This window comes from Lentibacter sp. (assembly GCF_029254145.1).
GTDB lineage: Bacteria > Pseudomonadota > Alphaproteobacteria > Rhodobacterales > Rhodobacteraceae > Lentibacter.
The window spans coordinates 1-54,952 of the sequence record NZ_JAQWYD010000019.1 but is presented as its reverse complement, the minus strand read 5'-3'; the positions used below and the strand labels follow the sequence as shown (position 1 = coordinate 54,952).

The 54,952-nt window shown below is 57.0% G+C and carries 56 protein-coding genes and 1 pseudogene; 22 read left to right on the top strand and 35 right to left on the bottom strand.

Features of this window, described 5'->3' with window-relative positions; translation table 11 throughout:
* A partial coding sequence (locus P8O11_RS02445; protein ID WP_367186819.1) for a peroxidase family protein occupies window positions 1-986 on the top strand: 986 nt, incomplete at its 5' end.
* A 58-nt stretch (window positions 987-1,044) separates the two neighbouring features.
* Here P8O11_RS02445 and P8O11_RS02440 read toward each other — a convergent pair.
* The 8 genes from P8O11_RS02440 to lepA all read right to left on the bottom strand — a co-directional run bounded on the left by P8O11_RS02440 (window position 1,045) and on the right by lepA (window position 6,647).
* Window positions 1,045-1,455, bottom strand: a complete 411-nt coding sequence (locus P8O11_RS02440; RefSeq protein ID WP_300291267.1) for a hypothetical protein — start codon at window positions 1,453-1,455, stop codon at window positions 1,045-1,047.
* A gap of 25 nt (window positions 1,456-1,480) precedes the next feature.
* Complete coding sequence (locus P8O11_RS02435) at window positions 1,481-2,179, bottom strand: fumarylacetoacetate hydrolase family protein (protein WP_300291265.1); 699 nt, start codon at window positions 2,177-2,179, stop codon at window positions 1,481-1,483.
* Between the two features lie 80 nt (window positions 2,180-2,259).
* Window positions 2,260-2,769: an alkylphosphonate utilization protein gene (locus P8O11_RS02430; protein WP_300291263.1), complete on the bottom strand. Its 510-nt coding sequence runs from the start codon at window positions 2,767-2,769 to the stop codon at window positions 2,260-2,262.
* Window positions 2,770-2,824: 55 nt separating this feature from the next.
* Entirely contained in the window at window positions 2,825-3,010 is a 186-nt protein-coding gene (locus P8O11_RS02425; RefSeq protein WP_300291261.1) for a CTP synthetase, read from the bottom strand.
* A gap of 82 nt (window positions 3,011-3,092) precedes the next feature.
* Window positions 3,093-3,569: a cytochrome b/b6 domain-containing protein gene (locus P8O11_RS02420; RefSeq protein ID WP_300291259.1), complete on the bottom strand. Its 477-nt coding sequence runs from the start codon at window positions 3,567-3,569 to the stop codon at window positions 3,093-3,095.
* A 62-nt stretch (window positions 3,570-3,631) separates the two neighbouring features.
* Window positions 3,632-3,946 (bottom strand): TraR/DksA C4-type zinc finger protein, encoded by a 315-nt coding sequence (locus P8O11_RS02415; protein WP_300291257.1) that lies wholly within the window; start codon window positions 3,944-3,946, stop codon window positions 3,632-3,634.
* A gap of 288 nt (window positions 3,947-4,234) precedes the next feature.
* Window positions 4,235-4,711 carry a hypothetical protein gene (locus tag P8O11_RS02410; protein ID WP_300291255.1) on the bottom strand — a complete coding sequence of 159 codons (477 nt, stop codon included), beginning with the start codon at window positions 4,709-4,711 and terminating at the stop codon, window positions 4,235-4,237.
* Window positions 4,712-4,847: 136 nt separating this feature from the next.
* Window positions 4,848-6,647, bottom strand: a complete 1,800-nt coding sequence (lepA, locus tag P8O11_RS02405) for a translation elongation factor 4 (protein WP_300291253.1) — start codon at window positions 6,645-6,647, stop codon at window positions 4,848-4,850.
* A 346-nt stretch (window positions 6,648-6,993) separates the two neighbouring features.
* Between lepA and P8O11_RS02400 the strand changes: the two genes are divergently transcribed.
* Window positions 6,994-7,359 carry an arginine transporter gene (locus P8O11_RS02400; protein WP_300291251.1) on the top strand — a complete coding sequence of 122 codons (366 nt, stop codon included), beginning with the start codon at window positions 6,994-6,996 and terminating at the stop codon, window positions 7,357-7,359.
* A 23-nt stretch (window positions 7,360-7,382) separates the two neighbouring features.
* Here P8O11_RS02400 and hisD read toward each other — a convergent pair whose 3' ends face one another.
* The gene (hisD, locus tag P8O11_RS02395; RefSeq protein WP_300291249.1) at window positions 7,383-8,684 is read right to left on the bottom strand and encodes a histidinol dehydrogenase; all 1,302 of its coding nucleotides are present in this window, start codon (window positions 8,682-8,684) and stop codon (window positions 7,383-7,385) included.
* A gap of 138 nt (window positions 8,685-8,822) precedes the next feature.
* Window positions 8,823-9,797, bottom strand: a complete 975-nt coding sequence (meaB, locus tag P8O11_RS02390; RefSeq protein WP_300291247.1) for a methylmalonyl Co-A mutase-associated GTPase MeaB — start codon at window positions 9,795-9,797, stop codon at window positions 8,823-8,825.
* 61 nt (window positions 9,798-9,858) lie between these two features.
* Here meaB and hrpB point away from each other — a divergent pair, with 61 nt between their 5' ends.
* The 3 genes from hrpB (at window position 9,859) to P8O11_RS02375 (ending at window position 14,398) form a co-directional block, all read left to right on the top strand.
* Entirely contained in the window at window positions 9,859-12,282 is a 2,424-nt protein-coding gene (hrpB, locus tag P8O11_RS02385) for an ATP-dependent helicase HrpB (RefSeq protein ID WP_300291245.1), read from the top strand.
* A gap of 81 nt (window positions 12,283-12,363) precedes the next feature.
* On the top strand, window positions 12,364-12,828 hold the full coding sequence (locus P8O11_RS02380; protein ID WP_089888825.1) for an NUDIX hydrolase: 465 nt from the start codon (window positions 12,364-12,366) through the stop codon (window positions 12,826-12,828).
* A gap of 82 nt (window positions 12,829-12,910) precedes the next feature.
* A complete protein-coding gene (locus P8O11_RS02375) occupies window positions 12,911-14,398 on the top strand; it encodes an inorganic phosphate transporter (RefSeq protein ID WP_300291242.1) in 1,488 nt (495 codons plus the stop codon).
* A gap of 14 nt (window positions 14,399-14,412) precedes the next feature.
* On the opposite strand, the gene gndA is transcribed toward P8O11_RS02375, so the two are convergent.
* From gndA to P8O11_RS02360, 3 genes are all read right to left on the bottom strand, one after another.
* On the bottom strand, window positions 14,413-15,813 hold the full coding sequence (gndA, locus tag P8O11_RS02370; protein WP_300291275.1) for an NADP-dependent phosphogluconate dehydrogenase: 1,401 nt from the start codon (window positions 15,811-15,813) through the stop codon (window positions 14,413-14,415).
* Window positions 15,814-15,980: 167 nt separating this feature from the next.
* Entirely contained in the window at window positions 15,981-16,907 is a 927-nt protein-coding gene (gene argF, locus P8O11_RS02365) for an ornithine carbamoyltransferase (protein ID WP_273499053.1), read from the bottom strand.
* Window positions 16,904-18,088 (bottom strand): aspartate aminotransferase family protein, encoded by a 1,185-nt coding sequence (locus tag P8O11_RS02360; protein ID WP_300291239.1) that lies wholly within the window; start codon window positions 18,086-18,088, stop codon window positions 16,904-16,906. Before P8O11_RS02360 ends, argF begins: the two co-directional genes overlap by 4 nt.
* Before the next feature lie 243 nt (window positions 18,089-18,331).
* Here P8O11_RS02360 and P8O11_RS02355 point away from each other — a divergent pair, with 243 nt between their 5' ends.
* The 3 genes from P8O11_RS02355 (at window position 18,332) to P8O11_RS02345 (ending at window position 20,743) form a co-directional block, all read left to right on the top strand.
* On the top strand, window positions 18,332-19,231 hold the full coding sequence (locus P8O11_RS02355; RefSeq protein ID WP_300291237.1) for a DMT family transporter: 900 nt from the start codon (window positions 18,332-18,334) through the stop codon (window positions 19,229-19,231).
* A gap of 100 nt (window positions 19,232-19,331) precedes the next feature.
* Window positions 19,332-19,931, top strand: a complete 600-nt coding sequence (locus P8O11_RS02350; protein ID WP_300291235.1) for a GcrA family cell cycle regulator — start codon at window positions 19,332-19,334, stop codon at window positions 19,929-19,931.
* Window positions 19,932-20,026: 95 nt separating this feature from the next.
* On the top strand, window positions 20,027-20,743 hold the full coding sequence (locus P8O11_RS02345; protein ID WP_300291233.1) for an NAD(P)-binding domain-containing protein: 717 nt from the start codon (window positions 20,027-20,029) through the stop codon (window positions 20,741-20,743).
* Here P8O11_RS02345 and P8O11_RS02340 read toward each other — a convergent pair.
* The 3 genes from P8O11_RS02340 to P8O11_RS02330 all read right to left on the bottom strand — a co-directional run bounded on the left by P8O11_RS02340 (window position 20,709) and on the right by P8O11_RS02330 (window position 22,981).
* Complete coding sequence (locus P8O11_RS02340; protein ID WP_300291231.1) at window positions 20,709-21,347, bottom strand: sugar transferase; 639 nt, start codon at window positions 21,345-21,347, stop codon at window positions 20,709-20,711. The genes P8O11_RS02345 and P8O11_RS02340 overlap by 35 nt on opposite strands.
* 290 nt (window positions 21,348-21,637) lie before the next feature.
* Window positions 21,638-21,859: a YMGG-like glycine zipper-containing protein gene (locus tag P8O11_RS02335; RefSeq protein ID WP_300291229.1), complete on the bottom strand. Its 222-nt coding sequence runs from the start codon at window positions 21,857-21,859 to the stop codon at window positions 21,638-21,640.
* Between the two features lie 195 nt (window positions 21,860-22,054).
* Complete coding sequence (locus P8O11_RS02330) at window positions 22,055-22,981, bottom strand: rhodanese-related sulfurtransferase (RefSeq protein WP_300291227.1); 927 nt, start codon at window positions 22,979-22,981, stop codon at window positions 22,055-22,057.
* A 107-nt stretch (window positions 22,982-23,088) separates the two neighbouring features.
* Here P8O11_RS02330 and pncA point away from each other — a divergent pair, with 107 nt between their 5' ends.
* From pncA to pncB, 3 genes are all read left to right on the top strand, one after another.
* A complete protein-coding gene (gene pncA, locus P8O11_RS02325; protein ID WP_300291225.1) occupies window positions 23,089-23,691 on the top strand; it encodes a bifunctional nicotinamidase/pyrazinamidase in 603 nt (200 codons plus the stop codon).
* Between the two features lie 103 nt (window positions 23,692-23,794).
* Window positions 23,795-26,011, top strand: coding sequence for a PAS domain-containing hybrid sensor histidine kinase/response regulator (locus P8O11_RS02320; protein ID WP_300291223.1), 2,217 nt, complete (start codon window positions 23,795-23,797; stop codon window positions 26,009-26,011).
* 77 nt (window positions 26,012-26,088) lie between these two features.
* A complete protein-coding gene (pncB, locus tag P8O11_RS02315; RefSeq protein ID WP_300291221.1) occupies window positions 26,089-27,381 on the top strand; it encodes a nicotinate phosphoribosyltransferase in 1,293 nt (430 codons plus the stop codon).
* Here the strand turns inward: pncB and P8O11_RS02310 are convergent.
* From P8O11_RS02310 to P8O11_RS02285, 6 genes are all read right to left on the bottom strand, one after another.
* Complete coding sequence (locus P8O11_RS02310) at window positions 27,378-28,151, bottom strand: hypothetical protein (protein ID WP_300291219.1); 774 nt, start codon at window positions 28,149-28,151, stop codon at window positions 27,378-27,380. The genes pncB and P8O11_RS02310 overlap by 4 nt on opposite strands.
* Window positions 28,152-28,539: 388 nt before the next feature.
* On the bottom strand, window positions 28,540-28,965 hold the full coding sequence (gene arfB, locus P8O11_RS02305; RefSeq protein ID WP_300291216.1) for an alternative ribosome rescue aminoacyl-tRNA hydrolase ArfB: 426 nt from the start codon (window positions 28,963-28,965) through the stop codon (window positions 28,540-28,542).
* A 300-nt stretch (window positions 28,966-29,265) separates the two neighbouring features.
* Complete coding sequence (locus tag P8O11_RS02300; RefSeq protein ID WP_089886985.1) at window positions 29,266-29,898, bottom strand: queuosine precursor transporter; 633 nt, start codon at window positions 29,896-29,898, stop codon at window positions 29,266-29,268.
* Between the two features lie 82 nt (window positions 29,899-29,980).
* A complete protein-coding gene (locus tag P8O11_RS02295) occupies window positions 29,981-30,841 on the bottom strand; it encodes an esterase-like activity of phytase family protein (protein WP_300291213.1) in 861 nt (286 codons plus the stop codon).
* Window positions 30,814-31,725, bottom strand: coding sequence for a penicillin-insensitive murein endopeptidase (gene mepA / locus P8O11_RS02290; RefSeq protein WP_300291211.1), 912 nt, complete (start codon window positions 31,723-31,725; stop codon window positions 30,814-30,816). The genes P8O11_RS02295 and mepA overlap by 28 nt, the downstream gene beginning before the upstream one ends.
* A gap of 2 nt (window positions 31,726-31,727) precedes the next feature.
* Window positions 31,728-33,098 carry an MFS transporter gene (locus P8O11_RS02285; RefSeq protein ID WP_300291209.1) on the bottom strand — a complete coding sequence of 457 codons (1,371 nt, stop codon included), beginning with the start codon at window positions 33,096-33,098 and terminating at the stop codon, window positions 31,728-31,730.
* Window positions 33,099-33,242: 144 nt separating this feature from the next.
* Between P8O11_RS02285 and P8O11_RS02280 the strand changes: the two genes are divergently transcribed.
* The 3 genes from P8O11_RS02280 to yaaA all read left to right on the top strand — a co-directional run bounded on the left by P8O11_RS02280 (window position 33,243) and on the right by yaaA (window position 36,385).
* Window positions 33,243-33,521 carry a YggT family protein gene (locus P8O11_RS02280; protein ID WP_300291205.1) on the top strand — a complete coding sequence of 93 codons (279 nt, stop codon included), beginning with the start codon at window positions 33,243-33,245 and terminating at the stop codon, window positions 33,519-33,521.
* Between the two features lie 66 nt (window positions 33,522-33,587).
* Window positions 33,588-35,627 (top strand): DNA helicase RecQ, encoded by a 2,040-nt coding sequence (recQ, locus tag P8O11_RS02275; protein ID WP_300291203.1) that lies wholly within the window; start codon window positions 33,588-33,590, stop codon window positions 35,625-35,627.
* A 2-nt stretch (window positions 35,628-35,629) separates the two neighbouring features.
* Window positions 35,630-36,385 (top strand): peroxide stress protein YaaA, encoded by a 756-nt coding sequence (gene yaaA, locus P8O11_RS02270; RefSeq protein ID WP_300291273.1) that lies wholly within the window; start codon window positions 35,630-35,632, stop codon window positions 36,383-36,385.
* On the opposite strand, the pseudogene P8O11_RS02265 reads toward yaaA, so the two are convergent.
* Window positions 36,382-36,792: pseudogene (locus tag P8O11_RS02265) on the bottom strand (response regulator); the annotation flags it as partial. The gene yaaA and the pseudogene P8O11_RS02265 overlap by 4 nt on opposite strands.
* 362 nt (window positions 36,793-37,154) lie before the next feature.
* Between P8O11_RS02265 and P8O11_RS02260 the strand changes: the two are divergent.
* Together P8O11_RS02260 and P8O11_RS02255 are read left to right on the top strand one after the other, a co-directional pair.
* Window positions 37,155-37,772 (top strand): penicillin-binding transpeptidase domain-containing protein, encoded by a 618-nt coding sequence (locus P8O11_RS02260; RefSeq protein ID WP_300291201.1) that lies wholly within the window; start codon window positions 37,155-37,157, stop codon window positions 37,770-37,772.
* A gap of 162 nt (window positions 37,773-37,934) precedes the next feature.
* The gene (locus tag P8O11_RS02255) at window positions 37,935-38,360 is read left to right on the top strand and encodes a hypothetical protein (protein WP_300291199.1); all 426 of its coding nucleotides are present in this window, start codon (window positions 37,935-37,937) and stop codon (window positions 38,358-38,360) included.
* Here the strand turns inward: P8O11_RS02255 and P8O11_RS02250 are convergent.
* The gene (locus tag P8O11_RS02250; protein ID WP_300291196.1) at window positions 38,353-39,528 is read right to left on the bottom strand and encodes an acetyl-CoA C-acyltransferase family protein; all 1,176 of its coding nucleotides are present in this window, start codon (window positions 39,526-39,528) and stop codon (window positions 38,353-38,355) included. The genes P8O11_RS02255 and P8O11_RS02250 overlap by 8 nt on opposite strands.
* Window positions 39,529-39,642: 114 nt before the next feature.
* On the bottom strand, window positions 39,643-40,365 hold the full coding sequence (locus tag P8O11_RS02245; RefSeq protein ID WP_300291194.1) for a metallophosphoesterase family protein: 723 nt from the start codon (window positions 40,363-40,365) through the stop codon (window positions 39,643-39,645).
* A gap of 104 nt (window positions 40,366-40,469) precedes the next feature.
* Between P8O11_RS02245 and P8O11_RS02240 the strand changes: the two genes are divergently transcribed.
* Window positions 40,470-42,191 carry a SulP family inorganic anion transporter gene (locus P8O11_RS02240; protein WP_300291192.1) on the top strand — a complete coding sequence of 574 codons (1,722 nt, stop codon included), beginning with the start codon at window positions 40,470-40,472 and terminating at the stop codon, window positions 42,189-42,191.
* A gap of 129 nt (window positions 42,192-42,320) precedes the next feature.
* Here the strand turns inward: P8O11_RS02240 and serA are convergent, their stop codons facing one another.
* A complete protein-coding gene (serA, locus tag P8O11_RS02235; RefSeq protein WP_300291189.1) occupies window positions 42,321-43,916 on the bottom strand; it encodes a phosphoglycerate dehydrogenase in 1,596 nt (531 codons plus the stop codon).
* Between the two features lie 62 nt (window positions 43,917-43,978).
* On the bottom strand, window positions 43,979-45,118 hold the full coding sequence (locus P8O11_RS02230; protein ID WP_300291271.1) for a phosphoserine transaminase: 1,140 nt from the start codon (window positions 45,116-45,118) through the stop codon (window positions 43,979-43,981).
* A 156-nt stretch (window positions 45,119-45,274) separates the two neighbouring features.
* Here P8O11_RS02230 and serB point away from each other — a divergent pair, with 156 nt between their 5' ends.
* A complete protein-coding gene (gene serB, locus P8O11_RS02225) occupies window positions 45,275-46,153 on the top strand; it encodes a phosphoserine phosphatase SerB (RefSeq protein WP_300291269.1) in 879 nt (292 codons plus the stop codon).
* 57 nt (window positions 46,154-46,210) lie between these two features.
* Here serB and P8O11_RS02220 read toward each other — a convergent pair whose 3' ends face one another.
* On the bottom strand, window positions 46,211-47,872 hold the full coding sequence (locus tag P8O11_RS02220; RefSeq protein WP_300291187.1) for an ABC transporter substrate-binding protein: 1,662 nt from the start codon (window positions 47,870-47,872) through the stop codon (window positions 46,211-46,213).
* Between the two features lie 299 nt (window positions 47,873-48,171).
* Between P8O11_RS02220 and P8O11_RS02215 the strand changes: the two genes are divergently transcribed.
* Together P8O11_RS02215 and P8O11_RS02210 are read left to right on the top strand one after the other, a co-directional pair.
* Window positions 48,172-48,744 (top strand): nitroreductase family protein, encoded by a 573-nt coding sequence (locus P8O11_RS02215; RefSeq protein WP_300291185.1) that lies wholly within the window; start codon window positions 48,172-48,174, stop codon window positions 48,742-48,744.
* Entirely contained in the window at window positions 48,735-49,451 is a 717-nt protein-coding gene (locus P8O11_RS02210; protein WP_300291182.1) for an EI24 domain-containing protein, read from the top strand. Before P8O11_RS02215 ends, P8O11_RS02210 begins: the two co-directional genes overlap by 10 nt.
* Here the strand turns inward: P8O11_RS02210 and P8O11_RS02205 are convergent.
* Window positions 49,402-49,701, bottom strand: a complete 300-nt coding sequence (locus tag P8O11_RS02205; protein WP_300291180.1) for a DUF1467 family protein — start codon at window positions 49,699-49,701, stop codon at window positions 49,402-49,404. The genes P8O11_RS02210 and P8O11_RS02205 overlap by 50 nt on opposite strands.
* A gap of 47 nt (window positions 49,702-49,748) precedes the next feature.
* Window positions 49,749-50,153, bottom strand: a complete 405-nt coding sequence (mce, locus tag P8O11_RS02200; protein ID WP_089886957.1) for a methylmalonyl-CoA epimerase — start codon at window positions 50,151-50,153, stop codon at window positions 49,749-49,751.
* Window positions 50,154-50,315: 162 nt separating this feature from the next.
* Here mce and P8O11_RS02195 point away from each other — a divergent pair, with 162 nt between their 5' ends.
* Window positions 50,316-51,032, top strand: coding sequence for a response regulator (locus P8O11_RS02195; RefSeq protein ID WP_300291178.1), 717 nt, complete (start codon window positions 50,316-50,318; stop codon window positions 51,030-51,032).
* Window positions 51,033-51,157: 125 nt separating this feature from the next.
* On the top strand, window positions 51,158-51,346 hold the full coding sequence (locus P8O11_RS02190) for a hypothetical protein (protein ID WP_089888813.1): 189 nt from the start codon (window positions 51,158-51,160) through the stop codon (window positions 51,344-51,346).
* A 15-nt stretch (window positions 51,347-51,361) separates the two neighbouring features.
* On the opposite strand, the gene P8O11_RS13755 is transcribed toward P8O11_RS02190, so the two are convergent.
* The 5 genes from P8O11_RS13755 to P8O11_RS02175 form a co-directional block, all read right to left on the bottom strand.
* The gene (locus P8O11_RS13755) at window positions 51,362-52,009 is read right to left on the bottom strand and encodes a DUF1501 domain-containing protein (protein WP_367186818.1); all 648 of its coding nucleotides are present in this window, start codon (window positions 52,007-52,009) and stop codon (window positions 51,362-51,364) included.
* 24 nt (window positions 52,010-52,033) lie between these two features.
* Window positions 52,034-52,318, bottom strand: coding sequence for a hypothetical protein (locus P8O11_RS13750; RefSeq protein WP_367186817.1), 285 nt, complete (start codon window positions 52,316-52,318; stop codon window positions 52,034-52,036).
* 37 nt (window positions 52,319-52,355) lie between these two features.
* Entirely contained in the window at window positions 52,356-52,595 is a 240-nt protein-coding gene (locus tag P8O11_RS13745) for a hypothetical protein (protein WP_367186816.1), read from the bottom strand.
* A gap of 3 nt (window positions 52,596-52,598) precedes the next feature.
* A complete protein-coding gene (locus P8O11_RS02180; protein ID WP_300291174.1) occupies window positions 52,599-53,978 on the bottom strand; it encodes a DUF1800 domain-containing protein in 1,380 nt (459 codons plus the stop codon).
* 181 nt (window positions 53,979-54,159) lie between these two features.
* On the bottom strand, window positions 54,160-54,952 hold a 793-nt coding region (locus P8O11_RS02175), incomplete at its 5' end, for an amino acid--tRNA ligase-related protein (protein ID WP_300291172.1).

The following is a 54,952-nucleotide window of genomic DNA, read 5'->3' as shown; positions in this document are numbered from 1 at the left end:
AATTTGCCGACGCTTGGGCGCGCGCATGGTTCAAGCTCACACACCGTGATATGGGACCAAAAGTGCGCTACCTCGGTTCCGAGGTTCCTGCCGAAGACCTGATCTGGCAAGATCCGCTTCACGCCGCCACAGGCACACCCGTGTCTGATGCGGATGTAACCGCGCTCAAAGCCAAGTTGCTTGCATGTGGCCTCTCGACAGCCGAGCTGGTCAAAACTGCTTGGGCTTCTGCCAGCACATTCCGCGCGTCGGACATGCGCGGCGGTGCCAACGGCGCACGCATCCGTCTTGCTCCGCAAAACGGTTGGGTTGCCAACGAGCCAGAAGCGCTCGCCAAAGCGCTCGCCGCCATTGAAGCGGTGCAAGCCGAGTTCAATGCAGCGGGCGGCGCGCAGGTTTCTCTTGCCGATCTGATCGTCCTTGGTGGCGTTGCTGCCATCGAGGCTGCATCAGGCGTCTCCGTGCCATTCACAGCCGGCCGCACCGATGCAACCGAAGAGCAAACAGACGCTGCCAGCTTTGATCCAATGGAGCCCGAAGCAGACGGCTTCCGCAATTTCCAGAAGCAGGAATACGCGATTGCCGCCGAAGCCATGCTTGTGGATCGCGCCCAGCTTCTGACGCTCACAGCGCCTGAGATGACGGTACTCGTCGGCGGCCTGCGCGCCCTTGGTGCCGTGCACGGTTCGGCCTGCCACGGTGTCTTCACAGAAACACCCGGCAAGCTGACAAACGACTTCTTCCGCAACATCACCGATATGGGCATCACATGGTCCCCTGCTGGTGACGGCGTCTATGAAGGCCGCGACACGTCTGGCAAAGTGAAGTGGACAGGCACACGCGTTGATCTCGTGTTCGGCTCAAACTCACAGCTGCGTGCAATCTCCGAGCTTTACGCTCAAGACGACAACGCAGAGAAGTTCGTGGCCGATTTCGTCTCCGCATGGACAAAAGTGATGAACGCAGACCGCTTCGATCTGGCCTAAGTCTCACTGCAAATCCAAAGGAAAAGGCGCAGCTTGCGGGCTGCGCCTTTTTCATTTGTCACAAGCGTACCACACCCGCACGGCCTTCATAAAGCGCATCCAAAATATCCGCCCGCCGCGCCATAATCTTATGGCCGTTGAGGTCGCCTTTCGCGCTCACCTCCCCTTCACCAAGCTGAGGCGGCTCCGCTAAAAACAGCGCCGCACCAATCTGATGGCTCGCCCCGCGCTCTGCAGCGTTCCAGTCGGTGAGCCGCTCGCGCAGCGCCGCCAAAGCCCGCGTACAGATCATCACGCCACCCGCCTCATCAAGGCTCATTCCATTCTGCACAAAAACCTCACGGTCCGGCACAATCATCAAGCCAATCTCACCGTGCCCCTCAGTGGAAATGACAAGATCAACCGCCAAAGGCGTCAGCCAGCCAAGCATAGCCTCGTGCAACGCCGTCGCATGAGGGCGAGACTTCACTATCCGGCAGATTGCGTGTCATGCCCTAATCAGCGGTGCCGAGCGTCAGGCTTACGCCCTCCAGCCCCTCAATCCCGCCTCTGATACTATCCCCCGCAACCACAGGTCCAACGCCCGCAGGCGTTCCTGTCAGGATGATGTCACCCGCACCGAGATGATAGTACCGCGACAGATGCGCAACGATCTCACCGCAGCTCCAGACCATTTCCTTAAGGCTGGCGTCCTGCCGTGTCACGCCATTCACCTCAAGGTAAATGCGCTGATCCTCCACAGCACCAAATGCCTCAGCTTTGGTCAGCGAACCAACCACAGCCGAGCCTTCCACATCCTTCCCAAGAGACCATGGTCTGCGGTTGTCCTTGCCGTCCTGCTGACGGTCCCGCCGCGTCATATCAAGTGCGCACCCATAGCCATAAATCGCCGCCTGCGCTTCGGTTGCACTGGCGCGAAAAACAGACGCACCAAGCACAAAGGCCAGCTCCATCTCATGATGATAATTCTCTGTCCCTGGCGGATAAGGTAGCACCGCACCACTCGTTACAGCATGCGCCACCTGCTTGGTGAAATACCACGGCGCCTCGCGGTCGACTTCATTACCCATCTCAGCCGCATGGGCGGCATAGTTGCGCCCCACACAGAAAATGCGTCGCAGCGGATAAAGTTTGGCATCACCCTTCACCTCAAGTGCAAAAACTTCGGCGGGTTCGAATAGATAATCGGCCACGTAGGGTCTCCCTCTTTTGCGGGGAGCCTCTCATAGTTTGTCCACGAGCAAAAGATAAAGAGCGCAGAAAACGAGAGGCGCTATTTCTTCTTCACATACTGCGTGAGGATAATAATCCGCTGGCCCTCCACGCGGCCTTCGATGTGCTCGGGGTTGTCCGCCACAAGACTGATCCCGCGCACAGCTGTGCCACGCTTGGCCATAAACCCTGCGCCTTTGACAGGAAGATCCTTGATCAAAACAACAGTATCGCCCTGCGCAAGCGGCGCGCCGTTGGCGTCCTTATGGTCTGAGGCGGCGGCGATATTATCCGCCCAAGCCTGCGTCTCGTCGTCCAGGTAAAGCTGCTCAGCCAGATCTTGCGCCCAGCCTTCGCCAGACAGCCGCTTCAGCATCCGTGCCGCGATCACCTGAACTGCAGGCTCCTCACTCCACATCGCCGAAGCAAGACCACGCCAGTGGTTGGCGTCAGGCTCGCCTGCGATCTGTTCGGCGCAAAGCGCACAAACTTCAGCTTGCGCACCAAACGGTCCACCGTCCACATCAATCGCAATCAAGTCAGTATCAGCAGAGCAAAGCGGGCAGGTCATTGGGCAATCCTTCTCTTGAGTTGCCCCGCCTTATAGGCTCGCTCAGGCAATGTCTTCACGTGTTCTCATAGACCGCTTTTGCGATATACCATGTCACAGGGATCGACACGAGAAACCCGAGCAACGCCGACAGCAACACAGGCTGCAACGTATCATAACCCATCGTCAGAGCCGCAACCATGGCGATGCCCGCAGGCGTCGTACCGATAAACAAATGAAAAATAAGCGCAATACGGAGCATAGCTGTCCCTTTCAGTGGCATAGCATCTGAAGTGAGTCTACGCCTCCAAAAGGTGCAGTTCTTTGATCTGGGTCAGATTGGGCTACCGCGTGCGCTTCATCCGCGCCATCAGATTATCCTTGAGTACAAACTGATGATAAAGCGCGCCCACCACATGCAGCGCAACAAAGCCAAGCATCCCAAAGCGTAGCAAACCATGGGCATAGGCCGCGCTCTCACTAGAGCCAAACCAAGCCACAGCGCCCGACACTGGCATAAGCAGCATCAGCGCATATAGCGCCCCATGCGTGAGATGCCCCAGCGCGCGGCCCAGCGGCCCCTCTTCTTCTGGCAAAGGCGGCACACCGTGCTTGCGCCGCAGGCCCAGACGCCAAAGCGCAAGGACGAGCACAAGCATACCGCCCACCACATGACCAACGACCATAATCGAGGGCGCAAATACCCCCTCCTTCATCCAGAGATCAAAGGCGTCACGGATCGGCTCATGGCCGATAAACTGCCAAGCAATCAGCACAAATACCACCCAATGCAAAACAATCTGAATCCGTTTGTAAGCCATATCCGCCTCTCCAAAAAATACCGTGCTTATGGCTTATACGCAGCCGAGCGCCCGTTCCGTCGCTACGTCGCACACTTTGCACAAAGCGGCGTGGCAGGAAGGAGCGCAAGCCGTGCGGCAGCAATCTCGCCACCACATTTGACACACTCGCCATAAGTGCCCGCCTCAACCCGCGCCAAAGCCGCATCGATCTGGTGCACCTCGGCCAGCTCCTGCGCGCCCAGCGCCTCAAGAACCTCGTCGCCCTGCCGCTCGGCCGAGCGGTCTTCCCAGTCCTTGGAGAGCGGCTCGTCCAGCTGGTCCTCAACCGCATGCAAATGCGCCGTCAACTCCGCCCGCCGCGCCAGAAGAGTCTGCTTTGCGAGTTCAATGTCCATGTCCGCCTCCCGTTGGGTTTCTAGAGAAACATGAGACGGATCGGGGGAGCGTGCTTTGATTTGGGTCAAGGGGGGGAGGAAGCGCATCGCCAGACCGTGGGCAGGCGACCCTACGCTTGTGAGACGCACTTTATCCCAGCCAAATCCGAAAGACCTCAATCCCTGCGCTGCCCTCACCAAATCGCCAGCCCAAGGGACGGTCTGGCGATGCGCGGCGGCCTACGGCCTTGATTCCGCGCTGACAGCCCTTCGCTGTATACGAACAACCATGTATAAGATGAACAAAAGTTAGCTCAGGGCCTCTGGGGTTTCAATCTTGATCGAAGGTATCAATTTCTCATAGGCTCTCCACGCCTCATCAGCTAGCGAGTTCGCTTCTTGTGAAAGCAAGCGACGCCGTTGATACTCATCGTCCTGAACTGCCCCAATGGGCTTGTAACCTATGTGAGCGCGGCCCGCTACATCCTCCGGCGTCGTATGCTGAGCCACGTGCCGATTGAACTTCGATAGAAAAACCATGAACTCCTCCAACTGGGTGTCCAAACGCTTGTTCTGGAATTCTAAATCTCCACGATCCCTACGATTCTCCAAGTGAAAGGCCTTGCGATAAATTTCATCGTCAAGAAACATCCAAAGATCAGTACCGTTCAGCAAAATTCGAAACTGGTTTTTATGAAGCTTCAACAGCTCTTTAGACACACGAACATCATTAGGCGTTGCGGAGAACTCAATGACTTCCTCGCTTTGTTTTACTTCTGTTAGCAACCAAACAACCAAGGCTGTGCAAACTGCGAGTAGTGGTTCAGGTTAAACTTTGCTCCACTCAGAAGGCCAGAGCAGCCAAATCAATGCACCAATGACTGATAGCCCCGTAAGAACTCTAGCGATGGTCTGACGGTGTCTACCCATCCATCTTCAACGCCGAAATAAACGCTTCCTGCGGGATATCTACTTTCCCGAACTGGCGCATTTTCTTCTTACCGGCCTTCTGCTTGTCCAGAAGCTTGCGCTTGCGTGAGGCGTCGCCGCCATAGCACTTCGCCGTTACGTCCTTACGCATCGCAGACAGCGTTTCGCGGGCAATCACCTTGCCGCCAATCGCCGCCTGAATCGGGATTTTGAACATGTGCCGCGGGATCAGATCCTTGAGCTTCTCAACCATCGCCCGCCCGCGCGTATCGGCGCGGTCGCGGTGCACCATAGTGCTCAAGGCGTCCACAGGCTCGTCATTCACAAGGATCGACATCTTCACGAGGTAATCCTCGCGATACCCCAGCATCTGATAGTCAAAGCTCGCGTAGCCCTTGGTCACGCTCTTCAGACGGTCGTAGAAATCAAACACAACCTCGTTGAGTGGCAAGTCATAGACCACCATGGCACGGCTGCCCGCATAGGTCAGGTCCATCTGGATACCGCGACGGTCTTGGCAAAGCTTCAAAACGTCCCCGAGGTATTCATCAGGTACAAGGATCGTCGCCTTGATGCGCGGCTCTTCCAAGTGGTCCACATACGTGAGGTCGGGCATATCCGCAGGGTTGTGCAACTCCTGCATCGTGCCGTCTTTCATATAAACGTGGTAAATAACGCTCGGCGCGGTGGTGATGAGTTCAATGTCATACTCGCGCTCGATACGGTCGCGGATCACCTCAAGGTGCAAAAGCCCGAGGAACCCACAGCGAAAGCCAAAGCCCAGCGCCGCAGATGTTTCCATCTCGTAGCTAAAGCTCGCATCATTGAGCGCCAGCTTTTCAATCGCGTCGCGCAGGTCTTCAAACTCGGCACTGTCCACAGGGAACAAGCCACAGAACACAACAGGCACAGAGGGCTTAAAGCCCGGCAGCGCCTTTTCCGTGGGGCGTTTGTCATGGGTGATCGTGTCGCCCACCTTGGTGTCACGCACCTGCTTGATGGAAGCAGTCAGAAAGCCGATCTCCCCTGGTCCTAGCTCGTCCACAGGCTGCATAGCGGGGCGGAAGACACCGATACGGTCCACATGGTGCTTGGAGCCGTTTTGCATCATCATGATGGTGTCACCCTTCTTGAGCATCCCATCCATGATCCGCACCAGAACAATCACGCCAAGATAACTGTCATACCAGCTGTCCACGAGCATCGCCTTGAGCGGCGCCGCGCGGTCGCCCTTGGGCGCAGGCAAAAGATTGACGACGGCCTCAAGCGTTTCCTTGATGCCAACACCGGTCTTTGCCGAAACACGGATTGCGCCTGAAGCGTCAATCCCGATCACATCTTCGATCTGCTCGGCCACACGGTCACATTCGCTCGCAGGCAAGTCGATCTTGTTGAGCACAGGCACAATCTCGTGGTCCGCATCAATCGCCTGATAGACGTTGGCCAGCGTCTGCGCTTCGACGCCCTGAGTGCTGTCCACAACAAGCAAAGAGCCCTCAACCGCGCGCATCGAGCGGGAGACCTCATAAGCAAAGTCGACATGCCCCGGCGTGTCGATCAGATTGAGCACATAATTCTCACCATTCTGCGCAGTATATTCGATCCGCACGGTGTTCGCCTTGATCGTAATCCCACGCTCGCGCTCGATGTCCATCGCATCCAGCATCTGCTCCTTCATATCCCTAGCAGCGACTGTATTCGTCTCCTGAATAAGCCGGTCAGCAAGCGTGGATTTCCCGTGGTCAATATGCGCCACGATCGAGAAATTGCGTATGTGTGTAAGGTCTGTCATGGATTGGGATATGATGTGGAATCCCTGCCTCGTCAAGCTACCTTGCAGTCGAGCAAGCCCCCAGACGATTGCAAATTCGAAATTGCGGTTCCAATATCACCCACCCCATCAAAAGAAGTACAAGCCACCCCATTCCTCTTTCCCAAAATATCCGAATCCGCCCCCAACCACACGGACATCCATCAGCAATTAAAGCGCCCGCGCCGAGGCCCGTCAGAGCCGAGGCGCCCTCGGGCGATTTGGCGCAGCCAAAGCGCAAGACTTCACGCGCTTGTCATTGAAAATCAGCGTAAATTCGGCCATATTGAACAAAATGGGCTGAAAAGCCTCAAAGAGAGCAGTTTCCATGAGTTTCAAGATCACGTTTACCGCCCTGGCCTCCCTTGCGCTTATCGCGTCTTGTGGGGGAGGGGGTTACAAATCCGCCGCACGCTACGCACCCAAAGCGCCTATTGCTGTCGGTTCCGCCTCTGGACCAATTTCCCGCGCCTGCCTGATGTCCGATCGCAAAGCACGCTCACGTCAGCTCTGCGGCTGCATCCAAGCCGTCGCCGATATGAGCCTCTCTGGCCGCGATCAGTCGCTCGCAGCGTCCTTTTACAGCAATCCCCAAAAAGCGCAGGACATTCGCCAGTCGGACAATCCAAACAACGAACGTTTCTGGAAAAAGTACCGCGAATACGCAGACACCGCGGAGCAGATCTGCGGCTAAAGCAGCTCGGAAGGTACGCTTCTTCAGCCCGCCGCCAGTCTCAGTTTGGCGCGTTGCTTCTCAAGCCTGATATCGGCTGCACGCGCGTGGCCCTCCATGCCCTCATGGCGAGAAATACTCGCTGTCACTTGCGCAAGCTCTGGCAAAGCTTTGGCCTGAACGCGTTGCCACGTTACGGTTTTAAGAAACTTATGCACAGAAAGCCCGCCCGTATATCGCGCCGCGCCTGATGTGGGCAGCGTATGGTTCGGCCCGGCCGCTTTGTCCCCAAAGCTGACAGTCGTCTCCTCACCCAAAAACAGCGAGCCATAAGACGTCAGCGCATCAGACCACCAGTCAAGCTCAGCCGCCTGCACGTGCAAATGCTCAGGCCCGTATCGGTTGGCCACCTCGGCCATCTCCTCACGCGTGTCACATAAGATCACTTCGCCAAGATCCCACCACGCTGCCTCCGCCGCCGCACGGTTGCTCTCGGGCAGCTCCGCCATAAGCTGCGGCACAAGCTTCATAACAAACTGCGCAAACGCCCCATTGTCACTGACAAGCCAAACGGGCGAATTGTGCCCATGCTCCGCCTGAGACACGAGATCCCAAGCCACAGTATAAGCGTCCGCACATCCGTCCGCAATCACCATGCTGTCGGTCGGTCCCGCAATCATATCAATGCCCACAGGGCCAAACATCTGCCGCTTGGCTTCGGCAACATATGCGTTCCCCGGTCCGATCAGGATATCCGCGGGCGCCGCGCCAAACAGCCCCCCCGCCATCGCAGCAACCCCTTGCACACCCCCCATTGCAAGAATGCGGTCCGCGCCCGCAAGCTGCATCGCATAAAGGATCGCTGGGTGAATGCCTTGGCCAGGCTTTGGCGGTGAACACGCCGTAATGTGACTGACCCTCGCCACCTTTGCCGTCGTGATGGTCATCAACGCGCTGGCAATATGCGCATAACGCCCCCCAGGCACATAAGCCCCCGCAGCGTGCAGAGGAATAAGCTTTTGCCCCGCAAAAAGCCCGGGCCGCAGCTCTATTTCCATTTCGCTCACCGTCGCCAGCTGGGCCTCGGCAAAGCGGCGGATATTGTCATGCGCCCAAGCAATATCATCCTTGAGCCCTTGCGGAACAGCCCGCACAGCTTGCGCAACAGCCGCTTCAGTGACCACAATATCGCCATCCCAACCATCAAGGCGCTTGGAATAATCAAGGGCCGCCGCTTCGCCCCCCGCCTTGATCCGCGCCAACATCACAGAAACGGTGTCGCGCACATCTGCGCCGGCTTGCGCTTCGGCGGTGGTGTCGGATGATTTCAAATAGCGGATGGCCATGGTTGCACTCCTATTTCGGAGAACAATTCTGGCGGCGCAATTGCGGACAAATCAAGCACATGCGGCCCACATGCGCCGCAGGCATGGGGCATTTTTCGCCCGCCCAAAACCCTTGTTCAATCTTTCCGAAAGCCGCGCTTAGCCGCCAAGCTTTTCAAGCGCCTCTGCCGCCGCGGCCGAGGGGGTCATCTGCCCGGCCTCAACCTCTGCCGCAAGCGCATCCATCACACTGCGCATCTCGCCTGTTTGCAGCCGCGCCAATAGCCCTTGGCGTACATCTTCAGCAAACCAATGCCGCGCCTGTCGCGCGCGTGTTCCATCAAAATGCCCATTGGCGCGCCGCCAATCATTAAGCTCGCACATCGCCTCCCAAGCCACAGACAACCCATGCTCTTCCAGCGCCGAAACAGTCATAGCCTTCGGGTAGCCTTCAGGGTCTTGAGCCCGCTTGCGCAAAAGCCTCAGCGCGCCCGAATAGTCCGCGCAGGTCCGTGTCGCCGCCGATTTCAGATCACCATCCGCCTTATTCACAAGGATCAGGTCAGCCATCTCCATAATGCCGCGCTTCACACCCTGAAGCTCGTCGCCCCCTGCAGGGGCCAGCAACAACACAAAGAGATCAGACATTTCCGCAACAACAGTCTCCGACTGGCCCACGCCAACAGTTTCGATCAAGACAACATCAAACCCAGCCGCCTCACAGAGTGCAACAGCTTCCCGCGTGCGCCGTGCCACACCCCCAAGCTGGGTCTGGCTGGGCGAGGGGCGGATAAACGCCGCAGGCTCTCGGCTCAGAAACTCCATCCGAGTCTTATCGCCCAAAATAGACCCTCCAGAGCGCGCCGAGCTTGGGTCAACAGCCAGCACAGCAACGCGCAACCCTGCCTTCACAAGCATCAAGCCAAAGCTTTCGATAAACGTCGACTTGCCCACGCCTGGCGTGCCCGAAAGTCCGATCCGCAAGGCTTGCCGCCCTGCCCCCTTCAGGCGCTCCAGAAGGGCACGGGCCTCCGCGCGGTGGTCTTCGCGGCCACTTTCCACAAGCGTAATCGCCCGCGCCAGAGCGCGGCGGTCCCCATCCAAAATTCGGTCGGCTACTGCTTCAATATCCATGCGCCAAAATATGCCCTCTTTGCCGCTTGATTGTCCAGCCCGCGCCATGCTCCAAAGGGACATGCAAAACTTGCCGATCCATGATGCGCTCCCCGCGCTCCTCGCCGCGTTTCAAAGCGGCACGCGCGCGGTGCTTCAAGCCCCTCCCGGCGCGGGTAAAACAACAGTAGTGCCCCTTGCATTGCTGAGTTCAGGTCTCGTCACTGGCCGCATCCTCATGCTTGAGCCGCGCCGCCTCGCCGCACGCTCCGCCGCCGAATATATGGCCTCCACACTCGGGGAGCAGGTCGGGGCAACAGTCGGCTACCGCATCCGCGGCGAAAGCAAGACAAGCAAGCAAACCCGTGTCGAAGTTGTCACCGAGGGCATCCTCACCCGCATGTTGCAATCTGATCCAGAGCTTTCAGGCGTGGGCATGGTGATCTTTGACGAGTTCCACGAACGCTCGCTCAATGCCGATCTCGGCCTCGCCCTCTGCCTCGAAATCAGCGAAGCCCTGCGCGATGATCTCAGGCTGCTGGTGATGTCTGCCACGCTAGATGCCGCCCCCGTCGTCGCGCTCATGGGCGGCGCACCCGTGGTCACATCCGAAGGCCGCAGCTTTCCTGTTGAGACCCGTTGGCTTGAAAAGCCGCTTCCCAAGAGCGCACGGATTGCCGAAGCCATGGCAGCGCAAATCCTCAGCGTACTGCCCGAGACAGAGGGCGGCATCCTCGCGTTCCTCCCGGGCGAAGGCGAAATTCGCCGCGCGGCCGCCCAGCTCGATACACGCGTCCCCGAGGGCGTTTCGGTTCACATGCTTTTCGGCGCACTCCCCTTCAAGGATCAGCAAGCCGCCATCCGCCCCGCAAAGGCTGGCCGCAAAATCGTATTAGCAACCTCCATCGCCGAAACTTCTCTGACCATCGAAGATGTCCGCGTCGTGCTTGACGCAGGCCTCGCCCGCCGCGCGCGCTATGACGCAGGCTCTGGCCTCTCCCGCCTCGTTACAGAAAAGGTCAGCCGTGCAGAAGCCACCCAGCGCCAAGGCCGCGCGGGCCGTGTGGCGACAGGCACCTGCTATCGCCTCTGGACACAGGGCGAAGATGGCGCGCTGCCCGCCTTTGCACCCGCTGAAATTGAGGTGGCTGATCTTGCCCCCTTCGCCCTTGAACTCGCCCTTTGGGGCAGCGCTGATTTGCCCCTGCTCACAGCTCCTCCCGAAGGCACACTCGCAGAGGCACAAAGCCTCCTTCAGGCCCTTGGTGCGCTTGATACAGAGCATCGCATTTCAGCTCATGGCCGCATGCTCGCGGCCCTACCCGTACACCCGCGCCTTGGCCATATGCTCGCCCTCGCGGGCAAAACCGCCGCACCCGTCGCAGCACTTCTGAGTGAGCGCGACATTCTCAAGGGCGCACCCGCCGATCTCGCATTGCGCCTCAAAGCGCTGGAAAACCCCCGTGCTGTGCCCCATCAGGTCAATCACGCCGCGCTTGCCCAAGTCCGCACCGAGGCCAAGCGCCTCGCCCGCACAGCGCCCGATGTCACCACAGCCTATTCTCCCGCTCAAATGGCCGCGCTCGCCTATCCTGATCGCATCGCACTGCGCCGCACAGGAGATGCGCCACGCTTTCTCACATCGGGCGGCAAAGGCATATATCTTGCCGATGACGATCCACTCGCCGCCGCCCGCCTGCTTGTCGTGACAGACACCGACGGTCACCCGCGCGAGGCCCGCATTCGCGCTGCGCTCCAGATATCAGAAGCCAAGCTGCGTGAGGTCTTCGCTCCCGACATCACATGGCAAAATTCTTGTCATTGGTCCCGCCGCGAGCGCCGCGTGATGGCGCTGGAGGAAGAGCGCTTTGGTCAACTCGCCCTGCAATCGCGAATGTGGAAAGACGCGCCGCAAGAGAACATAGCCCGCGCCATGTGCGACGGCATCCGCGAGCTCGGCCTCAAGCCCTCTCCTGCCGCCGAGCGCCTGCGCGCGCGCGTTGCTCTTCTGACGCAAGCAGACCACGAGATGCCCGATATGTCCGACACAGCGCTCCTTGAGACATTGGAGGTTTGGCTCGCACCTTATCTTACAGGCGTAAAAACAGATGCGCAGTGGAAGTCCTTTGACATCCATTCAGCGCTCCAAGCGCAGCTGACCTACGAACAAACCCAGCTCTTGGCTCAGCATGCCCCCGCTCATTTTACCACGCCCTTGGGCCGTCAGATCCCGATTGATTACGCGGGCAATGACCCCGAAATCTCGCTGCGCATTCAGGAAATGTTTGGCCAGCGCACCCACCCCCAAGTCGCAGGCAAGCCTCTGCGCATCACGCTCCTGTCGCCCGCCCAGCGCCCCGTGCAAACCACAATGGATATCCCCGCATTCTGGGATAGCTCCTATTCTGATGTGCGCAAAGACATGCGTGGCCGCTACCCCCGCCACCCGTGGCCCGAAGACCCCCGCGACGCAGACCCTACCCTGCGTACAAAACGCCGCTCCTGAGCGCCGCCTTTGCAATTGCAGAAAAAAAGTGGTATACGCGTGTTAATCAATAATAAAATCGCGGCAGTTAGTCAGTCACTTATGAATAAACAATTCCAAAAAGCTTGGAGCGAACTCCTCAGCCCGTTTCTGCGTCGTCCAAAGCGGCTGCAAGTCGCAGCATTGTGCTACAAGCAAGCCAACGACACCGACGACAAAGAAATCCTCCTCGTCACCTCGCGGGATACGGGCCGCTGGATCATTCCCAAGGGCTGGCCGATTGATGGCAAAAACGCCTCTGAAGCCGCGCTGCAAGAAGCTTGGGAAGAAGCAGGCGTGCGCAAAGGCACGGTCATGGGCAAAGCACTTGGTCTCTACAATTATGACAAAGAGCTCAAAGGCGGGCTACCTGTGGCAGTTGAAACATTGGTCTTCTCCGTGAAAGTCAACGAAATGCGCGATGACTACCCAGAAGCCTCCCAGCGCGAGCGCAAATGGGTCAGCCCGGCAGAAGCCGCAAACATGGTGCAAGAGCCCCAGCTGCAGGACATGCTGCGCAGTTTGTAACAGTTTTGTATCAGTTTTATGACAAATTGATTGAATTACGCCCCAACCTTCTCTAACCGAGCGGGAACGCCAAGGGGGCAAAATGACAGATTTCAATAAGCACGACGCCGATCACCTCGAAACACTCGACCGCGACCTACACCGCCTATCCTATCTGGAAAATGCTACCCAGTATGTTGCACGCCCCATGATGGGCCCAGGCATAGCGCTTGCCTTTATGGTCCTCGCTGGCCTGTCCGCTGCAATCTTCTTCGGCTTTGAGCCGCAAAACTACGTGGTCATCCTCGCCGCCGTCTTCGGCGCCTACATGGCGCTCAACATCGGCGCAAACGATGTCGCCAACAACATGGGCCCCGCCGTTGGCGCCAACGCGCTCACCCTTAGCGGCGCCATCGCCATCGCCGTTGTCTTCGAAAGCGCCGGCGCGCTCCTCGCGGGCGGTGATGTGGTCTCCACAATTTCCAAAGGCATCATTGCCCCCTCTACAATGGCCTCTGCCGATGTGTTCATCTGGGCGATGATGGCCGCGCTGATTTCTGCTGCGCTCTGGGTCAACCTCGCCACATGGGTCGGCGCGCCTGTCTCGACAACACACTCTGTTGTCGGTGGCGTCATGGGCGCAGGCATCGCTGCCGCGGGCCTCTCCGCTGTCAACTGGCCCACCATGAGCGCCATTGCCGCGAGCTGGGTCATCTCTCCTGTTCTGGGCGGAGCCATTGCCGCAGCCTTCCTCGCACTGATCAAATCGCGTGTGATCTATCAAGAAGACAAGATCGCAGCCGCCAAAAAGTGGGTTCCAATCCTTGTTGGTATCATGGCAGGCGCTTTCGCCTCATACCTTGCCCTCAAGGGCCTCAAGCGCATCATGAAGATCGATCTTCCGACAGCTCTGGCCATCGGCCTCGCGCTTGGTGTCGCGGCATGGCTTGTAACAATCCCACTGATCCGCCGTCAGTCTGAAGGGCTTGAAAACCGAAACAAATCTCTCAAAACCCTCTTCGGCATCCCACTGGTTATCTCGGCAGCACTGCTCAGCTTCGCTCACGGGGCCAATGATGTAGACAATGCGGTTGGCCCCCTCGCCGCCATCGTGCACGCCGCCGAATACGGCAGCTTTGCTGACAAAGTCGCGATCCCGATGTGGGTCATGATCATCGGCGCCTTCGGGATCAGCTTCGGCCTCTTCCTCTTTGGCCCCAAACTGATCCGCATGGTCGGCTCACAGATCACAAAGCTCAACCCGATGCGCGCCTATTGCGTCTCACTCTCAGCCGCAATCACAGTGATCGTCGCAAGCTGGCTCGGCCTGCCTGTATCCTCGACACATATTGCCGTGGGCGCAGTCTTTGGCGTTGGCTTCTTCCGTGAATGGGACGCCGCAAAGCGCATGCGTGCCAGCACGGTTGCAATGCCAGATGCACAGCGTATTGCCCCAGAAGAGCGCCGCCGTCGCAAGCTCGTGCGCCGTTCACACTTCATGACAATCATCGCAGCATGGGTCATCACAGTGCCCGCCGCCGCTGTCATGTCAGGGCTGATCTTCTATATTCTGTCCGCCGTCGTACACTAAGCCTAGCGCTTCGTTCAGTCCCACCACGGTCCATTATGCTTGCCCTCTTGGTCAAGCCTCTCAAAACCGTGGCGGCCAAAAAAGTCTCGCTGCGCCTGAATGATATTGGCCGTGCCACTGCCAATCCGCAGGCTGTCAAAGAAGCTGACAGCACTGCTCAAGGCAGGCGCAGGATGCCCCTCACCCAGCGCTGCGCCGGCAACAGCCCGCAAGCCGGGCAGAGCAGCCTGAAGCTTGGCCGCAATCGCCTCCGCTTCCAAAAGCTGGCCGCCATGGCTGGCGCTGTTCTCAAAAGCCTCGGCGATATCGTCCAGCAAGGCCGCGCGTATGATACAGCCCGCCCGCCAAATTTGCGCAATCCGCGCAAAATCAAGCGGCCAGTCATATTCCTCGGCAGCCTGCCTCAAAATGCGAAAGCCCTGCGCATAGGCCAAGATACGCCCCGCCATCAACGCATCCGCGATTTGATCCAAGCTGACGGAAACAGCGCCGCGCCCTGCGCCATATTGCACGCCAAGCCGCGCGCGAAGGACCTTTTCCGACGACCAGCTGCGCGCACCAATGGCAGCTTCAATCATACTCGCGCTCTGCCCCATCTGCAGCGCTTCGATCACAGTCCAGCGTCCCGTGCCTTTTTGACCTGCCGCATCACGGATATGGTCGACAAACGGAACGCCCGACTCCTCGTATTGCAAAAGCGCGCCTGTGATTTCCACAAGATAAGAGCGCAGCGGTCCCTTATCCCAAGCCTCAAACTGCGCACCAATCTCCGGCGCACTCATTCCAAGCCCGAAGTGCATCAGCCCATAAGCCTCCGCGATCATTTGCATATCGGCATATTCAATCCCGTTGTGCACGGTCTTCACAAAATGCCCCGCCCCGTCAGGCCCCAGATGCGCCACACAAGGCACGCCTTCATATTGCGCGGCAATAGCCCTCAACATCGGTTCAAGCTGGGTCCAGGAATGCGCCGTACCACCAACCATCATGGACGGCCCATACCGCGCACCCTTCTCGCCGCCCGAAACGCCCATACCGACAAAGTGCAGATCCTGCTGGGCCAGCGCTTGCGCGCGTCGCCGCGTATCGTGAAAATTCGCGTTGCCCCCGTCGATGATCGTATCACCCGCCTCAAGCAACGGCGTGACCGCCGCGATCATGCTATCCATAGGCGCGCCCGACGGGATCATAAACAGAATCACCCGAGGTGTTTTCAGGCCTGACACAAAGGCAGCGAGTTCAGAATGCGGATGCAGGCGCTCGGCCAACGGCCCCACCTCTGCAACAAAGTCGGCGATCCAGCTGACCTCGCGGTTGGTCACCGCAACATCAAAGCCCTTCTCGGCAAGGTTCAGCGCCAAAGCACTGCCCATCACACCAAGCCCGTATACACCGATATTCGCGCGCACCGTCAGCACTCCCCTGATCGCGCTACCATCCTATTGGACAAAACCCCAAGCGCAAGCATCTAACAAAAACGCCCTGCTTCTTCTCTTCAAAAATATCCCGGGGGAGCACGAGGGGGCGGAGCCCTCTCGCTCCGTGTGCTTGGGTGGGCCCAAGCACAGCCAGAAAAATGCGCCTATTTCCCCAAGCACCAGCGCACCACAGCCTTCTGCGCATGAAGACGGTTCTCCGCCTCATCAAAGATCACAGAGTTCGGCCCGTCCATCACAGCGCTCGTCGCCTCGTCCTCGCGATGCGCAGGCAAGCAATGCATAAACAGCGCATCAGGCTTGGCATGTCGCATCAGGTCTTCATTCACTTGATAGGGCCGCAGCATATTATGGCGGCGCTCTTTGGTGCTTTGCCCGTCATGCATGCTCACCCAAGTGTCAGTGACAACAAGATCCGCACCCTGCACAGCAGTCTTCGCATCCCGCTCAAGGCTCACGCTCACACCTGCTTTACGGGCAAGGCCGATGAATTCGTCTTCAGGGTCAAGCTGGCTTGGCCCCGTAAACACCATATCAAAGCCAAACTGCGCCGCCGCATGCAGGAAGGACGCGCAGACATTATTGCCATCGCCACACCACACCACTTTCTTGCCCTTTATAGAGCCGCGGTGCTCCTCATAGGTCAGAACATCCGCCATGATCTGGCAAGGATGCGTACGGTCCGTGAGCCCGTTGATCACAGGCACAGTCGCATGCTCCGCCATTTCCAGCAGCACAGACTCATCAAACGTGCGGATCATGATCAGGTCGACATAACGGCTCATCACTTTAGCGGTATCCGCAATCGTTTCACCGTGGCCAAGCTGCATTTCACTGCCCGTCAGAAGCATGGTCTGCCCCCCCATCTGACGCACACCCACATCAAAGCTCACCCGCGTTCGCGTGGAGGGCTTTTCAAAAATCAGCGCAACCATCTGCCCCTCAAGCGGGCGCTCGTCATCAAGCGCACCCTTGGGCCGTCCAGCCCGCGCCGTTTTCATTGCCGCCGCTTGGTCAATAATACCGCGCAAGTCGTCCTTGCTCGTCTTATGAATGTCGAGAAAATGGTTCATGCCTTAAGTCCTTCACTGACCGCGCTCGCGGCTTTATCAAGGCGCGCCACCGCCTCAGAAATATCACTCTCCGTAATGTTCAGCGCTGGCAAAAGCCGCACCACATTATCAGCAGCAGGGACAGAGAGCACACCCGCCTCATACCCCGCCTTCACAACGTCAATCGGCGCAACCTTACACTTCAGGCCCAGCATCAGCCCCGCGCCGCGCACGCCTTCAAACACATCAGGATGCGCCGCAACCAAGCCCTCAAGCTTCTGGCGCAAGCCACCCGCGCGGGCGTTCACCTCGGCTAGAAACGCAGGGTCCGAAACAATCTCCATCACCTTGAGACCAACAGCGCAGGCGAGAGGGTTGCCCCCGTATGTGCTGCCATGCGTCCCCGCGACCATTCCGCTCGCGGCCTCTTCACGGGCCAGCACAGCCCCAAGCGGGAAGCCACCGCCAATGCCCTTCGCGACCATCATGATATCTGGCTCAATGCCTGACCACTCATGGGCAAAGAGTTTCCCAGTGCGGCCCACGCCACATTGCACCTCATCCAGGATCAGCAGCGCACCCGTCTCGTCGCAGATATCGCGCAGCCCCTTCAGGCACTGGTCAGGCAGCGGACGAATACCGCCCTCGCCCTGCACAGGTTCGATCAGGATCGCCGCGGTGTTCTCGCTCACAGCCGCGCGCAGAGCGTCGTGGTCGCCCCATGGAAGATGGGTAAACCCGCCAAGGATCGGCCCAAAACCCTTGGTCATCTTTTCGCTGCCCGCTGCCGCAATGCCTGCTGCCGAGCGGCCGTGGAAAGACCCCTCAAAGGTGATAATCTCAACCCGCTCAGGCTGACCTTTTTCATACCAATATTTGCGCGCCATTTTGACGGCGAGCTCACAGGCCTCTGTGCCCGAGTTGGTAAAGAATACGGTGTCCGCAAAAGTCTCTTCGACAAGCTTCTCCGCCAAAGCCTGTTGCTGCGGGATTTGGTAGAGGTTGGAGAGGTGCCAGAGCTTCCCCGCCTGCTCCGTGAGCGCCCCGACCAACGCAGGGTTGGCATGCCCCAGAGCATTTACAGCAATACCCGCTCCAAGGTCCAAAAAGCGTCGCCCGTCCGCTTCCGTCAGCCAGCTGCCCTCGCCCGAGACAAAGCTCAAGGGCGCACGGTTATAGGTCGGCAAAAGAGAAGGGATCATAGGTATTATCCTTATAAGAAGCCCGATAAGTGCCGAAGCAGGCGGGCATAGTCAACATGGGGGACAGAAAAGAGCGCCTTATGGCCGCGCCCATAGCCGTGCTGTCGCCGAGCTTACGCTCGTCGACGTCGTGAGAAGAAAGAGTTCACTGCGTTGCACATACGGACCATCTAGCAGCGCCCTTGCCCCAAGGGAAGCAAAAACCTCTTGCCCCCGCCAGCGGCTTCTCTATCGCTTCTCCACATGAAAGCTCTCGCCCTCCCCAATGCGCGCCTCGCCGTGATGCTCATGCTCACAGCAACTTTCTTTATCGCGAGCTCCACGCTGATGGCCAAGCTCGCGTCTGATCCACGCTTTGGCACACCATTGCATCCCTTGCAGATCAGCCATGGCCGCTTTCTTTTCGCCTTTGTGCTGATCAGCGCCGTGGTCACAGCCACCCAGCAAAAGATCTCGCGGACAAACCTGCGGCTCCACACTGCACGTTCACTGCTCGGCTGGAGCGGCGTCACTCTGATGTTTGCCGCCGTCGCGTTTATTCCCATGGCAGATGCCACAGCGATCAGCTTCCTCAACCCAGTCTTTGCGATGGTCTTCGCCATTCCGCTTCTGGGCGAGCGGGTCGGCCCCGTGCGCTGGAGCGCGGCTGCCATTGCTTTTCTTGGTGCGCTTGTGCTTCTGCGTCCGTCCGCAGCAAGCTTTGAGGCAGGCGCGCTCTTGGCCCTCGGCGCTGCGGTTTTTATGGGGCTCGAAGTGATCCTGATCAAACGCCTCGCAAATTCTGAACCGCCACTGCAAATTCTGTTCGTCAACAACGCGATCGGCCTGATCATTGCGAGCCTCGCTGTGCTCCCCGTATGGCAAATGCCCAGTCCTTCACAATGGCTCGTCCTTGCAGGCGTCGGCTCTGCAATGGCCATGGCGCAGTTCTTCTTCGTCAATGCCATGGCCCGCGCCGAAGCCAGCTATATTGCGCCCTTTGCATTCACCACATTGATCTTCGCCGCCGCTTATGATGCAGCCCTGTTTGGCGCGTGGCCAGATGTCGTCTCAGCGGTCGGCGCGCTGACCATTCTCTCCGGTGCGGGGCTTCTGGCGTGGCGCGAAAGCCATCTCAAGTCAGCCGCATCACCCTCGAAGTGATTCTGCACCTTGTATCTGCGCCCACGATGCTTAGTATAGGGCGCTGATCCAAGTTCTGGCCCGCCTCGTGCGCACGGCCCCCCAACCTCAAGGAAACCGCATGTCCTGGACAGACGAACGCGTAGAAGTATTGAAAAAGATGTGGGGCGAAGGCCAGTCGGCCAGCCAGATCGCCAAAGAGCTTGGTGGCGTCACCCGCAACGCTGTGATCGGCAAGGTACACCGCCTTGGTCTATCCAACCGCACCACAACAGGCGCGGCCAAGCCAGATGCCAAAGCCGCCGCTCCAAGTGCGCCCAAAAAGCCGTCAAAGCCCAAAGCCGCGCCACCCAAGGCTGCCGCAAAAGTGGCCGAGCCTGCACCCGTTGCAGAGCTTGAGGGTGAGGTCGAAGCCAAGCCTATTCCCAAAAGCCCTGCGCGCCGTGCCATTATTCCGGCGGGCCAGCCGCTTCCACCACAGCCCTCAAACAACGAGATCAGCGCCGAAGCCCTCGCAAAAGTCAGCGAAATTGAGAAAAAGGCAAAGCGTCTCACACTCATGGAATTGACCGAGCGTACCTGCAAATGGCCTGTTGGCGACCCCGCCACAGATGATTTCTGGTTCTGTGGCCTGCCCACAAAGTCAGGCAAGCCCTACTGCGAAGCGCATGTTGGCGTGGCCTTCCAGCCCATGTCCTCGCGGCGCGATCGCAAACGCTAAGCAGCTTTTCTGATTGCCTTAAATATCCACAGCCCGCGCCCTCACCCCGCGCGGGCTTTTTTCATTCAGAACACATCCTCACAAGGAGCAGCCACATGAAAATCGGTTTTCTTGGCACAGGAACAATCGCAACAGCTGTCGTGCACGCCCTTGCGCCGCTCGGTCACCTGATCACAGTCTCGGAGCGCTCCGCCGCCAACGCCGCCATGCTAAGCGCCGCCTACGAAAACGTGGCCGTGGCCTACAACGCAGACGTCACCGCTGCGGCAGATGTGCTTTTTCTCGGCCTCATGCCCGACATCGCGCGTGAGGTCCTCCCCGCACTCACCTTTCGAGAAGGCCAACGTGTGATCTCTTTCATAGCCGATCTGCCGCTTTCCGAGGTGCAGTCCCTGATTGGCCCTGCGACAGCCGAAAGCCTCGTCCTCCCTTTCCCCGCAATTGCGCAGACCCGCTCGCCCCTGATCGCTTTTCCACAGTCTGCTCTCGTGTCCGATATTTTCGCGGCGCATGATGTCTTCAATATGGAAACTGAGGCCGAGTTCCGCGCCATGCTTTCGGCCCAAGCCGTTCTGTCCCCCGTCGTGCAAATGCTGCTAACAGCCTCAGATTGGGCCGCTGACAAAGGGGCCGAAGCAACAAAAGCACAAGACTTCCTGCGCAGTCTCATCGCGGCAAACCTGTCAGCAAGCCCGCTTGCGCCTCTCTTGCAGTCTCTCAGCACAGAAGGCGGATACAACGCCCGCTTGCACGCACACATGGACAAGGCCGACAGCTTTACCGACTTGAAAAGCGGCCTCGAGGCGCTCTGAGCGGCACGCGTTTAAAGACAGTCGCAACCATCAGCTGCACATCATAGCAAAGGCTCTGCTCACGCGCATAAATCAAATCTAGCCGCTCCTTCGCTGGGATGCAGGAACGCACATAGATTGCCTCTGCCTCTTCGGCCGTGTGACAGGGCGCAAGCAGAGCCTCCTCGCAGCGATGATAGGCCAGCGTCGCCAAGCCCGTCACACCAGGGCGCGTTTTTAAGACCTCGCCATAAACATCAGGACACATCTCCACATAGCGTCGCAGTGGCGGGCGCGGCCCAACAAAGCTGATATCGCCACGCAAAATGTTGATCAGCTGTGGTAACTCGTCCAAGCGTGTACGCCGCAAAAAACGGCCCACGCGTGTCACACGCCCCGCAGTATGCCCGCCTGAAAGAACAGCCTCAACTTCATCCTGCTTCATGGTGCGAAATTTCCAGAATTGAAACGGCACATTCACCGCCCGCATCCGCTCAGCGATATAGAAGACATCTCCCCCGTCAGACAGCTTGATCACCCCAGCGATCGTAAGCGCCACAGGGGATAGAACAACTATAAGAAGACTTGATAACATCACATCCATCAGCCGTTTACTAATACTCATGCGCTGCATCTCCAGCCATATCGGCACAGCACAACGCCTTCCAGGCGCGTGTCAAACCCTTCTGTAACGGCCAGAAATGAACCTAAATAACTGAATACCCTCTGATGAATCAGAACAGCTACCAAATATCACTCGTTACCTGACGTCTGCTTCACAAACGATTGCGCATCGCTTGTGAGCAGAATCCTGCGTCTTGTGATACTCTGTCACTCAACCATAGATAGAATCAACACTGAAAACACCGCAGCTCATCACTGCGGTGCTTCTGTCTTTATTCAGATCGCTTCAGATCAGGCGGGGCAGCGTGCCACGTAGCGGCTACCGTCTGGGTTTTGATACACACAGTCACCCGCCGTCGGAGCTTTTCCGATCAGGTTGCCAGCAACTGCGCCCGCAACGCCGCCGATGATCGCCCCCTTGGCCCGATCATCAGAACTCGACACAGCCGCACCGATCAAAGCGCCGCCAAGCGCGCCTGCCGCAATGCTCTGGTCTGGTCTGTCGTATCGCAAGCTCCAAGCGCAGCAACAAGCGGTATGGTCAAAAGCAGTCTATACATTTTCGAATCCCCTTCAGGTGGTGGATGTCAGATGGGATCAGGCTGGCATATTACGGAGCTGGCCGAACAGGACATAAGTCAAAGGCCCCTGTCCATGAGCGCTATTTGGCCCATAGCCCGATAAACAGGCCACCCGTCAAACAAGCCTTTAGCCCAGCGGTTCGACGGGCACGTCCACCTTAATGTGCTGTTCGCCGCGTTCGGCCGCAAGGCGGATCTGCTTCTGACGCTCGCGAAAGCGTGTCTTGTCGCTCTCCGTCGTCTCGCCGATGCAGTGGTGGCACGAAACCCCCTGCTCCCACTCTTCCCGCGCCTTATCTTCTGGCAGGACAGGGCGGCGACACGCATGACAGAGCTCATGGGGCCCCTCGCGCAAGCCGTGGCCCACCGAGACACGCCTGTCAAAGACAAAGCATTCCCCGTTCCACGTGCTCTGCTCTTCAGGCACTTTCTCAAGATACTTCAGAATACCACCCTTCAGGTGGTAGACATCTTCAATCCCCTGCCCGAGCAAATAGTTTGTCGACTTCTCGCAGCGAATGCCGCCCGTGCAGAACATAGCGATCCGCTTGTTGTGAAAGCGCTCTTTGTTCTCTTCCCACCAAGCCGGAAAGTCACGAAAGCTCGCAGTCATAGGATCAACCGCGCCTTCAAATGTGCCGATCGCCACTTCATAATCGTTGCGCGTGTCAATCACGGCCACATCTTCTGACAGGATAAGCGCGTTCCAGTCCTCTGGCTCCACATAGTTGCCCACATGGGCGCGCGGGTCCACATCGGGCTGGCCCATCGTGACAATCTCTTTCTTGAGCTTCACTTTCATGCGCGCAAACGGCTGGCTCGCGGCGGTGCTTTCCTTCCACTCCAGCGTGGCACAGCCGGGCAGCGCACGGATATAGCCAAGGACGGTATCAAGCCCCGCACGGTGGCCCGCGATTGTCCCATTGATCCCCTCACGCGCAATCAGAAGAGAGCCGGAAATCCCGTTTTCGCGGCAGATGTCCTGCAGCGGCCCCTGCATCGCGGCGGGGCCTTCAAACGGGGTAAAATGATAGAGTGCAGCAAGTATAAACATAGTCTCGGCCTAGCTGGGAATCGCGGTTTCGGCAAGATGTTTACTCTTGAGTTCGCCCCGATGCACCCCTACCCATTGTCGCAGGACAAGCCTCAAAGGAGCCCGCCATGCCCGCCGATACAGCCCTCCTCGTGATCGACGTTCAAAACGACTTTTGCCCAGGTGGCGCGCTCGCTGTCGACGGGGGCGATCAGATTGTTTCAGGCATCAACACGCTCATGGACGACCACAGCTGCGTCATCCTAACTCAAGACTGGCATCCAGCAGGGCACTCTTCCTTTGCCTCCTCCCATGAGGGCAAAGGCCCCTTTGAGCTCATAGAAATGCCCTATGGCCCACAAGTCCTCTGGCCCGATCACTGCGTCATTGGTTCGCATGGTGCCTCCTTTCATCCCGACCTGCGCACAGACACGGCCCAGATGATCGTACGCAAAGGCTTCCGCCCCCACATCGACAGCTATTCTGCTTTCTTTGAAAATGACCGCAGCACAGCCACTGGCCTGCATGGTTATCTCCAAGAGCGCGGCATCCGCTCACTCGTGCTGACAGGCCTCGCCACAGATTTCTGCGTCGCCTACTCTGCACTTGATGCAGCGCGCCTTGGCTATGTCGTCGAGCTGCACGAAAGCCTTTGCCGCGCGATTGATCTTGACGGCTCGCTTGCCGCCGCCAAATCGCAACTGCGCGATGCGGGCGTCAAAATCAGCTAAATACTGTTAAAAACGCTTATAAATGAGGGCATATGTTACCTTTTCATTAAGCGAAAAAAGGCTAGGTCTTTCCGCATGAGCGCGTGGAAGGAAGCAAGCGGCGATGCCGACAGATACTCTGGAACATGAACAGAAGCTCGCAGAGTTCGAGCAACGCAACAGCCCCGAGGGTTTGCTGCTGCGCTACGCGCGCCGTCGGCCCTCCTACTTCTGGTTCCGCCAGATTTTCATGATCTGCGGCTCTCTCGTTCTCTTCCTTACAGGGCATCCCTTCGTCAGCCTCGCGGTCTACCTGACTTTGCTCGCAGGCGAGCTTGTGGACAGCCTTTTTCTCATGTCTGTTCCACGCAAGCTCGAGCAAGGCGTATCATTCAAGCGCCTCTACAATATCGCCAGCCTCACAGCCGCCTTTCAGGCCGCCACAAGTGTCTCGCTCGCCTTCTTCCCTGTCTGGCTCGAAGGCTCTCCCGAGACGCTCGCCTTCTGCTTTGCCTTTATCGCAGGCGGCGGCATTAACTCGAGCTACATGCTCAGCTTTCACCCTGTCGCGACTTATATCAGGCTCGGCACGCTCCTTGCGTCAGGCATCGCTGCCATGGTCTACGGCGCCGCCTTTGGCAGCCTTGGGCTTCAGGCAGAGATTTATACCTTCTTCGCCTTTTGTATGACCATCTTTCTGATTTATACTTTCCTCCAATACTCCCAAGGCGACTTTGACCACAAAACCAAAAGCAATCGCCGAATGTTGGAACAGAGCCTCGAGCTCGCAGCCTTCAATAAGGCTCTGCACGACCAACAAAGCGAAATCCGCCGCCTTGCTCTCGTCGCACGCTACGCAAACGACTCTGTGATTGTGGCCGACCCGACGGGGCACATCCTTTTGGTCAACGAGGCCTTCACACGGATCACGGGCTATAGCCGCGAAGAAGCCATCGGCAAGCGCCCGGGCACGCTTCTGGATGGTGCAGATACCTCTGTCGCGACGACCACAGCCATTGAAGACGCAGTCGCCTCAGGGAGGCCTCTGCGCACAGAGCTCATCAACTACCGCAAAGACGGAACAAAAATCTGGGTCGAAACCAACCAGGTTCCGATCTACAACGAGGCTGGCAATGTCGAAATGATCATCGCGATCGAGCGTGATGTCACAGCCGACAAATACCACATGGAAGAGCTCGCCGTTGCCAAACGCGCCGCCGAAGATGGCGAGCGCGCCAAAACTCAGTTCCTCGCCACCATGAGCCACGAAATTCGCACACCCATGAACGGCATTATCGGAATGGCCGACCTGCTCAACGACGAAAGCCTCAACACTGAACAAAAGGGCTATGTCGAGACAATCCGCTACTCTGCCGAAGCCTTGATGCGGATCATCAATGACATCCTAGACTTCTCAAAGCTCGATGCTGGCAAATCCGTGATAAATCCTGTTGATTTTGACTTGCTAGGATGCGTCGAGAGCGCTGTTTCAATCTTGCGCCCCAAAGCCATCGAAAAGGATATATTTGTCAAGCTCAACTGCCTCACACCCGTGCCTCCGCTCCTGCGTGGCGATGACGGACGCATCCGCCAAATTGTGATCAACATTGTCGGCAATGCGATCAAATTCACCAAGCACGGCGGCGTGACAATCGATCTCTCCTGCTATGACAACAGCGAGGGCAGCCTCGTCGCTCTCGATGTCAGCGACACAGGCATCGGCATTGCAGAAGACAGGGTTGAGCAGATTTTTGACCAGTTCAGCCAAGCCAACGGCGAGATCACCCGCCAATACGGCGGCACAGGCCTGGGCCTCACCATCTCGCGCATCCTCGCCCATGAAATGGGCGGCGACATCTCGATCCGTTCCACACTAGGTACGGGCTCAACCTTCACAATCTCGCTACAGCTTGATCACACGCTTGATGCGCTCGAGGCGGCCGCCGAAGAAGCTTTGGCCACCGCCGCCGAGATCAAACTGCCAGGGGTCAAAGCGCTTGTGGCTGAAGACAACCTGACCAATCAACTTCTGATCAAGAAATACCTCAAAGATACCGAGATGGAGATCATCTATGCGCGCAACGGTCGCGAAGCTGTTCGCTTGACCCTGTACCACCAGCCGCAAGTGATCTTCATGGACATGTCGATGCCCGAAATGGACGGCATAAGCGCAACTCGCAAAATCCGCTCCGAAAAGGCCCTCGCACAGCCCAAAATCGTCGCACTTACGGCCAACGTTTATGCCTCCGACAAGGCCGCCTGCCTCGCCGCAGGAATGGATGGCTTCCTCTCCAAGCCACTCAAGCGCTCCGAGCTTCTTGGCTGGCTCGGTCAGCTCTGACAAGCTCTTTCTGGGCTTGAACCCATCCGCCCCGCGCCCCATTGTGTCCGCAATATTTTGCAAGGGGGCCGCCGCCCATGGACATCGCCACACGCGTCTGGAATCACAAATGGAAGATCGACCCGATCGTCCGCTCGCTGATCGATAATGATTTTTACAAACTGCTGATGTGCCAGTCGGTCTTTCGCAACAAGCCCGACGCCCAAGTGCGCTTCTCGCTGATCAACCGCGCGCAGGATGTCCCGCTCGCCAAGCTCATCGACGAGGGCGAGCTGCGCGAACAGCTCGACCATATCCGCTCTCTCTCCCTCACCCGCGGCGAAAGCACCTACCTGCGCGGCAACACCTTCTACGGCAAGCGCCAGATGTTCCGCCCCGACTTCATGGAATGGTTCGAGAACCTGCGCCTGCCCGAATACGAACTCACCCGCGTAGGCGACCAATACGAACTCACGTTTGAAGGCAGCTGGCCCGAGGTCATGCTCTGGGAAATCCCCGCGCTCGCCGTCCTGATGGAACTGCGCTCCCGCGCCGTCCTCGGCAAAATGGGCAAATTCGAGCTGCAAGTCCTCTACGCCCGCGCCACAACCAAACTCTGGGAAAAGATCGAGCGCCTGCGCACAGCCCCCGGCCTCAAACTCGCCGATTTCGGAACCCGCCGCCGCCACTCCTACCTCTGGCAAGACTGGTGCGTGCAAGCCATGCTCGAAGGCCTCGGCCCCGACGCCTTCATCGGAACCTCCAATGTCCACATCGCCATGCGCCGCGATATCGAGGCCATCGGCACAAACGCCCACGAGCTGCCCATGGTCTACTCCGCCTTGGCGCAAACGGATGAAGCCCTCGCCCGCGCGCCCTATGACGTGCTGTCTGACTGGCACGATGAACACGACGGCAACCTGCGCATCATCCTGCCCGACACCTACGGAACCAAAGGCTTCCTTGAGCGCGCGCCCGACTGGCTCGCCGGCTGGACAGGGATCAGGATCGACTCTGGCGACCCCGCAACAGCCGCCGAAACAGCGATCAACTGGTGGAAATCCCGCGGTGAAGACCCGACAAAAAAACTGGTCATCTTCTCCGATGGCTTGGACGTCGACAAAATCCTCGAACTCCACAACCAGTTCTCAGGCCGCGTCCGCCCGTCCTTCGGCTGGGGCACCCTCATGACAAACGACTTCCGCGGCCTCACATCTGGCGACGCCCTCGCACCCTTCTCCATGGTCTGCAAAGCGATCGAAGCCAACGGCTCCCCCACAGTCAAACTCTCCGACAACCCTCGCAAAGCCATGGGGCCAAAGGCAGAGATCGAACGCTATAAACGGGTATTCGGGGTCGGGGAGCAGGACGAAATGGAGGTTGTGGTTTAAGGTTCGATCTCTTTTTTATCAGCAGCGAGTAGCAGCACTTCCTTTTTGTGCTGCCTAATTTCTGAGAGCGTTTCGCTTAGAGCATCACCTCTATGTGCTTCATCTTCCTGGCCGTCTTCGTTAGCTGAATGGGGTTCTATGAACTCGAGTTCGCCTCCTTTTTCAAAAAACGTTAGCATTTTCATTACAGCCTGCTCCATGAGACTTTTTTGCTCGTGATTAAGCACGAGCTCACCCTCTTGCGCGATCTCGTCTACAAGGGCTGCTTTTCTCGCAACAACATCACGTTTATGGTTTTCCTTGAGCATTCGCTCGATTTCAGCAGTATGCATTCGTTTTTGTTTTAGTTCTTCAATTGCGGAGAGAACCTTTATTCCATCAAGCGCCATACCTGATACATTCTTTGTTATCTTAGCAAGAACCAATGTTACGGCTGCAGTCCCCGCAAGACAGACGAAAACTGACCCATTCCACACGCCTCTAACTTGGACATCTTCGGGCGTTTCATCCGAGGCTGAAGTCACACCTCGAATAATTTCATACCAGTCCGCTGTGCGCTTCTTGAGATCAGCACTGTTCTCAATCGCAGCCTCATTTTGGAAAATAATGCGAATTTCGACCTGCTCACGCCACAACAATCGATGCTCAGTAACCCAATCCAACTGTCCAAGAGGCCCGCGCAAGGCGTCTAATTTGGACTGGGCTTGATTGAGCTTCGAAATAAATGACTTCAGTTTATCCCGAGCGGTTGCAGGGTCAAAGTCGCTCACCCGTACAATAGAGTTAACCGCAATACTCCCAGATGCTCCCAACTGGTCTTTGACTTACAAATTTTCAAGCCATTTTACCAGGTTATGGTTGAGTCTCTCTAGTGGCACGGACCGTAATAGACCAACGGCTTTGTCTAATTTTTCTACAACTGGCTGCTTCTGTGGTTGACTGGAATTGTGATTTAAAACGGCCTGCAATTCGTTCAATGCAGTAATCACTCAAGGAATCTCGTCGTTAGAAAATTGCGTTAAGTCCCAAAGTTCATAAACTTCCATCAAAGACATCCATGTGATCGTTAATAAAACCGAACGCTATAAGCATCCTACAAGCCCGCCACCCATAGCAACCCTAGTGAGAGTTTAGCAATTCAAATCTACTCTAGCCCCCTCACTCCTCCCCCGTCACCTTCCCGCGCATGGCCTTCACATCCCCGCGCACTTTCTTCGCCTTGAGCCGCCGTTTCTGGCTGCCGTAGGTCGGCTTCGTCGCGATCCTTCGTTTGGGTTTCACAAGCGCGGCGCGGATAAGCTCCGCCAACCGCTCCCGTGCGATCTCGCGGTTCCTTGCCTGCGAGCGGGTGTCTTCGACCTGAAGCACAATCGCGCCCTCTTTTGTCCAGCGCCGCCCCGCGAGCTTCCTCAGCCGCGTCTTCACGGGCGCGGGCAGGTTCGGCGAGCGCTCCGCCTCAAAGCGCAGCTCGACAGCTGTGGACACTTTGTTCACATTCTGCCCGCCAGGCCCGCTTGAGCGCACAAAATTTTCAGAAATTTCCCAATCGGCAATTTCTATCTCGTCTGAAATGGTTAACGGCATTTTTCCATTTTGGCGGTGCACGGGTTGTGCACGGGTTGTGCACGCATATCACCCCCCCTGTTTTCACAAATTGAGTCGAAAGGTAAAAGGGGCGTCCGATCCGTGTCGAACGCCCCTCCGAGATTGTAGGAGGTGGGCTGGTTAGGGCTCACCAATCCGTGGATTTTTACGCCTAGGGGCTGCCCTAGATCGTCGCCTCCCGAACTGTCCCAACACACTTCTCCAGTTTCCCATTAGACACTAGAGCACCTCCTTTCAGTTGTTTCCGATAAGCTTAGCCTGCCACAGCCAGAGCAGATGTCAAACAAAATGTTGTGTATTTTTTGTGACGCGCCCCACGATGATGCGGAACGGTATCAAAGCGAGCAGGGCCAGCGAAAGCTTTACGCCCCAGTCCGCCACAGCGAGCGAAACCCAGAGCGGGACAGCTGGCCCGACGCCCAGAAGCGGCAGGACCTCGCCCGCCCAAGACACATCATTTGACGGTTCGATAAAGCTGAGTGCGCCGGAGAAAGCGATTGTAAAGAAAATCGCGCTGTCCAGACTTGCGCCCAAAAGGGTCGAAACAAGCGGCGCGCGCCACCATTTTCCGCCCCTTAGCGCATCGAACGCTGCCACATCCAAGAGCTGCGCCAGCAAGAACGCCGTGCCCGATCCGATGGCAATCCGCAGTGTCACAAGCGGGCCGTATTCGCCCATAATCTGCGTGCCCACCAGAGAGCAGAGAACACCAAAAATGAACCCGATAACAACAACTTGCCGCGCAGCCTTGGGGCCATAAACGCGGTTCATAATATCAGTCACAAGGAAGGCCAGAGGGTAGGTAAACGCCCCCCATGTCAGCCATTGGCCAAAGAGAAACTGAACCAGAATATTGGAGGCAACCACAATGGCCGCCATGGCGAGAACGCCAGGAAGATAAGTACGTGTCATATGCATTTCCGTTTTCACAAGGTTGCGGAGACTTGGCCTGACCCATTCAGACGCGCCCTCCTACCGCCCTAAACCCCTTATTTCAAGGGCTTTTTTTACGGTATCTGACAAGTTCACTGGCAAGAACAGGTAGGAAATTGTTGTCGCTGATCAGTTCGATATAGGTCTCGCCGGCCTCTTCAAACACGGCGATCCCCTCAAGGTTTGCATGTGTCCAAAGCCTTGTTTTTAGGAGCGTTTCGTCTTCATGCGGCACACCGTCCCGCCACTCAAACATCCTGATCCGCGAACGGAACCCACTCAAAAGATAGTTCCGCTCGAGCACATAGAGCCGCCCATCGGGCCCAAAGTCCGCACCCACAGCCAAGAACGCACCACGCCTTGAAATGCTGGTCTTACGCCACTCTGTCCCATCAAAGACAAAAACAGGAAAGGGCCGCTCACTGGCCTCGGACCGCTCAGCAATGGCCACAAGTTCTCCAGCGGGGCTGAGTGCCAACGCCTCAAGCCCTGAGTTGCCGCCAAGCCGCTCAAACTCGTCGGCCAAAGGTAGCTTCTCCACAATCACACCTGTCGTGCCGTCGTAAATATCAACTCGGTGCCGCCCCTCAAAAGAGATCGCAAACCGCCCATTTCCCAGCGCCACAAGCCCCTCTGCGTCCTGCCAGCGGCGGCCCAGCGGGGCACCGTCAATTCCTTGCAAAGTGACGGCTGAAATCTCTTCTCCGGACAAAGTGTAGAGGTGGCCCCTATCCGTCAAAAGGTGCCGCGTTGTCCCATTTGTTTCATAGCCTGAAAATCCCCCGAAATCAGCGTCGCCTACCGGGCCAATAAGAGGAGATACGTTGACACGCTCCACACCATCAGCCTGCCCCGAGTGCCAATACCATCCGCATAGCGCGGCAAATATCGCGCTTAGCGCGACTGCAAAACGCCAACGCATTGATTAGGCAAATCGGCCAGAGTATATTCACGCCGCGGCTTTGCTGGCTTGGCGTTCGGATCGGGGGGCGGCGGATTGAGGATATTCTTCACCCATGTCTGCGCATCAGCACAACCGTCCCCAGCAGGTGGAGTGGCTTGATCCACACAGCCACGCATACCCTTCGGACAGCTCAAACGCACATGGAAATGGTAGTGGTGCCCCCACCACGGGCGCACTTTTCTCAGCCAGCTTTTGTCGCCTTTTTCCTCCTTGCACATCCGCACTTTGGCACCTGGAAAAACAAAAATGCGAGCAACACGCGGGTCTTTTGCAGCAGCCTTCATGATGTTCATATGTTGCCTTGTGTAGTTGTCATTTGTGTATGCACCGTTCGAACGGCGCAACGAAATAGAGGAAATATTCTCCCGTTCGCTGGCGCTCAGGTTCAGCCGCTTCGGAGCAAGCATCCAAATATCAGCGTCCAGCCCGATCTGGTGACTTCGATGTCCAGAGAGCATAGGCCCCCCTCTCGGTTGGCTCATATCCCCGACATAAAGACCCGCCCAGCCAGGCTGGGTCGCGGCAAAGCGCGAAAGGTTCTGAACAAAATCAATCAGCTCAGGATGGCCCCAATTGCGGTTCCGCGACAGGCGCATCGCCTGCCACGTTGGTCCTGTCTCGGCGAGCTCCACACCCCCCGCAAGGCAACCTTTGGCATAGCTTCCATAGGGCGCCGGCGGCTGCTGTGAGCCTTCAGGAACGGCGCCAAAGAGCTGTTTGGCAAGCTTCCCGTTCATACTCGCAGGGATCACAGAGGCGCTTTTTGTGCTGACTGTTTCAGACTGGCCATCGCCACAGCCCGCAAGCAAAACCACCACACACACAACAAGTAACTTTTTCACCTTTAGCTCCTGTCTCCTTCGGGCTTAACCCATCGTAACAAAACCAGCCCAATTAGAAAGAGTACAATCACAGGCGAAACTCCAAGGCGCGCGCTTCCGCTCAGCGCCGTCGCCAGCCCGACCAATGTGGGCGCAAGAAAGGCCGTGGCCCGCCCCGTGAGGCCATAGAGCCCAAAGCTCTCAGTGGGCGCCTCAGGCTTGGAGTGACGCACCATGAGCGTGCGCGAAGCCGCCTGCAATGTCCCGCCAAGCCCGCCGATAAACACACCACACAACAGAAAAACAATATCTGGGAGGCTCGAGCCTTCAGCCAGCGGCACACCAAAAATCATCTCTCTCGACATTGAAACAACAGTGATGCAGACCCCGATAAGCAGCCAGATGGCTGTGATAATCACAGGCTTAGGCCCAAAGCGGCTGTCAAACTTTCCACCAAGCCAACTGAACAGCGCCGCCGAAATCGCCCCAATCACACCAAACACGCCGATCTGCGTGATCTGCCAGTTCAGAACTAGCGCCGCATAGACGCCACCAAAACTATAGAGGCCATTCAGCGCATCACGATAAAACATCGAAGAGCCAAGATAGGCTGCCGATGACCTGTTGTTCTTAAGGCCACGCAGGGATCGCATAAGTGAACTGAGGGCTGCGGAAACACTCGCTCCCGGTTTACTTACGCCCGGCTCGTCTCGGACCCAAAGAAAATAGGGGATCATAAAAGCCACAAACCAGACAGCCGTAAACGGCCCAACAAAGCGCGTACCCTCGCGTGCGGTCGCATCAAAACCAAAGGCTGGGTCTAAGCCGATCAATGTTTTGCCGTCGCCCTGCTCAACAAACAAAAGCAACATAATCGCCAGTGAAACAACGCCACCAAGATACCCAAACGCGAATCCCGAACCGGATATCTTGCCTGTACCTTCCTCTGTACTCAGAGACGGTAGCTGCGAATTAATAAAGATCAGCGCCCACTCGGCGCCGATAAACCCAATCCCAAAAAAGACCAAGCCAAACCAAAGGTTTGAGCCGTCAGGCAGCATAAACCAAAGCCCAAAAGCGCCAATGAAATATAAAATTGAGAAGGCAAAAATCCAAGGGACACGCCGCCCAGAACTATCTGCCAATGCCCCCAGCAGAGGCGCGCCAAGCCCGATGAATAGTCCTATGAAGCCGAGCCCGAATGACCACATGCTCTGGGCCTGCGCATCTGCCGCCTCTTCGGAAAGGCCTGTGCCTAGAAAATGCTGCGCCGCGACGCTCGCAAAGAAAGGACCAAAAATAAAGGTGACCAGTAGCGTGTGATAGGGCTGACTAGCCCAGTCAAAGAAATACCACCCCCATATCCGCTTTCGCGTCGAAATCGACTTTTCCATTACCTGAGACCCCCGCCATTCTTTGCTTGATAAGACATGGATTGCACCCATGGCGCAAGGTTCGCGTTTGCTGCGGCGCCTCTCACTTGTGCTTTGCGCCACGAAAACCTAGGTATGGCTTGCACAGTACGAAAGGCGCGGCAGATGGCCCCATTTATTCAAACTCTCGCTCTCATCCTTGACGTGGCTTTTACGCTGCTGCTTGTCCACGTGATTATGAGCTGGCTGATCAACTTTCAGGTGCTCAATCTCGGACAGCCGCTGGTTGCGCAAATCTGGCAGGGCTTGAACCGTTTGTTTGAGCCGATGTTTCGCCCTGTTCGCAATATTTTACCCAACACACACCCGCTTGATCTGGCCCCGCTTGTGGTCTTTATCCTGATCATCGCCCTGCGCGACTATTTCCTGCCCTCACTCTACTGACCCCGCCTTGCCAGCCCTGCGCCGCTGTGGGACACAGGGGGAAAGAGCAGCAAGAGATACAAGTAGATGGCTTCGGCAAATGCGCTTCTAAAGTCCGTTTTCGGCTTTGACGCCTTCCGCCCCGGGCAGGAAGAGATTGTGCGCGCTGTGGCCAACGGCGAAAGCGTGTTGGCAATCATGCCAACAGGTGGCGGCAAATCTCTCTGCTACCAGCTTCCCGCGCTTATGGGCGAAGGCCTGACCCTGGTGATTTCCCCGCTAATCGCCTTGATGCGCGATCAGGTTGCCGCCCTGAAGCAAGCAGGCGTCGCCGCTGGCGCGCTCACATCCGCTGCAAGCGAGGACGAAAACCAAGCTGTGATTGATGCCGCCCGTGCAGGCGAGCTGAGCTTACTTTATCTCGCGCCAGAGAGGCTCTCCTCAACCGTGACGCGCAATATCCTGCGCGACGCAGGTGTTGCGCGCATCGCGGTTGATGAAGCGCATTGTGTCAGTCAATGGGGCCATGACTTTCGCCCCGATTATCTGCGAATAGGCGAGCTTCAGCGCTATCTCGATGTTCCCCTTGCTGCCTTCACCGCCACAGCAGACAACGAAACCCAAGACGAAATCATTACCCGCCTGTTCGCAGGCACAGAGCCGCGGCGGTTCTTGCACGGGTTTGACAGACCAAACATCAGCCTCGCCTTCGCGCCCAAAGACAAGCCGCGCCAGCAGGTATTGAACTATGCAGGCGCACGGCGTGGGCAATGCGGGATTGTCTATTGCGCCACACGTGCCAAAACAGAAGCGCTGGCTGCTGCTCTGCGCGACGAGGGTCACAATGCCTGCCACTACCATGGCGCAATTGACCCTGACGAACGCCGACGCGTCGAGCACCGCTTCAACACAGAAGATGCACTCATCGTTGTTGCGACCATCGCCTTTGGCATGGGCGTCGACAAACCCGACATCCGCTGGGTCGCCCACGCAGATCTGCCCAAATCGGTCGAGAGCTACTATCAGGAAATTGGCCGTGCTGGCCGCGATGGCGCGCGTGCCGAAACGCTTACACTCTATGGCCCAGAAGATATTCGCCTGAGGCGAGCCCAGATTGACGAAAGTCTCGCCCCAGCCGATAGGCAAGAGGCCGATCATGGCCGCCTCAACGCACTTCTAGGACTGGCCGAGGCCACCAGCTGTCGCCGCCAGCTCCTTTTGTCTTATTTCGACGAGGCGTCAGAGCCTTGCAACAACTGCGACCTCTGCGACACTCCCCCCGAGACATTTGACGCCACCGAAGCCGCGCGCATGGCGCTCTCAGCAATCCTACGCAGTGAAGAGCGCTTTGGTGCAGGCCAGATTATCGACATTCTTCTTGGCAAACTCACAGAAAAGGTGCGCCAGTTTGGACATGACGCCCTGCCCACATTCGGCGTGGGAACGGCCTATCGTCCCGCACAATGGCAGGCGGTTTTACGTCAGCTCATGGGGCACGATCTAATACGCCCAGATGCCCGAGCGCATGGTGCACTCAAGATCACGCGCAAAGCACACCCGCTTCTCAAGGGCAAAGCAACTCTCACGCTTCGCAAAGACCTTGTCAGCACAGCGACAAGCGGCCCCAAAATCAAGATGCTGGTGTCCGAAGAAGACGCGCCACTCTTTTCTGCCCTCAAAGCCAAGCGCCGCGCACTCGCAGAAGCCGCCAACCTCCCAGCCTATATCGTCTTCAATGACAAGACGCTCATCGAGATGGTCAAACACAAGCCCCAATCGCTTGATGACTTCGCCATGATTGCAGGCGTCGGCCAAAAGAAACTCGAAAAATACGGACACGCGTTTTTGTCAGTACTCGCCGAAGATGCGCCGAAAGCCTCGCCAGCGCGCCGCAAACTTGCGGGCAAACCAGCCGGGAGCCTATTTGATCAGCTCGTTGACGCCCAAAATACGCTCCAACGAGGCAGCTGCGGGACACAAAAACCACTCAGCCTGACAAATTCACAGCTCGCAAAGGTTGCACAAATGCGGCCACAGTCCCTAGATGCATTAGAGCGGCTGATCGGCGACAAACGCACCGAGCGATTTGGACCAGCCTTTATTGACCTGATACATGGGGGTGTATGAATATGCTTGTCGTTATTTCACCAGCTAAAAAGCTGAACGAAACCGCTGAAACCACTCTGCCGATAACGGAGCCGAGATTTGCGCCCCGTGCCGAAGCCCTCGCCGTAGAGGCAGCCAAGCTCACCGCGGCAGATCTGGCCAAGCTGATGCACCTGAGCGACAGTTTAGCCAAGCTCAATTATGATCGCTTCCAAAACTGGTATACCCTCAGCCCGGCCCCAGCCGCTCTCATGTTCAATGGCGATACCTATTCAGGCCTTGAAGCTGCGAGCCTTGAAGAAGACGCCATGCAATGGGCTGGCGGACATCTGCGCATTCTTTCGGGTCTCTATGGGCTCTTGCGTCCGCTGGATGCCATCAAGCCCTATCGCCTTGAAATGGGCACACGCTTTAAGACGCCACAAGGCAAGAACCTTTATGAATACTGGGGAAGCGCCATTGCAGAGCAACTGAATACCGAAGCAGAGGCCGCAGGCGCAGATATTCTTGTGAACTGTGCCAGTCAGGAATACTTCGGCGCGGTTGATCTCAAAGCGCTTAAACCACGCGTCATCACGCCGATGTTCTATGAGGACAAACCGCAAGGCCCCAAGATCGTGAGTTTCTACGCCAAGAAGGCCCGCGGAGCGATGGCCCGCTTCATCGTGGAGAACCGCTTGAAAGACGCAGAGGCGCTGACTGCGTTTGACACGGGCGGCTATGCCTATGCGCCCGAGTTGTCCGCTCCTGACAAGCCCGCCTTTTTGCGCGCGGGCTAAGCCGCAGCCTCATCCGCCCGGACAGGCTGCACACCCTTTGGCTGATACCCTCCAATGGCGGCGTATATCTCCGCTTTGCGCAACGGTTTTGTCAAAAACTGGTCCATGCCAGCAGACATGATCTCTTCCTTATCGCCCCCCATGGCGTGGGCCGTGAGCGCCAGTACAGGCACATGTTTGCCGCTCTCTGCCTCAAGCGTTCTGATCGCGCGGGTTGCCTCTTTGCCATCCATTTCAGGCATGGAAATATCCATAAACACCAGATCCAGCTCAAAAGACTGATAGAGCTCAACAGCCTCCCGCCCGTTCCCCGCAAACTTCAAGTCAATATCCAGCGCCTTCACCATTTTGCGGAACACAAGCTGGTTTGTTTTATTGTCTTCGGCTGCCAAGACGCGCATTTTTCGCTTCTCACCATTCGCCTCAACGACATCGGCCGCGACTGATGCGACTTCTTCTGTTCTGGGTGCCGCAAGGCATAGCTTTTCAACAAGCTGACGTGTGACCAACGGCTTCAATAGCTCATGAACATCAAGCCCATTATCGCCTTGCTGCTGATACGTGCCAAGCTGCAACGCAGGCGCGCAACGCGGCACTCGAGAGGCTGGCAAAAGACGGCCTCTTTTCAAGCGAGGCCGTCGCTGCCGCGCAGCGCAGGTCAGTATCACCAACGCTGCGTTCTTTCCCGACGCGCGCCTTTCACAGCACATCTCGCGCCCGCGCCGAAAATCCTGATCGACAGCAGATCGCTCTGACGCTCGATGCCCGCTTGCAAAGACGCCTTGAAGCCTTGAGCTCCAAAAAGCTCGACACGCTCGAGCCCAAAGCCACCATGGCCGTTCTTGTCGCGGATCATAGCACAGGCAAAGTGCTCGCTTCTGTCGGCTCCGCAGCGTCAATGGAGGATCTCAACCGCAAAGCATTTATCGACATGACCCGCGCAATCCGCTCGCCTGGCTCGGCTCTCAAGCCGCTGATTTATGCTATGGCATTTGATCTGGGCTTGGCCCACCCCGAGACCCTGATCAATGACGCTCCCGTACGCTTTGGCAACTATAGCCCAAGTAACTTTGACGGTCAGTTCCGCGGCGTCCTCAAGGTCCGTGAAGCTCTGCAAATGTCACTCAATATCCCAGTGATCACTCTCCTTGAACGCATCGGCCCTGAGCGTTTCATGCAGCGCTTACAACAGTCTGACGTGAATCCTCAGCTTCACGGTGGCAAAGCGGAATTGGCGGTCGCCCTCGGCGGTGTTGGGCTCTCCCTGCACGATCTAGTAACGCTTTATGCAGGTCTTGCCCAAGGCGGCAAAGCCGTGGAATTGAGCGTTTTTCAAAGGGCGCCCAAGCCTCATGCTCGCTTCACATCGCGCGCCGCGGCTTGGTAAATTGGTGAGATTTTATCTTCGACACCTCTCGGCAACGCACGCCTTAGCCACGGGATCGCCTTCAAGACAGGCACTTCATACGGCTATCGTGACAACTGGGCTATCGGCTATGACGGGCGCTATGTCGTCGGCGTTTGGGTCGGCCGTGCAGACGGAACACCCATGCAAGGCGTCTTTGCACGCGATACGGCGGCGCCGCTCTTGGGACAAATATTCCAATACGTCGCCCCTCAGCATTCGCCCCTCAGCCCGCCACCACCAGAAACGCTAATCGTCAACAATGCAGAACTGCCTCAACCTCTTCAACGCTTTGAAGCGCGGGACGCTCTCAAACGCGCCGCGGCGGACAAACCTGACATCGTCTTTCCACCCTCTGGTGCACGGCTCGCCGCCAGTCCTGATGTGCCGCTCATACTCAAGCTACGTGGGGGCACACCGCCCTATGCGGTTTTTGCCAATGGAGAGATAAAAAAGCTGGGTCTGCACAACTCTGAAGTCTCCCTCGGGCCAATGGCCCAAGGGTTTTTTGCGCTCAGCGTGATAGACACAACAGGGCGATCCGCCCACGCCGAAATCGAAATCAGATAGCTTCAATCGCAAGAGCGATGCCCTGCCCGCCACCGATACACATCGTCACAAGCGCGCGTTTTCCGCCCGTGCGCTCGAGCTCATAAAGCGCCTTCAACGTAATGATCGCACCCGTTGCCCCGACGGGATGACCAAGCGCAATCGCGCCACCGTTCGGGTTCACCTTGGCCGCATCAAGACCAAGCTCTTTATTGACGGCAAGCGCCTGTGCCGCAAAAGCTTCGTTGCTTTCGATCACATCAAAATCCGCAATGCTCAGGCCGGTGCGCTTAAGCAGGTTCTGCACCGCAGGCACAGGTCCAATCCCCATGACTTCAGGGCGCACACCTGCATGGGCATATCCGAGCACGCGAGCGCGCGGCTTCAGGCCCGCTTTTTCCGCCGCATCAGAACGTGCCAGCACAAGCGCCGCCGCTCCGTCGTTGATCCCCGAGGCGTTCCCCGCAGTCACTGTGCCATCTTTCTGAAACACTGTCCGCAGCCCGGCAAGGGCTTCAGGCGTTGTCGCTTTAGGGTGCTCATCCAATTCAAAAGCCACCATGTCGCGTTTGACGCGCACCTCTACAGGCACAATCTGGCTGGAAAAATACCCTGCCTCAATCGCCTTGGCTGCCCGCGTCTGACTTTCCATCGCAAACCCATCCTGCGCTTCGCGTGTAATGCCATGCTCGGCGGCGACATTCTCGGCTGTTACGCCCATGTGCCCCGTCCCAAACGGGCAGCTCAACGCTCCAAGCATCATATCGAGTGTTTTGATGTCACCCATTTTCTGGCCCCACCGCTGCGCAGGCACAATATAGGGAGAACGGCTCATGCATTCGACACCGCCAGCAACCGCAAACTCGGCATCCTGAAGCATCAGGGATTGCACGGCAGACACAATCGCCTGCGCACCGGATCCGCACAGGCGGTTCACGTTCATCGCTGGTGATGTTTCAGGGATACCCGCATCCATCGCAGCAATCCGGCTGACATACATATCGCGTGGCTCAGTGTTGATCACGTGGCCGTACACAGCATGGCCAATCTGTCCACCCTCGACGCCAGAGCGCTCCAGAGCTGTGCGCGTGACGATTGCCGCAAGCTCTGCAGGCGTTGTCCCTGCAAGGGCTCCGCCAAACGTTCCGATCGCTGTGCGCGCGCCGTCCAAGATTACGATATCGGTCATCATATGCCCCTAAGCTTACTGAGAATTTGAGACACCATAGGCCCAGAGAGCACGCCTTGAAAAGAACAACGGGGCGTCATTTCGAGCCCGCACCATAGATGCCGACACAATAATCTAGGGCCGCAGAGGCTGCCTGCCGTCCTCTTCAAGCACAAACACCTCTCGGCCCTCAATGGCGATAGCCGTGAGCGCCCGCCCAAATCCCGCACCGCTATCGATGTTGACGCGGTTGCCCCTGTGTTCGGGCGCTTCAACGGCCGTGTGGCCGTGGACAACCAGCTTCTCGAACGGGTCTTCATGTTGGAGAAACGCATCACGGATCCAGATCAGATCATCTTCAGATTGCCATGCCAACGGCAAGCGCGGCTGAATGCCCGCATGGACAAAGAGGCACTCTCCCGCTTCTGCATAGAGCGGCAAGCCCGCCAGAAAGGCGCGGTGCGCTTCAGGCACGGCTTCAAGCGCCGCCGCGCGCAGCTCCGGCTTCGCAAGCGTCACATCGACACCATAGGAGGTAAGGGTATCAAGGCCACCAAGCTGAGGACTAAGCCAAGTATAGCTTGGCCGCATCTTTGGATGGGTCGTAATACCCGTGCGCATGAAACGCTCAAACAAGCGGTCATGGTTTCCCATCAGCACCGTCCAATTGCGGCCCTGCTCGATCCCGTTCAGCAACGTGTCAATCACAGCGCAACTGTCGGGGCCACGGTCAACCAAGTCCCCCAAAGATATGATGCGGGCATCCTCGCCTCCATCCAGCTCTATAAGCGTAAGAGCATCAAGCAAAAGCTCGTGTTGGCCGTGGATGTCGCCAATGGCATAAATCGTATCACTCATAAGGTTTAGCTAAGCCCGCGCCTGTACAATGGCAATGCTCTTTAGAGAAACCAGCTTTACATATTCCTTCAATGGAATATATGGGGCGTACAAAAGGAAGCGCCATGACCAAATTTCCAAAAGCGCTGAAGCGCTATCTCCCAATTCTAACATGGTCGCGGGACTACAACCGCGACGCATTTATAAGCGACGCAGTCGCTGCTGTGATCGTCACGATCATGCTCATTCCCCAGTCTTTGGCCTATGCCCTGCTCGCGGGACTGCCCGCCGAGATGGGGCTTTATGCATCGATCTTGCCACTCGTGGCCTACGCAGTCTTTGGCACAAGCCGAGCACTAGCCGTGGGGCCTGTTGCTGTTGTCTCGCTGATGACAGCCGCGGCGATTGGAAATCTCGGCCTGACAGACGCAGCCTCCGTGGCACTCGCCGCAGGCACATTAGCATTTATGTCAGGCGCTTTGCTCACTGTGATGGGCGTGATGCGCCTCGGCTTTCTTGCGAACTTCCTGAGTCATCCTGTGATTGCAGGTTTCATCACAGCATCTGGGCTTTTGATAGCGACGAGCCAGCTCAAGCATATCTTTGGCGTTGAGACCCACGGACACACATTGCCACAAATCCTCGGTTCGCTGCTCTCGCATCTCGGTGATGTGAGCCTGCCGACATTGGTGATTGGCGTCAGTACGACAGCGTTTCTGTTTTGGGTCCGTAAAGGTCTTAAGCCTATGCTCCTCGGGTTTGGGCTCAAGCCTCGACTCGCAGACCTTGGTGCAAAGGCAGGGCCTGTCGCAGCTGTCGTTTTAACCACGCTCGCCGTTTGGGGCTTGGGACTTCAGAACTGGGGCGTCAAAATCGTCGGTGCCGTTCCTCAAGGCCTACCGCCTCTTACACTGCCCTCTTTTAGCCTGTCACTCTGGAGCGATTTGTTTGTTTCGGCAGTGCTGATTTCTGTGATCGGCTTTGTGGAGTCCGTCTCGGTCGCACAGACACTGGCCGCAAAGAAACGCCAGCGCATCGAGCCTGATCAGGAGCTGATCGGCCTCGGGACATCAAACATCGCCGCTGCCGTAACGGGGGGCTACCCTGTAACAGGTGGCTTTGCGCGCTCAGTCGTAAACTTCGACGCTGGTGCCGAGACCCCTGCAGCAGGAGCTTTCACCGCAATCGGCATCTTGCTCGCCGCACTCTTGCTGACGCCCCTGCTCTACTTCCTCCCCAAAGCCACACTGGCCGCAACCATCATCGTCGCCGTATTGAGCCTTGTCGACTTTAGCCTCCTCAAGCGCGCATGGGGCTATTCCAAAGTTGACTTTGCCGCAGTTGCGGCGACCATCCTGCTCACTTTGGGGTTTGGCGTCGAAATTGGTGTGTCCGCAGGCGTGCTCATTTCGATCGCACTTCACCTCTACGCCACCTCGCGTCCGCATGTCGCAGAGGTTGGCCTCGTGCCAAACACCCAACACTTCCGAAACATTCACCGCCACGCCGTGGAGACCCTGCCACATGTTGTAACATTGCGGGTGGACGAAAGCCTCTACTTCGCCAATGCGCGCTTTCTCGAAGATTATGTAAGTGCCCGAGTGGTTTGTGATGAGCCTTTGAGCGACGTAATCCTGATGTTCTCAGCTGTAAACGAAGTCGATTTGTCGGCGCTCGAAAGCTTGGAGGCCCTAAACCTCAAGCTCAAGGATATGGGCATCCGGTTAAATCTGAGCGAAGTCAAAGGGCCTGTCATGGACCGCCTGAAACGGAGCCATTTTCTGGCGGATCTCACAGGGCATATTTACCTGTCGCAATATGACGCTTGGATTGCCTTAAAAGGCTGAGTGGGTGTCGAAGTGTGCTGCGTACCCTCAAACTCCCCCGGGATATTTCTGGAAAGAGGAAGGCAGCAACTCAACAAAAGAAAAGGCCCGCGCAAATGGCGGGCCTTTTTAATTGCTTGAAGAGATGGTTCAGGCCACGTCGAATTCGAGCGGCTTGACCTGCTGGAACATACCCGTGGCTTTGAGCTTCTGAAGCACGGCCTCTTCTGGCTGGGCGTCAAGATAGAGTAGCGCAATGGCCTCACCGCCAGCCGCAGAACGCCCAAGCGTAAAGTTTGCAATGTTGACGCCGTTTTCGCCCATTGTCTGACCCAATGTACCAATGATGCCAGGGATGTCATCGTTGGTTGTGTAGAGCATATGACGCCCCACTTCAGCGTCGATATTGATCCCTTTGATCTGGATGAAACGTGGCTTGCCGTCAGAGAAGACTGTACCACCAATGGAGCGCTCGCGCTTGTCTGTGACCACTGTCACTTTAACATAGCCGTCAAACACGCCGGATTTATCCTGACTTGTCGTCGAAATTTTGACGCCACGCTCTTTCGCGATCACAGGGGCGGACACCATGTTTACATCGGGTGTGACCGTTTTCATGATCCCGGCGACAACAGCACAGTTGAGCGCTTCAAGATTCATCTGGGAAGCGGCCCCATCATAGAGAATATTGATGGCTTTAATCGGCTCGTCGGTCAGCTGGCCAATGAAATTTCCGAGATGCCCCGACAGAGAAATCCATGGGCCCATAATCTTGGCTTCTTCCGCCGTAACGCTTGGCATGTTGAGTGCGTTTTCGACAGCCCCTGTTAGCAGGTAGTTTGACATCTGCTCAGCCACTTGAAGCGCGACGTTCTCTTGAGCTTCAGTCGTTGCAGCACCCAGGTGAGGCGTACACACCACATTGGGTAGGCTAAAGAGCGGGTTTTCTGTCGCTGGTTCTTGAGAAAACACATCAAAGGCTGCGCCAGCAACATGACCTGCCTTAAGCGCATCGGCTAAAGCCTCTTCGTCGACAAGCCCACCACGCGCACAGTTGATGATCCGCACGCCTTTTTTAGTTTTGGCGAGATTTTCACGGCTAAGGATATTCTTTGTCTGCTCGGTAAAGGGCACATGAAGTGTGATGAAGTCAGCGCGCGCCAGAAGCTCGTCCAGTTCGACTTTCTCGACCTGCATCTTCTCAGCCTTCTCAGCAGAGAGGAAGGGATCATAAGCGACAACCTTCATTTTAAGACCACGCGCACGGTCACATACGATCCCACCAATATTGCCTGCACCAATGACGCCAAGCGTTTTATTGGTGAGCTCAACGCCCATAAACTTAGACTTCTCCCACTTTCCAGCATGGGTAGACGCGCTGGCTTCTGGAATCTGGCGTGCCACGGCAAACATCATCGCAATCGCATGCTCGGCGGTTGTGATCATGTTGCCAAAAGGCGTGTTCATCACGATCACACCTTTCTTAGAGGCAGCGTCTTTGTCGATGTTGTCGGTACCGATCCCGGCGCGAGCGATCACTTTGAGCTTATGCGCGTTTTCCAGAATGGTCGGGGTCACTCTGGTCGCCGAACGGATGGCGAGGCCATCATAATCGCCAATCACGGCGGCAAGAGCGTCTTTGTCTTTGCCAAGCTCGGGGCGGAAATCCACCTCGATGCCACGGTCGCGGAAAATCTGGACAGCGGTTTCGCTGAGTTTATCGGAAACGAGTACTTTGGGAGCCATGGTGAGCGTCCTTCTATGTAGGAATGTCGGGGAAAGGTGCGCAACATTTGCGCACCCTGCGTTTATGCAGTGATTTCAGCCTCAAAGGCCCAAGCGAGCCAGGGCAACAGAGCTTCGACATCTGCCGTCTCGACTGTGCCACCACACCAGATGCGCAAACCTGCAGGTGCGTCGCGATAGGCGCCGATGTCGTAAGCGACATTCTCGGCCTCGAGCCGCTTGGCAACGGCTTTAGCAAAGGCTGCGCCGTCAGTGATCCGCGCATCCGTGAATTTGAGACACACAGATGTGTTCGAGCGTGTGGCGGGATCGACGGCAAGGTTTTCGATCCAATCGTTGGCCGCACAGAAATCAAACACCGCCTGCGCATTGGCATCAGCTCGCGCGATAAGGCCCTTCAGCCCTCCCACAGAACGTGCCCAGTCCAATGCATACAAGTAATCCTCAACAGCGAGCATCGAAGGCGTGTTAATTGTCTCACCACGGAAAATACCGTCGATAAGCTTGCCGCCTTTGGTAAGACGGAAAATCTTGGGCATGGGCCACGCAGGCGTATAGCTTTCCAGCCGTTCTACAGCCCGCGGGCTGAGGATCAGCATGCCGTGGGCGGCTTCGCCACCGAGCACTTTCTGCCAGCTGAACGTGGTGACATCGAGCTTATCCCAAGGCAGATCTTGAGCGAAGGCCGCTGAAGTCGCGTCGCAAATCGTCAGGCCAGCACGGTTCGCAGGGATCGCATCGCCCGAAGGCATCCGTACACCTGCCGTTGTGCCGTTCCACGTAAAGACAACATCCGTGTCATAATCAAGCGCTGCCATATCGACGATCTCGCCGTATTCGGCCGTTTGGACGGTCGCGTCGAGCTTGAGCTGTTTCACAACATCAGTGACCCAGCCAGCGCCGAAGCTTTCCCAAGCCACCATAGTGACAGGGCGCGCACCAAGCAGGCTCCACAGCGCCATTTCCACAGCGCCCGTGTCGGATGCAGGAACAATACCGATATGGTAATCCATAGGGACGCCGAGCAGCTCACGCGTTTCTTCGATGGCAGCTTTCAGCTTGTCTTTGCCAACAGCGGCACGGTGGGAGCGGCCCAAAGGTGCGCTTTCAAGCTGTTGCAAATTGAATGAGGGGTATTTGGCACAGGGGCCAGAAGAAAAGCGCGGATTGGCCGGGCGCTGAGCCGGTTTTGAAATATCAATCATGATACCCTTCCAGATATAAGCCCCTCGTTAGGGAGGGGTGTCCTGAGAACTTAGCTAAAGCGCGCAGCCCCCTTTCGCAAGCGCAGAAATGACGCTATCACGCCGCTTGACACCCAAAATGCGACATGAATGTCTACGATCGGAAACTTGCCCATGTACACCGTCACGCTCTTAAGCTCTCCAACAGCGCCCTGCCTTGAAACCTCCCTTCTCGGTGCGCTTCAAACCGCGTGGGGCGGAGGCGATGCGCGCTGGCTCGCTCCAAACGAAGCGGCGGAGTTCGAGATTGGCCAAAAGCCCGCAAATCAATGGGATGTCTGGTCCGACGTGCAAGCTCTGGGCGTGGATCTTGTGGTGCAGCCGACAGCCGGTCGACGCAAGAAGATGCTCCTCGCCGATATGGACAGCACAATGATCAACGAAGAGTGTATCGACGAGCTGGCCGAGGTCGCGGGCGTAGGCGCCTACGTCAAAGAGATCACAGCCAAGGCTATGAATGGCGAGCTCGATTTTGAGGGCGCGCTGACAGAACGGGTAGCGCTACTGTCTGGTCTGGATGAAGACATCATCGTCCAAGTCTTAGCCGAGCGGATCACCCTGATGTCGGGCGGCCCTGCTCTCTTGGCGACGATGAAAGCACATGGCGCCTATGCCGCGCTTGTTTCGGGCGGGTTTACGGCTTTTACCGCATCCATCGCCTCCAAGCTTGGCTTTGACGAAAACCGCGCCAATATCCTTTTCGCAGAAGGTGGCGAGCTGACAGGCAAGGTCGCCATGCCCATTCTAGGGCGCGAGGCCAAGGTGCAAGCGCTGGAAGAGATCACTGCACGCCTTGGTATCACAGAGCAAGACGTGCTCGCTGTCGGTGACGGCGCGAACGATCTCGGCATGCTGACCCGCGCAGGTAGCGGCGTTGCACTGCATGCCAAGCCAAGTGTCGCCGCTGAGTGTGATATCCGTATCAACCACGGTGATCTAACCGCGCTCCTGTATGTTCAGGGCTACAGCAAAGACGATTTCAAAACCGCCTGATCAAACGAAAACGGGGCAGCATGAGCTGCCCCGCCTCTTAAGACTTTTGCCGTTAGCTTAAGCTTTCCAAGCCAGCATAGCAGGATCAATCTCAAAGCTGATGTGGTGTTCACCACCAGCAATGTTGTCTTTGGTGTGGTTGTAAAGCGAACGCCAGTAAGGCTGGATCGTAACAGCATCGTCCTGCATGATCTTTTCGCCTTTTTCCATCAACACTTTGCGTTTTTCAACGTCAGCTGTGGCCAACGCTTCTGTCAGCAGTGCGTCAAACTCAGGGTTGGCATAGCCGCATTCGTTCCAGGCTTCGCCCGAACGATAGGCAAGCGCCCAAATCTGAACACCCAGTGGGCGGTGGTTCCAGTTTGTCGAGCTGAACGGATATTTCACCCAGTCGTTCCAGAATGTGCTGCCAGGAAGAACCGTGCGCTTCACATTGAAGCCCGCGTCGCGCAGCTGAGCTGCCACGGCATCGGTTGTATTCTTACGCCATGCATCGTCAATCGAGAGAATTTCCATCTCGAAATCGCCCATGCCGGCTTCATCCAGCAACGCTTTGGCGCCAGCAGGGTCATGCTTTGGCAAGCCAATATCTACATACTCAGGGTGTGATGGTCCAACATGGTGGTTGGCCGCCACAAGACCACGGCCTTCATAACCAAGCTCAAGCAACACGTTGTTGTCGACGGCCATGGCAATCGCCTGCCGGACGCGCTTGTCCGCATAGGGCTTCTTGCCATCAACTTCAGCAAGCTGGTTTGGACGGATAACAATCGTTGCAGCGGTCACAACTTCATTTTGCACCCATCCGTCCATTGCGCCCATGATGTCGATAAAATCGCCATCAACTGAATAGAGCATATCAATTTCGTCAGCTTCGGCCGCGGCAACCCATGCAGATGGGTCCTGGCCGTAGTCGATATACTCGACACGCTCGGCCCAGGCGCCGTTGCCTTTGTTCCACCAATGGTCATCGTTGCGCACCAGCACAGCCTTCACACCGACTTCCATGCTCTCGGGCAGGTATGGACCTGTGCCCACAGCGTTTGTCAGCATATCGTCAAAATTAATGTCTTTATGATAGACCGCCGCTGGGTAGTCAGCCATGCCTGCAATGATCGAAATATCGGACGCTGGCAGGTTGAGCTTGACTGTATGACTGTCGACCACTTCGATCGCGCCTTCAAGTGCTTTGCCTGTGGCTTCGTCAATGAGCGTTGCCATACGGCCCGCCATCGAGTTGCCTTCAACAGCCTTGTCACACCAGTCGGAAATAACACGCGCAACATCTTCTGATGTGAAGTCTTCGCCGTTGTTCCACTTCACGCCCTTACGAACGTTGAGCGTGTAGGTCTTTGCATCATCACTCACATCCCAGCTTTCCAGCAGATAGGGTGAGAACGTGCCGTCGTTGTTATATTTTACGAGATACTCTATCCAGCCGCGAGAGAAGTTTGCAATCTGTGACCAGTCATAAGAACGCGGGTCTTTGAGCGCGCGCACTTCTTGCTGGATGCGAATCGTGCCGCCTTCTTTCATTTCGCCTGCCGCTTGTGCGGGGGCCGCCACACCCAGAAGGCCATAGGCAGTAGCAGCTGTGGCACCGTAGGTGCTCGCCATCGCCAAAAACTCGCGGCGACTAACGTCGTTTGTTCCGACTTTGCCGGCCTGGTCTGTAATGACCTTAGACAACGGCTTACCGGTGCGTGTGAAAAATTCCATATTTTTCCTCCCTAAGAGAGCGTTATCGCTCTTCATTTAATATGTGCCTGTCAGGCAAGAGTAATGCTTGCCCGAAGACAGCTTGAAGTAGCCTAACAGGGAATCTCCATGTAGCAACCCTTTCGCATTCACAATCTCAAGATTGCCCCATCCATTTCCGCTTTCCTGAGCTCCTTTTTCGTTAAATCATAAGAAAAACAGGGCTCTCAAAAATCCCCGATGAGAAGGAATTCGCTCCAGACTCTTGACCTTTTCACGCCAAGACATGACATCAAGATTAACCCAAAAAAGGAAAACCCATGCCAAAGGCCAATGACGCAGCGCTCAGCTTTCTCCAAACACGCCGCTCACGGCCCGCCAAAACGCTTGTCGCGCCGGGTCCGTCACATGAAGAGCTAGAGGCCCTCCTCGTCCTCGCCGCGCGAACCCCCGATCACGGCAAGCTTGAACCTTGGCGCTTTGTGGTGGTCGAAAAAGACGCCATGACACGCCTTGCAGACGAAGCCGAACACACCGCCCGAAGCCTCGGCTATGACGACGAGAAGACCGCCAAGGCCCGCAACCAGTTTGACCAAGGCATATCTGCCGTCATCGTGATCGAAAGCCCCGTTCTGTCTGAAAAGATCCCTGCCATTGAACAGACCTACTCGGCTGGCGCGGTCTGTCTGGCGCTTCTCAATGCAGCGCTGGCCTCGGGCTGGGGGGCCAATTGGCTCTCAGGTGCAATCAGCCATGAAAGGCTCTTTGTCGAAAGCGCGTTGGGCCTCACGCCGCATGAGCGTATCGCAGGTATTATTCATATCGCCACCGAAACAAACACGCCTCCAGACCGTCCACGCCCCGACATAAAAGCCAAAACATCATGGCTCTAGGTCTGATTTTTCGGTCTTTCTCAAGCGCCCTTGGCCAAATGACAGACACGCGCTTTCTGCGCGTCCTCATCATGGGAGTCGCTCTGACATTCGCCCTACTTGTCGGGGCCAGCTCAGGAGTGCTCTGGCTGGTTCACGCCCTGATTGGGCCCGCGGTCGACCTACCTTTTCTCGGCGAGGTCACATGGCTAGATGATCTACTCTCTGGTGCGTCGCTGCTATTAATGTTGGGTCTATCAGTCTTCCTGATGGTCCCCGTCGCCTCCGCAATCACTTCATTGTTTCTCGATAATGTAGCACAGGCCGTAGAGGCACAGCACTATCCTGACCTGCCCCCTGCCGCATCTGTGAGCTTTGCAGATGGGCTGCGCGACACGCTCAATTTTCTAGGGGTCCTGATCTGCGCCAATCTTCTTGCGCTGGTGCTCTACATAGTTTTCGCGCCGTTCGCCCTGTTGATCTTCTGGGTCGTCAATGGCTTCTTGCTCGGGCGCGAATACTTTACCCTCGCCGCCTCACGGCGCTTGGGGCGCGCCGAAGCAAAAAGGCTGCGCAGCAAATACATCGGCACAATCTGGCTCGCAGGTATCCTAATGGCAGCCCCGCTCAGCATTCCGCTGGTAAACCTGTTTATCCCGATATTAGGAGCGGCAACATTTACCCATCTGTTCCACGGGGTTCACTCACCTCAGGCGCCATCCGGTTAAACATATCAATGTCGCGCACCGTGATTGAGCCACTCACCACGACATAAAAAATAATCGTCCAGAGCACAGCCGCAATCGCTGTGGTAATCCACGCCTTGTTCTTAAGCCCGTGCTCATGAGGCGCGCCAGCTTGTGTGCCATAAACAATCTCGCCCACGTCGCCTTGCGTTTTAAGACGAAACGGGATGACAATGAGAAACGTCACAAACCACAAAACCGCATAAAGCACGATGGCCGAGGTGATACCCATGAGAGGCGATCCTTTTGAAAAAGTGCTAGGTTTTTAGGACTGAGCTGTCAGACTTGCTCAAGCTCAACAAGACAGCCATTGAAATCTTTCGGATGGAGAAAGAGCACAGGCTTTCCATGTGCGCCAATCTTCGGCTCGCCTGTGCCAAGCACCCGCGCTCCCGTTGACTTAAGATGATCACGCGCCGCAATAATGTCATCCACCTCATAGCAAACATGGTGAATCCCGCCCGAGGGGTTCTTCTCAAGAAACCCGTTGATGGGGCTGTCGTCACCCAAAGGATAGAGCAGCTCGATCTTGGTGTTGGGCAGCTCGATAAACACCACTGTCACACCGTGGTCAGGCTCATCCTGCGGCGCACCGACTTTTGCGCCAAGGGCGTTGGCATATTGCGCCGAGGCCGCCTCAAGGTCAGGCACAGCGATGGCAACATGGTTGAGGCGTCCGATCATTTCATTCTCCAAACAATTTTCGCACACTATTGCTTGTGTTGCGACCCGCCGCAAGGAGCGCAAGGTCGCAGGGTTGAAACGAGGCGTCAAATTAACCGACTGTTAGCCGTGTTTGTCTAAATTGAGATTCGTATCCAGATCTGTCGCACAAGGAGCTGCCCCATGGACGAACTCGCCCCGCTTGCCCTCACCTCTACGCCCACTGCGGCGCGCCCTTTGATGGGCCTCACTGTGCTCGCGGTGGAAGATAGCCTCTATGCCTGCGAAGCCTTGCGGCTCTTGTGTATGCGCAGCGGCGCACGCATTCGTCGGGCCGACTGCATCGCCTCTGCCAAACGCCACCTGCAAGTCTACCGCCCCTCCGTGATCTTGGCAGATGTCGGCTTGCCTGATGGCTTTGGCCTTGATCTGATCAAATACCTGTCCGCACTAACCCCTCGCATCAATATTATTCTTGGCCTGTCAGGCGACGACAGAATGGAGAAGAAAGTTCTGGCGGCTGGTGCAGACGGGTTTCTGGCCAAGCCCATCGAAAGCATCGCCCAGTTTCAGGAAGCCATTCTCGCCCATTTGCCCCTTGATCATCGCCCCGCTGGCCTCAGGGCCTTGAAGGACGAATACGTCACCCCCGATCCGATCGCCTATAATGACGACCTGACACAAGTCGCCACTCTGATAAATGAAGGCTATGACGAGCGTCAGGTCGCCTATGTCGCCCAATTCGTCACTGGCGTTGCCAAAAGTGCGCTCGATGAAGCTCTCGTTCACGCAGGCGAAATGCACGCAATCGCCCATGCAACACGCCAGCCAACCCATCAGCCCATTGCGGCGCTTGCTGGGCGCGTCCAGCAGCGCCTCGACAGGCAAGTGGCGATCTGAGACAAAAACATCCGCCTCAAAGACATCCTAAAAAGAACGACAATGGTCATACCCACGGCCCAAACCCGCCACATTCTGCTGACACCTTAGCTTCATCGGCAGGAACCCCCTGCATGGAGGTGAAAATGGAAACGTTCTTTCAGAAGTTTGTCAGCGAAGAAAAAGGCGCTGTCACAGTAGACTGGGTTGTTCTGGTTGCAGGTGTTCTGTCGCTTTGTGCCGCAGTTTTTGGCGCAGTCCAAACAGGCACAACCGAATTGACGGATGGCACAGGCGAATATCTCGAATCTTATGAGCCATTTGACGGCGTATGATCTGGCCAGCAGACCCTAGCCGATGAGCCTTGGGTCTGCGCCCAACTCCAGCCCTGGAAAAACCGTGCTCTCTATTAAACCCTTCTCAAGGCCAAAGAGATCGCGCATCAGCCAGCCCGAAAAAGCACGCACATCCCGCGTCGGCATCAAATCACGCCGCTCATAAAGTGCAGTTTCGCTGAGACCAGGCCAGTCAGACCACACGCGCCCACCGCGTAAAGCGCCTCCTGACAAAACCATCAAACCGCCCGTCCCATGATCCGAACCGCCATTGCCGTTCAAGCGCGCCGTGCGGCCAAATCCCGTCATGGCGACAACAGCTGTTTTCCCCCAAACATCTTCCCCGAGATTGCCCTGTAAACTCAAAATCACCTCAGCCAAGCGGTTGAGCGGCTGCGCCAACGTGCGCGACTGGTTGGCATGTGTGTCCCAGCCATTGAGCGAAAATGCCGCAATCCGCGCAGGTCCTGTGAGTTTGGAGGCGGCAAACTCGGCAATCTGAAGATGCCCGCCGCCCTTCGCGGCGGCCCCAGCGCTCTCGCTCATTGCGTTCACGATCATTTCGCCACTCGCAACAGCTTCGCCTCCAGACATTTGGACACCATCCCCAGACAGCGCCACCGCCTGACCAAAAGCCGCCTCAAAAAGAGGATCGCCCTCCATCAGCATTTCTACCAGCCGAAGTCCCTATGGCGTCAGCCCGTATAGCCCCGCATCGGGCGACCAATTGGCAACAGGCGCAGCCACTTTCATCAGCAGCATATCTACGCGCCCCACCGCATAGGCAGTCTCGCTTTGGACAGCAGGATAGCTTTGCAACAAACGGTTCAGCCACCCGTCGCGCAGGTGGCCATTGAGATCAGCTCCCCCAGCCACCAACAAATCCTGCCCGTCAAAGTGACTGCGTTTGTCACGATAAGGCGTAGATACCGCATGGGCGAAGCCCAGATCGCCCGCGTTCCAGAGCGGCATTAACCCCGCCAGTGCGGGGTTGAGCCCAAAGAAACCGTCAAGATTTTGCCCCCCCGATTTGCGCTTGGTCCGCACGGCCTTTCAACGACGCAAAATCGCGGTCACCATAAGGGCGAAGCGTGTCTAGCCCGTCCATCCCACCCCGCAGAATGATCACAACCAAGCGATTGTCCCATGTCCCGTTGGCAAATGTCACAGGCGTGAGCAAAGGGCTGGCCGCTGCCGTGCAACCAAGCCCCGTAAGAAAAGCGCGCCGATTGAGAGCAGACATCCACATGGGTTACATCCTTTGAAACGCAGGCGACGCCAGCACAAGACCCACGCCTGTGCGCTTATCTTCGGCGGCATTCGCTGCAAATTGTAGGACGTCAGGCACATTTCTTCCCAGTGCCGCAGTCACAAAATCGCGCGGATCAGGCAAATCAGCCAAAAGTCCCTGCGGCGCGTTCATTGCCCAATCCACCCGCGCGGCAAAGCGCTGTGGCGTGATCCACTCTCCGTCGTCTTCAGGCCAGCCGTCGGGGCCAAGCGGCTCCTCCCACGTTTGTCCCATCAGACGCATCGGAACCGTGAAGGCCAGACGGATCACTTTCCAGTCATTCACCGCCAGCGCCTCATTGGGAACGGAAAGCGCGCGCAGCGCCGAACCGACAAAATCAATAGGCTGCTTCACATTTGCAAACTCGGGCGCCCAAGCCGAAGGCTGCGCCAGCATCGCATGGACCATCTCGCCCAGATGTCCGCCAGTCTCCAGATACCGCCCCTGCATCGCGTCCACGAGTGCAGAATCAGGCCTATCGGAAACAAAATGCACCGCCATTTTCTGTGCCAAATGCCGCGCCGTAGCAGGGTGGCGCGCCAGATCATCAAGCGCAGCATGAACATCTGACAAAGCCGCAGTGCCCTCACCATAGCTTTGACCCAAAACCGTCTCGGCACCAGGCTGCGCAAATTCACCCCGAAAGCCAAAAACGCCATCCTGACTGAAAGTCAGCCCTGTGAGAAGCTCGGCCAGCTCCGTGACATCCGCTTGGGAATAGGGCCCACCAACGCCCAGCGTATGCAGCTCCAAAAGCTCACGGGCGAAGTTTTCGTTGAGCCCGTTCTCTTTCTTTTTGCCCGCCACACATTCAGGGCAAACAGAGGTCTTCTGATCTAGATATTGCAGCATCATGGGCTGCGCGATCACTGCTTTAAGCATATCGGAGAAATACCCTGCAACATGCGGACGGATCGTACTTTCAACGTAGGGCGACGTCGCTCGCTTCATCACGCTGACCTTGCCCCGTGCCGTGAAGTGGTCGCCCCATAAAAAAGCAAGCCGCTCTCGCAAGCCATCCTGAGTATGTGCACGGCGGCGCAACGCTTGCCACAGCCAGCGCTGTTGAGCCTTTCTCGCACGGCGTTTTTCCACACCGATTTCCTGCGTGGCCTTTTCTGCAGCTTCAGAACCACGATTGGCACGGCGTATCTTCCAAAGCGCGCTCACCAGCGCAATTCGCTCTGCAAATTCTTCAAAAGGTTCAATTTTGTAAAGCTGCGTAGCGTGATCTTTGCCCTTGAGGCGACGCATCATGTCCTCAAGATCACGCGGCCCACGCAACCGCGGCGACAAACCCGTCCCAAAGCGTATCTCAGCTATTTCACGCGTAAAACTCAAACCACTCACCCCGCATTCGAGATGAGATTACCATCTATTTCAAAAAGCGGGAGGGAATAGTGCGACGCATTTAACAACAAGCAATGTCACGCCAACCTGCATCGAATTTCGCTACGCGAAATCGGACCGGCCAGGGGCGTTGCCCCCAGACCCCCCGGATGTTTAAGGAAAGAGGCCGACCTTAATCTTGCGGAATAACCCGAAGATTCAGTTCCATAAGCTGCTCTGACATTGGCTCGCTGGGTGCATTCATCATCAAATCTTCCGCACGCTGGTTCATAGGGAACATGATGACTTCGCGGATGTTCTGCTCTTCGGCCAAAAGCATAACCATACGGTCGATACCCGCCGCACAGCCGCCGTGGGGAGGCGCGCCATATTGGAAGGCATTGACCATACCGCCAAAGCGCTTTTCGACTTCGTCCTTGCCATAACCCGCAATCTCAAAGGCCTTGAACATGATCTCGGGCTTGTGGTTCCGGATCGCGCCGGAGACAAGCTCATATCCGTTACAGGCCAAGTCATACTGATAGCCGAGCACCTCAAGCGGATCGCCCATAAGCGCGTCCATGCCGCCTTGAGGCATGGAGAACGGGTTGTGCTCAAAGTCGATCTTGCCGCTCTCATCGTCTTTCTCATAGATCGGGAAATCAACGATCCAGCAGAAGGCAAAGCGGTCTTTGTCTGTCAGGCCAAGCTCTTCGCCGATGACGTTGCGGGCGCGGCCTGCGACGGCTTCGAACTGCTTGGGCTTGCCGCCAAGGAAGAACGCCGCATCGCCGACGCCAAGGCCGAGCTGTTGACGGATCGCTTCAGTGCGCTCAGGACCGATATTTTTGGCGAGGGGGCCTGCAGCTTCCATGCCTTCGCCCTGATCACGCCAGAAGATATAGCCCATACCAGGCAAACCCTCTTTTTGGGCAAAAGCGTTCATACGGTCACAGAATTTACGGCTGCCGCCTGTCGGTGCAGGG

Bases quoted from the DNA above. Each gene is read 5' to 3' on its own strand.
- lepA (WP_300291253.1), bottom strand. From the start codon at position 6,647: ATGACAGACCTTACACACATACGCAATTTCTCGATCGTGGCGCATATT.
- P8O11_RS02205 (WP_300291180.1), bottom strand. From the start codon at position 49,701: ATGGGTATCACCTCGGCCATCGTGCTTTATGCGGTTTTGTGGTTTGTG.
- P8O11_RS02250 (WP_300291196.1), bottom strand. From the start codon at position 39,528: ATGACCGATATCGTAATCTTGGACGGCGCGCGCACAGCGATCGGAACG.
- P8O11_RS02430 (WP_300291263.1), bottom strand. From the start codon at position 2,769: ATGACCTGCCCGCTTTGCTCTGCTGATACTGACTTGATTGCGATTGAT.
- P8O11_RS13755 (WP_367186818.1), bottom strand. From the start codon at position 52,009: ATGGAGGGCGATCCTCTTTTTGAGGCGGCTTTTGGTCAGGCGGTGGCG.
- P8O11_RS02380 (WP_089888825.1), top strand. From the start codon at position 12,364: ATGAATAAACAATTCCAAAAAGCTTGGAGCGAACTCCTCAGCCCGTTT.
- P8O11_RS02345 (WP_300291233.1), top strand. From the start codon at position 20,027: ATGAAAATCGGTTTTCTTGGCACAGGAACAATCGCAACAGCTGTCGTG.
- P8O11_RS02280 (WP_300291205.1), top strand. From the start codon at position 33,243: ATGGCCCCATTTATTCAAACTCTCGCTCTCATCCTTGACGTGGCTTTT.
- P8O11_RS02350 (WP_300291235.1), top strand. From the start codon at position 19,332: ATGTCCTGGACAGACGAACGCGTAGAAGTATTGAAAAAGATGTGGGGC.
- P8O11_RS02330 (WP_300291227.1), bottom strand. From the start codon at position 22,981: ATGTTTATACTTGCTGCACTCTATCATTTTACCCCGTTTGAAGGCCCC.
- P8O11_RS02190 (WP_089888813.1), top strand. From the start codon at position 51,158: ATGGAAACGTTCTTTCAGAAGTTTGTCAGCGAAGAAAAAGGCGCTGTC.
- pncA (WP_300291225.1), top strand. From the start codon at position 23,089: ATGCCCGCCGATACAGCCCTCCTCGTGATCGACGTTCAAAACGACTTT.
- P8O11_RS02295 (WP_300291213.1), bottom strand. From the start codon at position 30,841: ATGCGTTGGCGTTTTGCAGTCGCGCTAAGCGCGATATTTGCCGCGCTA.
- hisD (WP_300291249.1), bottom strand. From the start codon at position 8,684: ATGGCCATCCGCTATTTGAAATCATCCGACACCACCGCCGAAGCGCAA.
- argF (WP_273499053.1), bottom strand. From the start codon at position 16,907: ATGAACCATTTTCTCGACATTCATAAGACGAGCAAGGACGACTTGCGC.
- arfB (WP_300291216.1), bottom strand. From the start codon at position 28,965: ATGCCGTTAACCATTTCAGACGAGATAGAAATTGCCGATTGGGAAATT.
- P8O11_RS02420 (WP_300291259.1), bottom strand. From the start codon at position 3,569: ATGGCTTACAAACGGATTCAGATTGTTTTGCATTGGGTGGTATTTGTG.
- P8O11_RS02360 (WP_300291239.1), bottom strand. From the start codon at position 18,088: ATGATCCCTTCTCTTTTGCCGACCTATAACCGTGCGCCCTTGAGCTTT.
- P8O11_RS02220 (WP_300291187.1), bottom strand. From the start codon at position 47,872: ATGGAATTTTTCACACGCACCGGTAAGCCGTTGTCTAAGGTCATTACA.
- P8O11_RS02425 (WP_300291261.1), bottom strand. From the start codon at position 3,010: ATGCTCCGTATTGCGCTTATTTTTCATTTGTTTATCGGTACGACGCCT.
- serA (WP_300291189.1), bottom strand. From the start codon at position 43,916: ATGGCTCCCAAAGTACTCGTTTCCGATAAACTCAGCGAAACCGCTGTC.
- P8O11_RS02340 (WP_300291231.1), bottom strand. From the start codon at position 21,347: ATGAGTATTAGTAAACGGCTGATGGATGTGATGTTATCAAGTCTTCTT.
- hrpB (WP_300291245.1), top strand. From the start codon at position 9,859: ATGCAAAACTTGCCGATCCATGATGCGCTCCCCGCGCTCCTCGCCGCG.
- P8O11_RS02210 (WP_300291182.1), top strand. From the start codon at position 48,735: ATGGCTCTAGGTCTGATTTTTCGGTCTTTCTCAAGCGCCCTTGGCCAA.
- P8O11_RS02255 (WP_300291199.1), top strand. From the start codon at position 37,935: ATGCAAGGCGTCTTTGCACGCGATACGGCGGCGCCGCTCTTGGGACAA.
- P8O11_RS02245 (WP_300291194.1), bottom strand. From the start codon at position 40,365: ATGAGTGATACGATTTATGCCATTGGCGACATCCACGGCCAACACGAG.
- P8O11_RS02300 (WP_089886985.1), bottom strand. From the start codon at position 29,898: ATGACACGTACTTATCTTCCTGGCGTTCTCGCCATGGCGGCCATTGTG.
- P8O11_RS02355 (WP_300291237.1), top strand. From the start codon at position 18,332: ATGAAAGCTCTCGCCCTCCCCAATGCGCGCCTCGCCGTGATGCTCATG.
- P8O11_RS02195 (WP_300291178.1), top strand. From the start codon at position 50,316: ATGGACGAACTCGCCCCGCTTGCCCTCACCTCTACGCCCACTGCGGCG.
- P8O11_RS02400 (WP_300291251.1), top strand. From the start codon at position 6,994: ATGAGTTTCAAGATCACGTTTACCGCCCTGGCCTCCCTTGCGCTTATC.
- P8O11_RS02215 (WP_300291185.1), top strand. From the start codon at position 48,172: ATGCCAAAGGCCAATGACGCAGCGCTCAGCTTTCTCCAAACACGCCGC.
- serB (WP_300291269.1), top strand. From the start codon at position 45,275: ATGTACACCGTCACGCTCTTAAGCTCTCCAACAGCGCCCTGCCTTGAA.
- meaB (WP_300291247.1), bottom strand. From the start codon at position 9,797: ATGGATATTGAAGCAGTAGCCGACCGAATTTTGGATGGGGACCGCCGC.
- P8O11_RS13745 (WP_367186816.1), bottom strand. From the start codon at position 52,595: ATGTGGATGTCTGCTCTCAATCGGCGCGCTTTTCTTACGGGGCTTGGT.
- P8O11_RS02320 (WP_300291223.1), top strand. From the start codon at position 23,795: ATGCCGACAGATACTCTGGAACATGAACAGAAGCTCGCAGAGTTCGAG.
- P8O11_RS02415 (WP_300291257.1), bottom strand. From the start codon at position 3,946: ATGGACATTGAACTCGCAAAGCAGACTCTTCTGGCGCGGCGGGCGGAG.
- P8O11_RS02240 (WP_300291192.1), top strand. From the start codon at position 40,470: ATGACCAAATTTCCAAAAGCGCTGAAGCGCTATCTCCCAATTCTAACA.
- recQ (WP_300291203.1), top strand. From the start codon at position 33,588: ATGGCTTCGGCAAATGCGCTTCTAAAGTCCGTTTTCGGCTTTGACGCC.
- pncB (WP_300291221.1), top strand. From the start codon at position 26,089: ATGGACATCGCCACACGCGTCTGGAATCACAAATGGAAGATCGACCCG.
- P8O11_RS02375 (WP_300291242.1), top strand. From the start codon at position 12,911: ATGACAGATTTCAATAAGCACGACGCCGATCACCTCGAAACACTCGAC.
- P8O11_RS02285 (WP_300291209.1), bottom strand. From the start codon at position 33,098: ATGGAAAAGTCGATTTCGACGCGAAAGCGGATATGGGGGTGGTATTTC.
- mce (WP_089886957.1), bottom strand. From the start codon at position 50,153: ATGATCGGACGCCTCAACCATGTTGCCATCGCTGTGCCTGACCTTGAG.
- yaaA (WP_300291273.1), top strand. From the start codon at position 35,630: ATGCTTGTCGTTATTTCACCAGCTAAAAAGCTGAACGAAACCGCTGAA.
- P8O11_RS13750 (WP_367186817.1), bottom strand. From the start codon at position 52,318: ATGCCGCTCTGGAACGCGGGCGATCTGGGCTTCGCCCATGCGGTATCT.